The following is a 57,671-nucleotide window of genomic DNA, read 5'->3' as shown; positions in this document are numbered from 1 at the left end:
CTTACAGCCGTACTGTGTCAACGTGGGCCGATCGCTCGCGTTGACCGGAACCCTGCCGTCCACCGCGTCGAGGTTGGCATTGAGGATCTGTTCCACGTCGGCTTCGGACATCGAGATCGCGTCGGGTTTGTTGTCGGTGCTGCAGCCGCTGAGTCCGATGGTCAGGACAACGGTCAGCACCGCGAACAGGTATTTGGGTGTCGGCATGGTTACCTCGATCCAGTGAGGGGAAGCGGGCCGGGTGCGAGAATAACTGGTCCCGGAGATGTGTTCTCGATCCGCGAATCGGCTGCGCGCCAAACATATTCGGTCGGGTCACCGCCGGTGATTACCTTGACCATGTTCTGGAAGGCATCCGATTGGGGATCGTTCCAGTAGCCTCCGTGACCGTCGCTGCCCCACACAAGTTCGCCGGGGTGCCCCTCGTTATTGCGCCCGTAGTAGCCGGTATCGAGTCGCGTTACGCCGGGAGTGGTGTCGGGGTCGCCGCCGTGTTGCGTCGATAGGCCTTGGAAGTATTGGATCGGGTCGCCGGGGGCCGTCATCGAATAGCGTTCGACGCCGGGGTTGGGGTTGTTCCACGGCTGGTTGTCGAGGGTGCCGGTGCCTGCCGATGAGGCGTAGATGACGCGGTCGGCATTGAGGCTCTGTTCGGCGGTGCCGACGGTGGACCCGCCATACGAATGGCCGATGAAGGTGGTTTTGGCGTCTGGCGAGGTGGTGGCCAGCGTGCGGTCGAGTTCGTGGCCGAACGAAACGAGGTCCGGTGCCATCCGTTTGGCGAGGGTGGTGTCCATGGCGTCGTTGTCGGAGAGGGGGTCGACGAACGCGGTGAGGGCATTGCCGTGGGGGAATTCGCCGTCCATGTAGACGATTACGGGGCCGCGCGACTGGTTGGCGAGGTTCCACGCCGAGCGGTGGTTCGATTCGCTGCCATCGAGACTGCTGTTGGTTCCGGGGACGTACACGGCCACGTTTTTGGTGCCGGGCCCGATCGCGCCGATCACCTCAATCATGTTGCCGTGCTTGGTGTTTTCGAACGCCAGGAACGTTCGCTCCATGACGCCGTCATCACCGCCACGTCCTGGTGACAGTGGATCTTTGATTGGGGTGAGCGTTTTCTGCAGTTGGCCGATGCGATTGTTGTTGGGCGGTTCCTTGCGGAGTTCCGACGCCAGCGCTGCCCGGATGTTGACTTCGTTGGCGTCGATCCGGGCCTGGAACGGGACGCCATCCATGTTGCCGATGGCGTCGGGGTCGGCTTGCGCCACCCGGCGGAGTTGCTCCGGGGTCAGGGTGCCGAGCAGCGTCGCCCGTTGGTCGGGCGTCATTGTCGTGAGGCGTTGGACGAGCGCGTCGGGGTCAATCATCCCGATGCCGACCACGTTGATGTCGGCTTGGCCTTGCACCATGGACGCGAGGTCGGACACTAGTCCGGCGAGGCGTGACCCGTAAGTTTCGTCGAGGTCGTTGACGGTCTTCAAGCCTTCATCGATGACGGCCGCGATCTGCTGGACCGCGTCCTGCTTATCCTCGTCGGGATGCGTCACGGATCCGTCGTCGTTGACGGTGAAACCGTCGGCGAGGGCACCGTCCACTTCGCCGAGCACGTGGTCTTTCGCGAAGCCGAGATCGCGTGCGGCATCATCGGGTTCGTCGACGATCTGCAACAGCACGTTGCGGACTTCACGCGCGTGGTCTTGTTCTTGGGTGATCCGCTGGTCGGCGGCGTCGTGGGTTTTGCCGAACCACGAGGTGGCGCTGTCGATGGCGCGCATCGCGGAGTCGATGGCTTCGTCGAGCGAGTCGGCGTTGGTGCTGTTGGCCTTGGATGCGGCCGCTAGCGATGCGGTGTCCCAGGTACGCAGTTGGCTGATGGTGGGCCGCATCAGCGTTCCGGGATGGCACGGAAGCCGTCGGCCGCGGTGTCGTCAGTTTCGACGGCGCGCGAGTTGAAGGCGCGCAGTCCGTCGGCGAGCGTGGTGAGGCGTTTGGCGATGGAGTCGGTCGCGGCGGTGGCGGGATCTGCGACGGTGCGCATCGCCGCAAAGGTGGCGCTGCCCTCGCCCTTCGCTGCGGTGTTGGCCGAGAAGTCTAGTGCGCCAACGGTATTGCCTTGGGTTCGCCAGTTGTCGGCGATCTTGCTGACGTTGGCGGGCAGGATGCCAAACTGGGCCGAGGGTTGCAACGGTTGCCCCGGCGGCGCCGGAACTACTCCGGGTTCGGCCGCCATGGGACTGCGTGGCTTCGACGTCGGCTCCGGGGGCCTGCCGTGGGCGTGGGCGTCGGACGGGGTGGCGGTGGCATCGCGACATCTCCAGAGATCGTGCCCGCTAGGTAAGTGCGGCCGTGTGAATACGATCATCATGTCTGATTCAAGGGTGCCGAGTGGGGCGTTGGTGTTGGCGAGTACTGCTTTCTCGATTCTGGTGGAGTTGCCACCGAGGCATATGCCACCGAGTTTGAGAATATTGCTGGTCAGCGGTTTACCCCACCGGATAAGAGAAAATGAGAAGGATGGTTCACAGATGACGAATCATTGGTCCGAGATTGTTACCGACCTGGCTTATGAGTTAAGGGATTTGGCTCAGTTGGAGTGTGGCGACGATTGGGATTCGGTTGTGGAATACTATCATCGAGGATTGGGTGTCATAAACCAAACTGATCGTGTTTTCACGTCCGAAACTGTGACTGGGCTTCTGAAGAATCTGACTCAAGCGCGGGGGATACAAAGGCGGCTTTCGAAACATATTAAGGCTGAGGCGATTAATGAGTCGTGGCACACGGTGATTATTACAGTTTGGCGTGACCCTGTTGATGTTGATGTTCGGTTCATTAATGACGCTGACGAGGCTCGGCGCCTTGACGATCTTATCTATGATCTTGACCGCTCAAAGATCAACGAAGCATTGCGGCCACCTGCCAGGGATATCGACGGTGGTTCGTTTCAGTAGCGGTTTTCTGAGTTTGGGAGGGGTTTAATTTTGTCTTTTGATGGTGAAGTTTTGGTTTTGGCTGAGCGTATTTGGTCGGGGTTGGTTGAGCGTGGTTGGGCTGCTGTGCGTGAGGTTTCGGAGGTGGGTGTTTATGAGGGTTTGACTGGTGTGGCGCCCGAGGCGGGTATGGGGGCGTTGTGGTCGGTGCTGGGTGGGGTTGATGTGGGTGGTTTGCCGATTGATTCGGAGGCGACTGCTGGTGCTCGGTGTGCGTCGATGGCCGAGCAGGCCGAGGCGTTGGGTGTGGGTGAGCCTTTTGATGAGTTGGATGGGTCCGCCGAGGGGGATGTTCGGTTGGTGTGGTGGGACCGGGGGTGGGTTCCGTTGTTTATGAGTGCCGATGATGCTTTTGCTGTCGATGGTCATCCCGGTGCGGGTGGGCGTGCAGGTCAGGTGATTTATTGCGACCTTGATTACGGGTGCGGGCGGGAGGCGTTGTGGCCCTCGCTTGTTGATTTTTTGAACGACATGCTTGCGGTGGTTTCCTCTGATGGTTTTGTGGTTGAGGGTGATTCGGGGATCGGTTGGTTGGCTGATGATGCGGGGCAGGATCAGTGGATGTTGCGAATTTTGCTTGATGTCGGTTTTGCTCGGCGTGATGGTCGGCCGGTGCCGTATCCGGCGTTGCGGTGATTGCGATGTCCGGTTCTCAGGTGGAGTTGGTTGAGGTGATGGCGTGACGAGCGTTGACGGGTTCGATATTTCTGCGCGGTCTTGGTGGGTCACTGATGACTACATGCTGTGGAACGGGGAGTGGTACCGGTTCAATCAGCGTGGTGATGATTTGTGGGTGTACTCGTCGAATCTGTTGCCGTTGCCGGAGGGATTCGCGGAGATGACGACGCGGCCGTTGCAGACGAATGGTTTTGTGAAGACCTCGGCGGCGCAGGTGGGGCCGGTGGTGCGGGTTCAGACGTTGGTGTTGTGGAAGAACGTGCTGTGGGATGTGCTGGGTGTTCGTGGTGATGGGGAGGCGGTGTTGTTGTCTCGGTTGACGGGGTTGCCCGATGACTATGTTGATGGCCGGCCGTATCCTCCTGAGCTGCTGTTTCGTGGGTGGCCGGGGGTGGTGTTTGAAGATCGAGATCTGATTTCGGTGTGGGTGCGGCCCGCTGAGTTGGCGGGGGTGCGGGTGGATGTGACGCCGGTGGAGTTGCCGCGGGTGCTGCGTGATGAGCGCCTGTCGTGGTGGCGTGAGTCGTTGGTGCGTTCGCCTTTTGTGTCGGGGGAGGATGCGGTGGTGTTGGTGCGGGAGTTTGTGGCTCGGACCGAGATTGTGGTGGGGGAGTATCCGATGGAGGATTTGGTGGCGTCGCGATTGCGTGATGGTTGGCGGGTGTGGGCGCAGCCTCCGCAAGTGCGCGACGTTGCTGATCTGAGGTTGGGTTGGGCGGTGTTCTATGTCGCTGATGATGGGGTGGTTGTTCGGTCGTCGACGTCGGTGTCGTTTGAGGAGTCGGAGCGGGGTTTGTCGAATGAGCTTTTGGCTCGGTTGATGGCTGCACCGCGGATCGCCTCGTCGGGGCCGGTGAGCGTTGGTGTTGGGCCGGAGCTGATAGGGTAAGGCTTTTGGCTTGCCCGGTGCGATTGGGCGGAACAGTTCGGGAAAGGTTGGCGCAGCTTATGAGTGATGCGACTTCTTTCCTGTGCCTGCAGGCGCGACCGGGCATCGATGGTTCTGGTCCGGAACAGGCGGGTGCCTCGATCGTTGTGGGCTCCGGGGGCCGCAATTGGTTTAGCTGACCGCTGACCCGTAGATGAATTTCAATCACAATGGTGGCCCCGGCGCCCTGCGGTTCGGCTGGGCGGTGTTTTACGTCGCCGACGACGGTGTCGTCATCCGATCTTCGACTCAGGAATCGGTGACCGATGCGGGACGGAAACTGTCGAACGGATTACTTCAGCGGCTACTGGTGGGACGGCAGATCGCGTCGACCGGACCCGGCAGTCGTGGCTTTGCGCCGACCGTCCTGAGCCCGCAGACCCAAGGCTAAGTGGCGGACTAGCCGACTACGAGCGAAGCGTGCTGACACCGAGTACCGCGACTGAGCCAACCAGCACCAGTCCGGCGATGGTGAACCCGATGCCAGAACGGCGATTGATGTCGCGCTGCTCGGCGTAAGTGCGCACACGAGTCTCTCGCCCAGCACGTCCGGATCGCACCGACGTGACGCAGTTGTTGCTTTGGGACATGGCGTTCCCGTTACAGAGGGCCTGCGAACTGGTCAGGTTGTTGACGCCTGCGCCCAGCATGAAAAGCCCGGCGATTAGGGCGATGCCCAGCATGACGAACGTGAGAAACGATTTTTTCATTAGTGGGCCATCGTATACATCGCACGATCACGGCCCGTTGCCGCCGTCAGTGACGATCGGGGCCTACTTGAACGCTGCAGAAGCGGTCGGGTTGCACTTGGTGGATCCAGGCCGTCCAGATGATCCGGTGCATGCCGACGCTTCACCAGCAGTGGGTCGCGTTCGCGCCGCCAAATCGGCGACAGCCAGGGGTTTTGTTACTTTCCGGGACCGTCGGACGGCTCCTCATCCGCTTCGTCTTCCTCGACGCGTTCGGTGACTTCGAGCTGGAAGTCGTCCCACTCGTCTTGCTGAGCGCCCAGGATGACGGCCGATTCGAGCATTTCGCCACCCTTCACCTCGCGGAGAATCATCGGGTCGCTCCGCAGATCCTTCACGAGTGCGACACACATCAGCACCAGGGCGACGGCAAAGGGGAGCGCCGAAATAAACGTGAGGTTCTGAATGCCGGATAAGGCATCCTCGCCGCCAATCACCAGCAGAACAGCGGCGACCGCGCCCGTGGCGGCACCCCAGAAGACCACTACCCAGCGGCGCGGGAACAGGCTGCCGCGCTGCGACAACGTGCCCATCACGATCGACGCCGCATCCGCCCCTGACACGAAGAAGATCGCGACGAGGATCATCACCAGGACCGACGTAATTCCAGTCCAGGGCAGTTCCTTGAGGACGTTGAACGTGATCTCTTCGGTGGTGCCCTTACCTAACGGGGAGTGGCCCTTCTTTTGATCGGCGATCGCGGTACCGCCGAACGTAGTGAACCAGAACAAACTGACCACGCTCGGTACCAGGATGACACCGGCGACGAACTGTCGAATCGTGCGGCCGCGGCTGATCCGAGCCAGGAACATGCCGACGAACGGCGTCCACGAGATCCACCATGCCCAGTAGAAGATGGTCTGCGTCGACAGGTACTCCTGCATGGCGTCGCCGCCCGTGGCACCGGACTGCGAGATCATGCCGGGAAGGTCGTTGAGGTAACTACCGATTGTCGTCGGCAACAGATCAAGGATGAACACCGTCGGCCCGGCGACAAACAGGAACACGGCCAGCAGCAGCGCCAACACCATGTTGATGTTCGACAGCCACTGAATGCCCTTCGCCAGTCCCGACACTGCGGACAAGATGAAGCAGCAGGTCAGAATGGCGATGATCACCACTAGAACACTGGTGCCCACGTTTTCGATCCAGCCGCCCGATTCCAAACCCTTCCGGATTTGCAATGCACCCAAACCGAGCGACGCCGCGGACCCGAACAGGGTCGCGAAGAGGGCTAGCCCGTCAATCACCTTGCCAGCAGGGCCTTGAGTGCCGCGTTCGCCGAACAGTGGGACAAATACCGAGCTAATCAACTGCGGCCGACCGCGTCGGAACACGCTGTACCCAAGCGCGAGGCCCAGCACCGCGTAGATGGACCACGGATGCAATCCCCAATGGAACATGGACGTCGCCATCGCGGTGCGGATGGCGTCATCGGACCTGGCTAGCGCGGTCCCGGGTGGCGGATCCATGAAGAGCATCAAAGGCTCGGCCATGCCGAAAAAGATTAAGCCGATGCCCATGCCGGCGCTGAACATCATCGCGATCCACGAAATTGTCTTAAACTCGGGCTTCTCGCCGTCGGCGCCGAGCGGAATTTTCCCGTACTTGCTGAACGCCAGCCACAGGGCAAACACCACGAGTGCCGTGGACGTCATGATGAATACCCACCCGAAGTTGACCAGAAGCCAATCGAGGATTGTTTGCGCGGTGGAGGCCAGCGTGTCCGACGAGGCAAAGCCCCAGATCACGAAGCCGACACATATGGCGGCGACAACGCCGAAAAAAATCCAATCGGTTCTCGGCGGTCCCTCCTCCGGGGTGGCACCGCCCTTCGACGTGAGGTGCAGAACCTCGTGATTCTGCCCATTTGAGTTATCTACAGTCACAGTCGTGCTCTCCCCTTATCGACGTGACGGAGTCGATCACGGAGGGGCCTCATAATGACGGCCGGTCGACTCCGATCAAGCGGCCTCAACGTATCAAAACGTCCGACCGCAAGCCCGCCGCCCAAATTGGGCTTGGTTGCATAGGCCTCCTTAGTGTCCTACCGTGCGTTGAGTCACACATCCAACTGCAGGAAGACCGCGACCCGTGCCTGATTTGTCTCAAGTGCAACTGCTCACCGAACTCGAACCCGCTGCAGAAAAGGAACTGAACCGGCATTTGTCGTTGGCGCGGGACTGGCATCCGCACGACTACGTGCCGTGGGATCAGGGCCGCAACTTTGCTGCCATGGGCGGCGAGGATTGGGATCCCGAGCAGTCGCAGCTGAGCCCGGTCGCCAAGGCCGCGATGACGTTGAACCTGCTGACGGAGGACAACCTGCCGTCGTACCACCGCGAAATCACTCAGTACTTTTCCCCTGACGGCGCGTGGGGCACCTGGGTGGGCCGCTGGACCGCCGAAGAGAATCGGCACGCCATCGTCATGCGCGACTACCTGACGGTGACCCGCGGCGTTGACCCCGTCGCCCTCGAGAATGACCGCATGGTCAATATGACGAAGGGCGCGCACTCCGACGACCTCAACGGACTGATGCGCGGTGTTGCCTACGTTGCTGTTCAGGAGCTCGGCACCCGCGTGAGCCACCGCAATACCGGTAAGGCGTGCAATGATCCGATCGCTGACCGGATGTTGCAGCGCATCGCGGCCGACGAAAATCTGCACATGGTGTTCTACCGAAACATCTGCGCCGCCGCGCTCGACCTCGCCCCCGACCAGGCAATGGAGGCCATTGCCAGCGTCGTCATGACTTTCGAGATGCCCGGAATCGGCATGCCGAACTTCCGCAAGATGAGCCTGATGATGGCCAAGCACGGGATTTACGACATCCGTCAGCACCTCGACGACGTCGTCTGGCCGATCATGCGGAAGTGGAACATCTTCGAGCGCAACGACTTCGGCGGTCGCGGCGAGAAGGCCCGCGAAGAGTTGGCCGCGTGGTTGGAGAAGACCGAGGTCGATGCCAAACGCTTTGAAGAGCAGCGCGACCGGTTCCTCGCTCGCGAAGCTGCCAAGAAAGAAAAAGTCGGGGTCTAAGCGAACGTTCGTATTTGAATCCCCGATTTGGGGGTTAACTGACCGCAAAACGCGATTTTGGCCAAATCGGGGATTCAAATACGAAGAGTCAGTACGCGGTGAATGCCATCGCGCCGCCGCTCTTCGGGGGAGCAGTCGCGGTTCCGGGGCCCAGGAAGTCGCGACCGATCCACACCGTCGGCGTCAACTGCCGGTACTCGTGGGTGCTGACGGAGATACCAGCGAAGTCGCGGACGAAGTCGGCAGTCCAGACCGGTTCCCGATCGGCAAACGAGCGCGGTGCGTAATGCACGGGAGCCCCGGCATCCAACCCTGTGATGTATTCCTTGTGCACCCACGGCTGGCCTTGCGGTCCCGTCGTAAAGTGCAGGGCATCACCGAGTTTGCTTTGCATGGTGACGAAGTTCTTCGCCGAGGCGTAGTCCTTGAGTCCGGTCGCAGACTGCTGGACGGGTAGCAAGTACAGGCGATACTTTCCGGCTGGTGGCCGTTGGCCTGCATCGGCGGCCTTGAACAGTTCGACGATCTGTGAACTGCTGCATTCGTCCATCAGGCTGTGGATGGTGGTTTGTGCGCTGCGCTCGTCGACCGCACAGTTTCCGCCGGGGGTAGCGGGTTGCGCGTCGGCCGATCCGGCAAGGGCAGTGCCTGCAAGAAGGGCCGTTGCTGCTGTGGCGGCGGCCGTCGTACGAATCCTGGTGGAGTTCTTCAACGGGAGAATTCCTTTGATCGATCGATGCGCCAGCAGGCCCGACTCGGCCGATCGTGGCTGCAACGAGGGGTTTGTCGTCCGAACGTACGGCACGATAACGGTAGGTGGCGGCTGGCACCTAGCCGCTGGTCCGGGCGCGCTCAGATTTGACGGCACTCAGTGATGTCGCCAACGACGATCCCGCTACTGTGAAAGCGCACGCACGACCGTCCCGGCGAGCGAGCAGACACGTCCGTCGCAGTAGGAAGGTCCGAATATGGAGAGATTGAGCGGACTCGACGCGTCGTTTCTGTACCTGGAGACGCCGTCACAGGTGATGAGCGTGGCGGCCATCGTTGTCATCGACCCGTCGACGATTCCCGGTGGCTACACCTTCGAGGGTCTGCGCCGCGAGATGGGACGACGCGTGAGTGGGCTCCCGGTATTGCGTCGCAAACTTGCGGACTCGATGACCAACGTCGACCATCCGGTGTGGGTGGAAGACGAAGGGTTCGACATTGAACGTCACGTCCACCGCATCGCAATCCCCGAGCCCGGCACCATTGACGAGATGGCCCAAACCTGCGGCCACCTCGTCGGGCAAGTCCTTGACCGGAAGAAGCCGTTGTGGGACCTGTGGGTTCTGGAAGGCATGGCCGACGGCAACTTGGTGCTGGTTCTGCGGATTCATCACGCGTGCGTCGACGGCGCGACCGTAGCCGAAATCCTCGACGAACTCGCCACGGCATCGCCGGAGGCACCCACCCTTGACGCCATGCGGGTGGCTGAAACTGCCGGTGGCGCTTCGCGTTCGGACATTGCGGTGGCTGGCGCGTTCAACTACTTCCTGCAACGGCCGATCGCCGCTCTGAAGCTGATCCCCAAAACTCTTCCGGTGCCGTTCGACTGGATCAAACGCGCCCGCGGCGGCGACGGTATGCCCGCCCCATTCGTTGCCCCCCGCACGCCGTTCAATGCTCCGTTGACGACCCGTCGCAGTCTCGCGTTCGCGAACATGCCGCTCGACGACCTTAAACGCATCAAGAATCACTTCGACGTGAAGCTCAACGATGTTGTCCTCGCCATGGCTGGCGGCGCCCTGCGTGCCTACCTGGAAGAGCGCGGCGAGCTTCCCGACGCCCCGCTTGTCGGCATGATTCCGGTATCGGTGCGCAGCGCGGAAGAGAACGACCTCATCGAGGCTGGCACCAACAAGGTGTCGGGCATGTTCACGCGCCTGGCCACCACCAGCGCTGACCCCGTCGAACGCATCCGGTTGGCTGGCGAATACGCCAACCAGTCGAAGGATCATCACCAGGGGATCGACGCGAACATTTTGCGCGCCTACGCCGAGTTCGCGCCCGGCCAGGCCCTCGGGTCGTTAATGCGGATGTACACCGACCGCCAGATGTCGGGGATGCACCCGCCAGTGTTTAACGCGATCATTTCCAACGTCGCTGGCCCCAACCGCCCGATGTACGTGCTTGGGGGACGCGTCACCGCCGTGTACCCGATGGGGCCGATTTTCCACGGACTAGGACTCAACATCACAGTCATATCCGTCGATGGAATGCTCAACGTCGGACTGCTCTCGTGCCCCGACCTCGTCAGCGACCTGTGGGACTTGGTCAACGGGTTCCAAACCCAACTCGATGAGTTGCTGGCAGTCGTCGCCGCCGACCTCGAAAAGCAGGACGACGAGGTAACCGGCGAGTAGTCGGCGATTCTCGCGCCCCTGAGCGGTCTGTGCGGGTAGCTTCCAAATCAGGACTGCCGGGGGCGAACGCGTACCGCTGCGGAAGCCACACCGGCCCACCGAACACGGAGGCCCACATGGAATTCGACGACGTCATCCGGACCACGTTCGCGGCCCGCGAGTTCACCGGCGACCCGGTTCCTGACGAGATGCTGTGGCAGATCCTCGATACCGCGAGATTTGCACCCAGTGGTGGCAATCGCCAGGGCGCGCACGTAATTGTGGTGCGCGACCCGAAAGTGAAAGACCAGATCGCCGAATTGAGCAAGCCCGCAGCCCGCCGTTACCTGGCGCAGAAACGGGCTGGGGAGGTGCCCTGGAACACGGTAAGTAAGACCTCCGTGACCGAAGCAGATCTTGCCTCGACGCCCGGCGTTGACGCGTTCGTCGCCCCGTTGCGCGCAGCACCGCTGCTGCTGGTGGTGGCTGTCGACCTGTCGCTGGTCGCGGCCATGGATTCCGAACTTGACCGCGTCGGCATCGTCGGAGGTGCCTCAGTGTATCCGCTGGTCTGGAACATTTTGACGTCGGCGCGGGCAGCAGGTTTGGGCGGCACCATCACGACCGTCGCCGCCGCCCAAGAACCTGCGATGCAAAAACTCCTCGGCATGCCCGCAACCTTCGCCGTCGCCGCAGTCCTGCCCATCGGACGGCCCGTCAAACAACTCACGAAACTACGCCGCGAAGGCGTCCATGAATTCGTCACCCTCGAACGCTTCGACGGCGAACCGCTGGGTGGGGTGCTTGAAGGTGAATCGGGGGAGTAGGTCAGCGCCGTATCGCTACTCCGAATTCAGCTCCCGCAGCCACGCCGAGGCGGAGGCGTCGGACGGGGAACGCCAGTCGCCGCGGGGCGAGAGGGAACCGCCGGAACCGATCTTCGGGCCGTTTGGCATCGCCGTCCGCTTGAACTGGTTCGCCATGAACCGCTTCAAGAAAGTCGTCAGCCACTTGTTGATGGTGGCGTCGTCGTACTCGTTGCGTTCGGACTCGGGCATCATCTCCGACCACTCGCCGTGCTCACGGCTGCCCCACGCCTGCTGCGCCAAGTACTCAATCTTGCTGGGGCGATAGCCGAAACGAGTGAGGTAGTAGAGGAAGAAGTCGTGGAGCTCGTACGGGCCTACGGCATCTTCGGTGCTCTGCACCTGGCCGTCTTCACCAGCGGGAACCAACTCCGGCGAGATCACGTCGTCCAGGATCTCCTGCAGCGTCTCGATGGTTTCCGGCAGGTAGTGCGCCGAGTGAATCTTCCAGCGGATCAGGTGTTGGATCAGGGTCTTGGGGACGCTGCCGTTGACGTTGTAGTGCGACATCTGGTCGCCGACGCCGTACGTGCACCAACCCAACGCCAGCTCGGACAAGTCTCCGGTCCCCAAGACAATGCCGCCGAGATGGTTCGCCAAGCGGAACAAATGTGACGTCCGCTGGCCGGCCTGAACATTCTCGAAGGTGACGTCGTAGACGGGCTCGCCAGCGGCAAATGGGTGCCCCAAATCGGTGAGCATCTGCATGCACGCTGGCCGAATATCGAGCTCGTTGCCCGACACCCCCAACGAATCCATCAGCACGTGACTGCGGGCCAACGTGGCCCCGCCAGTCGCGAATCCCGGCATCGTGTAGGCGTGGATGTTAGTGCGCGGCAAGCCCATCGCGTCGAGCGCTTGAACCGCGACGAGCAACGCGAGGGTGGAATCGAGGCCGCCGGAAACACCGATCACAATCTTGTTGATGCCCGTCGAACGCAAACGCTGGACCAGCCCCTGTGCCTGAATGGCGAGGACCTCGCGGCACCGCTCATCACGGTCGGCGGCACCGGTCGGGACGAAGGGGAAACGCGGGACGGCACGCCGCAGCGTCGTGTCCGATTCCGGAACCCCGAGCGTGAATGTGACTCGGCGTAGCGCGCGGGCCTGGTCGGCGAAGTCACCAACCTGGTCGCGCAAGCTGATCATGCGGGCGCGCTCCTGGCGGATACGGTCGAGGTCGACGTCGCTCACGATCAATTGCGGTTCCATCAAGAACGGCTCCGACCGCGCCAGGAGGCTGCCGTTCTCGGCGATGAGGGCGTCGCCGTCCCAAGCGAGGTCGGTCGTCGACTCGCCAAAGCCCGCCGACACGTAGACCTGCGCGGCAATGCAGCGAGCCGAATGGCCCGTCACCAACGACCGCCGGTACTGCTGTTTCCCGACGGTGACAGGGCTGCCGGACAGGTTCAGCAGGACCGTCGCGCCAGCGAGCGACGCCCAGGTACTCGGCGGAATTGCCACCCAACCGTCCTCGCACACCTCCGCGTGAATCCGCAGGCCAGGAAGATCCTCGGCCTCGAAGATTAAGTCGTTGCCGAACGGAACACGCTGCCCGGCAACGGTAATGGTGTCGCGAACCGTGTCGCGGGCGGCCGCAAAGTAGCGCTGCTCGTAAAACTCGCGGTAGTTCGGCAAGTACGACTTCGGTGCCACGCCCAACACCTGACCGCCGTGAATCAGAATCGCGCAGTTAAACAGCGAGTCGTCGACCCGCAACGGCGCACCCACCACAACCACGGGCGCCAAATTCTCCGTCGCCGCAATCACCGCAGCCAACCCCGCATCGACCTCGTCGAGCAGCGCATCCTGCTGCACCAAATCGTCGACGCTGTAGCCGCACAACCCCAACTCGGGGAACGCGACCAACGCCACCGACTCCTCGTGAGCGCGATGAATTAACTCGATGGTGCGCGAAGCATTCTGGCGCGGGTCGGCAAGAGCGACCTGAGGGACGGCGGCAGCGAGGCGGACGAATCCGTGTGAATAGGGCGACACGCATTCAGGCTAATCGCTAACGGCATGCCACGATGGAAGGTGTGGCGGCCCCGTCGCCCGTAGTCCGTGGATTCTTCACACGTTTGGATTCTGGAAAAGGTCAGGTGTTCTACGCATGTCCAGGTTGTTCGCGCGCTCGTCGTTCGTCATGGCGCTGGTCGCTACCGTCGCATTGCTCGCGGGGGCCTTCGCCGGCACCGCGGCCGCACACTCCGCACTGATCGGGTCCAACCCCGACAACGGCGCCAAGGTCGCCGTCGCACCCGCCGAGGTCGTGCTGACATTCAACGAAGACCTCAAGACCGAATACGCAGTCCTCAAGGTCGTCGGACCCGACAACCACTTCTGGCAGCAGGGTGAACCCACCGTTCAGGGCGCCCAAATGTCTGTCGCGCTCAACGGTCTCGGGCCGGTCGGCGAATACAAAATCAACTACCGCGTGACGTCTGCCGATGGTCATCCCATCGAAGGCCAGCGGACCTTTGAACTCACCGCAGCGGGCAATGGCACGCCCGGTGCGCAGGCCGACGACTGGCAGCCGGAAACCGATCACGGCGTCCAAGCCTGGCCGTTCATCATCGGTGGCGTCGTCGCAATCCTGCTGATTGCAGGCGTTCTCGCGATGCTGCTGTCGAAGCGTCGCCGCTGAGCAAAGGCATGACCGGGAGCGATGTGACGTCGTTGCGAGGTGGGATCATCGCGGCCGGTCTGGCACTGGCTGTCGTAGGGGTTGGTTTCTGCCAGATCCTCGCCCGGCCCGAAGCGTCGTCGTGGGCCGGAGCCGTCGCATTGACGGCGCTATGTCTGCTGGTCGGACTGGGGACGCTGCCGCAGCTAGGCGGCACCCCGACCGTTCCGGCGATCGTCACAGCCGCCGGCGTGTGGGGCGTCGCCAGCGTGATCGGCGGTTGGCTCCAAGTGGCCGATCGCGCCGGGATTTCCCCGTTCGACGTCGGGCTGTCCGACATTTCGACCAGCGTCGAAATGGGACTGCCCGTGCTGGTCGGGGCACTCGGTTCCCTTACTGTGCTCGCCTGGTGCGCTTTCGCATTGCGGGGTGATCCGCCGATTGGGATCGTCGCGATGGTCGCAGCACTCGGCATCCTCGTGGTGTCGGTGACCGGGCACGGCGGCCACTCAGCTTGGGTGCCCGTGGTTCTCGGCGTCCATGCGCTGAGTGCCGCCTGGTGGGCGGGAACCCTCGCCGCGTTGATCGTGACCGTACGCGGCAAAGGCGGTTGGGCGCGGATCCTCCCCGAATTCTCTTCTCGCGCATTGCCAGTGGTCGCCGCGTTGACCGCGACCGGCGTGATCGCGGCGGTCGTGCAACTCGGAATCGGCTCCCAACTGTGGGACACCGGGTACGGGCGGACGGTCGTTGCGAAAACACTGCTGCTCGCGGTCACGTTGGGCCTCGCGTGGTGGCACCGGAGGTCGTGGGTGCCGCGCGCACGCCGCCACGGCGTCACCGAACGCGAATCGATCATTCGCGCAGGCAGCGAACTGCTGATTTTGGCGGTCGTGCTCGGGCTTGCGGCCGGGTTAGCGACGACCGGTGTCATCTAGTTTCGATTTGCGTGGCGACATGCCGCACAGAGCGGCATGTCGCCACGCAAAATTGAATGGAACCGATCGCCGTCCCGCTGCGTCTAATTCATATGGGGGATATCGGGGCGGTGGCGGCGTTCTTGGCCGCCCATGATGGGATCATCACGACCAAACAGGCGGCCGACCGCGGGCTCACGCGACATCACATCGACGGCAAAGTTCGTCGAGGTGAGTGGCTTCGGTTAGCACCGGGAGTATTTCGGTCATCCGCGCACGACTACACGGAAACCGCCATGGTCCGCGCGGTGGTCGTAGCTCATCGCGGAACAGCGGACGGGACCACCGCTGCCTGGTGGTTGGGGATGTTGACGCAGTTACCAATGCCCCTGAGCCTCTCGTGCTTGAACAAACCCGCCCCGACTGACTGGCCGGTAGATGTGCGAGTGAGCCGCCGCGGACTTCGCTCAGAAATGGTGACGCAGAGTCGGGACTTAGCTGTGACCATCAAACCCCTGACGGCTTTGATCGCGGCGGTCGAACTGCCGGACGGCAGCGCGTTCCTCGATCGAATGCTGCAGATCCGGCAGGTCAGTCTCGACGAACTCCAGCGTGCGGTAGTCGCTGCCACTGGCATGCACGGCATTGTCCAGGCGCGGAAGCTGCTGAAGGTTGCCAGCTCCGACAGTGAGTCCGAAGCCGAAAGGCTCTTTGTCCGCTTGCTGAAAGGCCGCTGCATTACCGGATGGGTACAGCAGATGTGGTCGGGCCGATTTCGGTTGGACTTCGCATGGCCGGAGCAGCAGGTTGCCGTCGAAATCTCCGGCTGGGCCTTCCACCGCTATCAGGACCGCCACACCAACGACATCAACAAGGCCAACCATCTGGAGGCCATTGGTTGGCGAAAGCTGGAATTCAACTGGCACATGCTCAACGATTCGGGCGAGGACTGCATTGATCAGGTGGTCGCTCTGCTAAATGCGCGAGGTGCTGCCGAGTTCTGACGACCCGATTGCGATTTGCGTGGCGACATGCCGCGTAGCGCGGCATGTCGCCACGCAAATCGCCAAGCCCAGGCGTGTCAAGCCCAGGCGTCTAGAAGTACATCGAGTATTTCGACACTGTGCCCGAGGCCGCTGATGTGGCTCTGGCTGGGCATGTGGTGGAGTTCGGCATGGGGGAGCAGCTCAACCATGTGCTGGCCGTGCGAGAACGGAATGATGTTGTCGGCGTCCCCGTGCCACCAGTGGATGTACGCATCCACATCACTAATGCGGAAACCCCAATCCCGGACAAACAGCTGCAGGTCAGCGAAGGGGGCTTCCATGCGACGGCTGCCGCCGTGGAGCAGGTCGTCGAGGAACATGGCGCGAAATTCCGGGCGCGACAGCAGTTCGCGGTCAGCCTCGGGTGAGAACCTGCCGTAGAGGCTGATAGCGGGATCGGCGATCGGGCGGGCAAAGCCAAGTGCGGTGCTGAGCAGAGACCCGATGGGCCGACCAGCCACATTGAGCAGCGGCACAGCGTGCTGTGCAAGCTGGACGGCGCCGCCTTGGATCGCGTCGGGGCCGTTGATCGGTGCTACTCCGCCCACGATTCCGGTCGACACCACGCGGTCAGCCAAGAAATGGGAAACCGCTAGCGAGTATGGCCCGCCACCCGACAGTCCAATCACCGAGAAACGGTCGATGCCGAGGGTGTTGAGCACGGTTTGGAAGTCGGTGGTGAAGTCTGCGATCGACGAGTACTTGTGGGCGGTCGACGAGCCGACACCGGGACGGTCCAGGCCGATCAGGCGAAAGCCGCGCTCTTCCGCGTATTCGCGCGCTTCGGGCGGGATCTGGCGTCGTGCGCCGGGTGTGCCGTGCAGCCAAACGACCGTCGGGCCTTCGGGTGAGCCGAACTCGGAAAAACCGATGCGTCGGCGGCGGTCGTCGCCGACCGCGATGGAGCCTTCGAGCTTGGGACGATCAATCGGAATCACGTCGCGAGTATGGCAGATCACAGCGTTCCAAGGCGAGACGGATACTGTCATTTGTCTTAAAGGGTACTGTGAGCAGGGACACCTCGCCTCCGGCACCGGTGTAGCTTGGAGTTATGCCAGGACTGAGCAACCCTTTCGTCACCATGCGGCGAGGCATCAGCCACGCTGTTCGCCCGTACCCGGTGGCCAGTCTCCCAACCGGTCGTCGCCTCGAACTCCCTGGTCGTGGCACGACCTTTATCACCGATTCGGGTCAGCCCGACGGACCCGTCATCTTCCTGCTGCACTCCGTCTCGACCACCGGGCTGCTGTGTTGGTACCCGGTGATCCCGGAACTCGAACGTGAATATCGGGTCATCACGATGGACCATCGTCGGCACGGTCGCGGCATCGAATCGGACACCTTCTCGCTCGATGATTGCGCGGACGACGTGATTGCCGTGGCCGATGCTCTGGGGATTGACCAGTTTGTCGCCGCCGGATTCTCGATGGGCGGCGGCATCGCACAGTTGGCCTGGCGACGCCACACGGATCGGGTTTCGGGGCTCGTGCTGTGTTCCACGGGCCCGTACTTTTCGAGCATCGACCCGGGGCGCTTGGCCTTGGAGCATCGCATCGGCAAAGCGCTGACTTTTGTCGACCGGGTGCTGCCCAACCCGTCCGACCGCGCGCTCGACAACGCCACCGGGCACCCCATCAAATGGGCCCTCGCTCAGGTTGTGTCTACACCGTTGGGATTGCAGGGAGTGTTCGGCGAGGCGATGGGCAATTTCGATTCGCGCCCGTGGCTCGGTGAAATCACCGCTCCGACCGCCGTCGTGGTGTCGACGCACGACAAGATCGTCCAACCTGAACGACAGCAGTTGCTGGTCGACGGGATTCCCGGAGCTCGACGGTTCGACGTGGCCGGGGGCCATGCCTGCTGCGTGGTTGGTGCGGAGAAGTTTGTGCCGCAGTTCGACGCCGCGGTTCGCGAAGTGACGCGCGCCGTCGCTCCCGTATAGCTCAACTCCGTCTCGCTCAGGCAGGTTTAGCGGGCCACCACATCCGGTCGCCGAGGACGGCGATTGTCGCCGGTACCAAGATTGATCGGACCACCAGGACGTCGATCAATAGGCCGATACCGATGGTGAAACCAATCTGCACCAGATTGAAGGTGATGCCGGACATGAGGGCAAACATGGTGATCGCAAAGACGATGCCCGCGGTTGTGATGACGCTGCCGGTGCTGCCGAACCCGCGGATCACTCCGGAGATGAGCCCGCGACCTTCGGATTCCTCACGGATGCGGGACGCGAACAGCATGCTGTAGTCGGCGCCGACAGCGATCAGGGCCATTCCGGCGACCGGTGCCACGGACCAGTCGAGCGGGATCCCGATGATGTGCTGCCACACCAAGGTGCTGATGCCCATCACCGCCGCGAACGACAGCAGGACGGTGGCCACCAGGATCAACGGTGCGACGATGCTGCGTAGCAACACCATCAGCACGATGGTCACGGCGATGACGGCGACGAGGCCGAACAGGATGAGATCGCGGTGGAGTTGGTCGGACATGTCGGCCGACAGGGATGCGAGGCCGGTATTGGAGATCTCGGCGTCGGCCAGGCCGGTGCCGGCGAGCGCACTGTGCGCGGCTGGTGCCAGGGTGCGGCTGGCGGCGAGGGCGTCGCCGCTGTACGGGTTAATTTTCCAGGTCACCATCATGCGTGCGGTGCGCCCACTGGGGGAGATGAGCAGCTTGGCACCCTCCACCATGCGCGGGTCGTGGAGGGCCTCGTCGGGCAGGTAAAAGCCTCGTCCGGGACCATCCGACGTCGCCCGGCTCATGGCACCGAGGTAGTCGGTGGCTTGTCGTAGGCCAGCGTGGAGTTGGTCGGTGAGGGCCGTCAGCTGAGCGGTACCGCCCTGTACTTGGTGGAGGCCATCGGCGAGTTGGGTCATGCCGTCGGACAGTTCATTGACGCCCGAGGTGAGGCGATTCAGGTCGGCTCGAATCTGATCGGGCGTGCGGCCGTTGAGTTGGCCGAGCATGCTTTGCAACTGTGTCAGGAGACCGCTGAGGGCTTTGACCGACGATTCGGCGCGCGCTGTTGCTTGCTCGGGAACCGCTGCTGCCGACCGCAACTGAGTGAGGGTGTCGCGGGCACGACCGTCGGTGGCGCGGTTGAGTTGGTCGAATGCGGCGCGGGCCGCCAAACAGGCCGGATCCTGGGCACAGGCGCCGGGCGTGCGGTTGGCGATGAGGGGCCCGAAGGTCCGGTCGAAGCCGTCGATCGCGGGTTTGGCGGCGGCTGCGGCGGCGCGGAGGTCGGAGATGAGCGGTGCGACGGCGTCCAGGCTGCCGCGCAGTGAAGTCGTGGCGCCGGCGAGGTCGGTGCGATGACCGGTCGCGGCGTCAACGAAAGCCTGCGCTGCGTCGAGGGAGTCGAGAACGCCGTTGGCCATCGTGACAACCTGGTCGGTGCCGTCGACGAGTTCGGGCATGCGGCGCGTGGCGTCGTCGGCACCGGCGGAGAGTTGGTCGACGCCGCTCGCGAGACGGAGCAAGTCGGGGCGGGCGTCGGCCATCTGTTTCGCGGCACCGTCGAGTTCCTTACCGACGCGGCCAGGCACATAGCCGGCCGCGGATTCAGCGAGCGGTTTTCCGTCGGGGCGCGTGATGGATCGGACGGTCGCGACCAAGTCGAGGCGTGCGACGGCGTCGGCGGCGAGTTCGAGGGCGGCGAGGTCGGAGGTATTGCGGAGGTCGTGGTTGCTGCGGACGATCAGGTATTCGGTCGCGATCGCGTTGTTTCCGTAGTGCTTGTAGACGGCGTCGTAGCCGCGGGTGGATTCGTTGGCGTGCACAAACATGGACGATTCGTCCCAGTTGGTTTGGTGCCCGAGCAGGAGTGTTGTGCAGCCGAGAAGGAAGGCGAGCGAGGCGGCGGCGTAGATGCCAGCGTGGCGCATGATCCGAGCACCTCGCGCGCGCCATTTTCGTTCGGTGGACGGGCCCGGTTCGGCGAGGCCGCGTCGACCGGCGATCGACAGGAGGGCGGGCGGCAGCGTCAATGCGAGGGCCAACACCACGAGGATGGCGATGGCGGTGGGTGGTCCGGCGGTTTTGAACATGCCGATTTTGGTGAAGATCATCGACGCCGAGGCGGCCGCGATCGTGAGAGCCGATGCCACCAGGACGGGTCCTGTGCGGCCGCTGGCAGCGGCGACGGCGTCGCCCACGTCGAGCTTGCGGCGTCGGCCCTCGTGATAGGCGGCGAGGGTGAAGATGGCGTAGTCGGTGACGGCGCCGAGGACTAACGCGGTCATGATCGCGATCGTGAAGTTCGAGATCGACAGCCAGCCGTGACCGCCGAGGAACGACGCGATCGGCCGCACAATAGCCAGTCCGAGAGCCAGGCTGATCAGCGGAATCGCGGCCGTCGAGAACTTTCGATACACGGCGAAGATGACCAGCGTGATCAGCAGAATTGAGACGCCGGTGATGATCAATAGTGAGAAGTCGATGGCGCTGAAGAGGTCTGCGAGGGTCGCGGTGGGGCCGGTGTAAAAGGTCTGCAGGCCGGCGGGCGGACGGGTGTCGTCGATGATGTTGCGGATGCCATTGGCGGCGTGGTGGGCGCGCGTGGATCCGACGGATCCTTCGCTGGCGATCATCAGGTTGACGGCTTTGCCGTCGGGGCTGACGGCGGCTTCCCGGGTGACGGGGCTGCGGTAGAAATCGACGACGTAGGCGACGTCGTCGCTGGCAGACAGGGCCTTGACGAGGCGTTCGTAGTAGCGCTCGTCGTCCGGGCCGAAGCCCTTCTCGTCAACCAACACAATGCTGCTGACCGCGTTCGAGGTGGGGACGCCGAAGTCGTGCGCCATGTTCTCGAGGTGACCGTTGGAGGGGAGCGATCGGGGCAGGAAGTCGGCGGAAGTTTTGGAGACGGTGACTTCGAGTTGTGGGACCGCGATGTTGAGTCCGGCGGCGAGGACGATCCAGAATCCAACGATCCACCAGGCGTAACGGTGGGCGAATCGTCCAACACGGGTAAACGTGCGGCTCTGACCGTGCGACATATTTTCTCCCGTGACAGTCGGCAATCGATAGCTGTAACCATAAGTAACGCATACCGATTGGTCTACTGTGATTGTCGGCACATGCTCCGCTCCGACTTTCCGCATTTCTGTCACAAAACGACCAGATCGTCACCGATCGCGGGGTTTGGTGACGGTTGCGCAGACGCACGACGACGGTTCGTGACAGAAAAGGGGGATTCGGGCGGGTGGAGAGCCCCGAAATGCCGGAACGGTGAAGGGTCTGGGCGGCGGGGGCGTCGTCGTGGGGCGGAAATGCGAAAAACCCCGCCGATTTCTCGACGGGGTTTCACCGGTGCCCCCAGCAGGGCTCGAACCTGCGACCTGCGGATTAAAAGTCCGTAGCTCTACCAACTGAGCTATAGGGGCATCACGCGTGCTGCGCGACGAGAGGAAGTCTACCGAACCGAGTTCGAGGATCTGCATCCACACCCGCGCGGCGTTCGACGACGCGTGGGTGGGGCTGCGCTCCGTGGCGTGTTGCCTTGGCGAAAGTGGGCCCGCCGTCGCCCGGCATCTGCGCATTTCTGTCACAAACCGTCGTCGTGCGTCTGCGCAACCGTCACCAAACCCCGCGATCGGTGACGATCTGGTCGAATCGTGACAGAAATGCGGAAAGGGGAGACCTGAACGGAGGGCGGGGGACGGGCGCCCAGTGATTTGCGCAGCCGGGATGGGGTTGGACGAGGTGGACTCGGGACGCTATTGTTGAACGTGGCTCGAGGGAAACCGCCTCAAAATGGTTCCTGACCAGCCGATTTGTGTTCCTGGGAGTAGATGCCATAAAGTTTGTCTCGCTCCCAACGGGGAACACCGGCCCCCTTCGTCTAGCGGCCTAGGACGCCGCCCTTTCAAGGCGGTAGCGCGGGTTCGAATCCCGTAGGGGGTACGCAGATCGACTAACATCGAGACGCTGCCAACACCGATTCGGTGAACGGAAGCAGATCGGCTAAGGTCGAAACGCACAAAAGAATATGGCCCTGTGGCGCAGTTGGTTAGCGCGCCGCCCTGTCACGGCGGAGGTCGCGGGTTCGAGTCCCGTCAGGGTCGCTAGGTATCGGTTTCGACTGACGCCTTCTGGCCAGGTAGCTCAGTTGGTACGAGCGTCCGCCTGAAAAGCGGAAGGTCGTCGGTTCGATCCCGACTCTGGCCACAAGATAGTCCCCCTGGTAACTCCAGGGGGATTTTCTTGTATCCGGAGCTGGTGTTGAAAGCGGGAAAGATCGCGGGTCGGCAACAGGGACTCGACTGGCCTTCCGAGGTGCGCCCGAGTCATTCAAACGCCGCGTAACCTGGGTTTTGGCTAGGACAAATCCACCGCACTATGTCAGTGTTTCGGTGGACTGCTGGGTATTGATGAGGAGGGGCGATGGCCAACGAGGAAACGCCGCAGGTGACCGAACAGGCGCTCAGTATTGTCGACAATGTTGTGGACCGCGATTACACAGTTCAACGACTCGTTGAGAATCCCGTCGAGAAGGTCATCGACGTTCCCGTCACCCTCGAGCGCATCGTCGAACGACTCGTAGTCGACACCGTCGACACCATCATCGACAAGCCAGCCACCATCTCGCGTCTCGTCGAAAAGCCCGTCATTACGATCGTCGACGAAGTGACCGACAAGGACGTGACCGTCACCCGCATGGTGGAACGGCCTGTCGTCACCATCGAAGACGAAGTCGCCGACAAGCCGGTGAACGTGCACCGCCGCGTCGAGAAACCCGTCGTCACCGTCGTTGACAACGTCGTCACCCCCGCCGTCGACGTACCGCGCCTCGTGGAACAGCCTGTCGTCACCTTCGTCGACGAGATCACAGACAAACCGGTCGAACTGACGCGCCTCGTCGAAAAGCCCGTCATTACCGTCGTCGACAAGATTGTTGACAAACCCGTCGACATCCCGCGGATGGTCGAAAACTCGGTCGTCACCATTGTCGACAACATTGTTGACAAGCCCGTCGAGATCGCCCGCACGGTGGAAAAGCCCGTCGTCACGATCGCCGACGAGATCGTTGAAAAGCCGGTCGAACTCAGCCGGCAAGTCGAAAAGCCGGCCGTCACCTTCGTTGACGAGATCGTCGAAACGCCCGTCGAAATCTCGCGAAAGATCGAAAAGCCCATCGTGACCGTGGTTGACGACATCGTCGACCACGAAATTGAGATCAGTAGGCTGGTCGAGAAGCCCGTCGTCACCGTCGTTGACGACATTGTCGACAAGCCCGTCGAGATCAGCCGCCTCGTTGAAAAGCTCATCGTCACCGTGGTTGATGACATTGTCGATCGACCCACCGAAGTGCGACGCAAGATCGAGAAACTTCTCGTCGAGATCATTGACGACGTTGTCGACAAGCCGATCAGCGTGGAACGAATGGTGGAAAAGCCGATCGTTACCATCGTCGATAAGGTCGTCGAGATTCCCGTTGAATCGATCGTCGAGAAGGTCATCGAGAAGCCGGTCGAAAAAATCATCGAAGTGGTTCGCGAAGTTCCCGTCGAGCGAATTGTCGAACGGGAAATCGAAGTTCCGGTCGAGAAGATTGTGTACCGCCCGGTTGAGAAGGTCGTCGAGCGAATCGTCGACGGGGATGAGGCCGACGCGGTCGTCACGACCGTCAACAAGGACATTGAGATTCCCGTCGAACGCATCGTGTACAAACCGGTCGAGCGCATCGTCGACAAAGAAGTTGAGCTCCTCGTCGACAAGGTCAACATCAAGGTCGTTGAGGTTCCGCGACAGGTAACCGTCGAACAACTCGTCGACCAGCCCATCGAAAAGTCCGTCGACCATATCGTCGAGCGCATCGTTGAGGTCCCAAATGTGGTCGAGAAAGTCATCGAGCAGCCGGTGGAACGAGTCGTCGAGCGCCTCGTTGAAGTTCCCAACGTTACCGAGAAGCTCATCGAGCAGCCCGTGGATCACGTCCTTGACCGCATTGTCGAAAAGCCCAATGTGGTCGAGAAGATCATTGAGAGCCCCGTCGAGCACACGGTGGAGCGGATTGTCGAGAAACCGGAGCTGATCGAGCAGATCATCGAGAAGCCCGTCGAGCATGTCATCGAACGGACCGTGGAAGTTCCGTCGGTCACCGACAGCGTGGTTGAGAAGCCGGTCGACCACGTGGTGGAACGTGTCGTGGAAATGCCGAACGTGATCATTGCGGACGTCGAGAAGCCGGTAGATCGCAACGTGGAGCGGATCGTTGAAGTTCCCAATGTGATCGAAGAAGTCGTTGAAACCCCGGTTGACCACACCGTCGAGCGTGTTGTTGAGGTTCCCAACGTGATCGAGAATGTGGTGGAAGTTTCCATCGATCACCCGGTGGAACGGATCGTCGAAGTCCCGAATGTGGTCGAAGAGGTGGTTGAGCAATCGGTCGACCGCGTGGTTGAGCGGATTGTGGAAGTTCCGAACATCATCGACAAGGTGGTGGAACGGCCCGTAGACCGGATTGTTGAGCGGGTGATGGAGCGACCCAACGTCATCGAGAAGGTGATCGAGCAACCCGTCGACCGCATCATCGAACGGATTGTGGAGCAGCCGAACATTGTCGAGAAGGTGATCGATAAGCCTGTCGAGCATGTGGTCGACAAGATCGTGGAACGGCCCGAGATCATCGAGAATGTCGTCGAGCAGCATGTCCGACGAGAGTTCGACAAGAACGTCCAGACTCCCGTCCTCGTCGAGAACGTTATCGAGAAGCGCTTTGACCATGTTGTTGAGCGCATCGTGGAGAAGCCCGTCGAGCACATCGTCGAGAAGGTGGTCGAGAAGCCGGTTTACGTCGAGGTCGAGAAGATCGTCGAGAAGGAAATCGAGCAGATCGTCGTCGTCGAGAAGCCGGTCATTGTCCGCAAGATTGTGGAGAAGCCGGTGGAGACGATTGTGGAGGAAGCCCCGGACACGGTTCGGAGCGTCACGCATGAGGAACAGGTCGAGCGGCCCACTGCGGCTCAGCCGCAGTTCCTGACGGCACGGGGCGATGCGGGTAGGCACCGCTGGGTCGACAAGGCGACCGGTGAACATCCGGACGACGGTGTAGCAGGCTCGGCGTCTGATGAAGCGCAGGCTCGTCGGCACGTGGATCCGTCGTACCGTTCACGCGGTGCCCGTCATCGCGGCGAAGATTAGTTCGTTTCTGCTGTTTTCTTCAAGATTGCGCCGGTCGAGTCTTATCTCGACCGGCGTTTTCTGTGAATGCGATCACACACGGAATTATCCGGACCGCGGTCCGGTTATGCTTCGTGTGTGCGGCGATAGTGGCCGCGAACGCCCAACCGCCTTCGACATCACGAACCCAAGGAGAACGACATGACGACTGCAATCTTGACCCCCACCGATCTGGCCGCAGGCACCTGGAACATTGATCCGGTTCACTCGACCATCGGCTTCTCGGTTCGCCACCTCATGGTCTCCAAGGTTCGCGGAAACTTTGACACCTTTACCGGCGCGGTCACCATCGCCGAAGACGGCACCCCGGCCGTAACGGCCGAAATCGACGTGACCTCGATCAATACCCGCAATGAGCAGCGTGACGGCCATATCAAATCGGCAGACTTCTTCGACGCTGAACAGTTCCCGACCGCCACCTTCGTCTCGACTGGCGTCGAAGCCGATGGCGATGACTACAAGCTGACCGGTGACTTCACCCTCAAGGGTGTCACCAAGCCCGTTGTCCTCAAGATGGAGTACAACGGCGTTAACCCCGGCATGGGCCACGGTGCGGTCGCTGGCTTCGAAGCCACCACCGTCATCAACCGCAAGGACTTCGGCATCGACATCGAAATGCCTCTCGAAACCGGCGGCACCGTCGTTGGCGACAAGATCGCCATCACTCTGGAGATCGAAGCCACTCGCGCTGCATAAGGTCGCTACGCCTCATCACCTCCCGGTCTTGGGTAATCTCAGTGAGATTCCATTCGGCCGGGAGGTGATTTGTCTTTGCAGCGTCAGACAAGGGCTGATTTGCATCGCTTCGCCGACTGGATCGATCGCAGGCTAAAGGTCGCCTACTTTGGTGGGCGTTTGGTCGAAGGTGGCAACGAGGCGGTGGCAGCCGAATGGCGTGCCACCGACATGGAAACACGCAAGAAGGTCGGCCGCCGCGCAGTGTTGATCGGTGGATTCATCATGATCGGCGCCAAGGTGCTCATTAGCGTCGAAACTTTCGTCGCCGTGTACCTGTCGTTTGGCGTTGGCGGGTTGACGCTTCACGTCACCGGCGACGACCCCGGGATGCTTGCCGTGGCATTCGCGACCATCGTCGGCATCGTTGTTAGCGCCTTCACGGCAATCGCCTTCCTGCGACCGCAGTTCGAGTGGTTTGTCGGCGGTGCACCTGCCGACGACGAACGCAGCCACGACGTCCAAGTGATCCCCATGCGGTTGGTTTATGCCGATGCAATCGGCTGGGTTGCCGCCTACGTCGCCTACCTGCTGGTGGCGCAAGCCGAACCCATGCTGATGCTGGCCATGGCGGTTGCTTTTGTGTTGGCTGCCATCACATCCGGGTGCGTGTCGTACATGTTTATCGAGAGCGCAGCGCGCCCCCTGGTGATGCTTGCCCTCGGCGGCGAAGCGCTCCGCGATGCGATGCACGGAATCCGCGAACGGATGTTCGTGGTGTGGATCGTGTCGGCAGGTGTGCCGATGGTCGGCATGCTCGCTGTCATCATCGGCCGCTATATCGACGTGGTCCCCGAAGTGCGCGACTCCTTCGATTGGCCCGTTGCCTTCCTGGCCTTTATCGCCCTCGCTTCGAGTGGTCGCGTTGTCGGCCTCGTGGGGCGAGCAATCCGTGACCCCCTTAACGAAATCCGTGATGTGATGATCGCCGCGGGTGAAGGCGACCTCACCCAGCGCACCGCGGTCTACGATGCTTCCGAGATCGGGGTGCTGCAGGCGGGTATCAACGAGATGCTCGACGGTCTCGAAGAACGTGATCGAATGCGAGTGATCTTCTCCCGCCACGTCGGTGCGGGTGTGGCTGATTTGGCCATGGAACAAGGCGGGGAGCTCGTCGGATCCAATACGGACGTTGCCGTAATCTTCGTCGACATCACCGGTTCGACGTCGTTCGCTGCGCGACGTGACCCCCGCGAGACCGCAGCCGTGCTCAATGCGTTCTTCTCGATCGTCGCGGAAGTTGTCGAAGAGTACGGCGGCTTTATCAACAAATTCGAAGGAGATGCCGCGCTCGTCGTCTTTGGCGCTCCAGAGCCCCTGGCGAACCCCGCAGAATCGGCATTGATGGCCGCGCGCAAACTGGGCGTGAAGCTGAGCGAAGGACTCCCGCTCGAGTGGGGCATGGCTGTCTCATATGGGACGGTGTTCGCAGGCAATATCGGAGCGCGGACACGCTACGAATACACGGTCATCGGCGACTCAGTGAATGAGTCAGCCCGGTTGTCCGACCGCGCGAAAGAAGGATACTCGCCGGTGTACGCAACGGGCATTGCCGTCGGGCACGCGGGTGCCGAGGAGGCGTCGCACTGGCGTCGGGTGGACCGGGTAACCCTGCGCGGGCGCCCCGAACCGACGGAAGTGTTTGCGCCCCGAGAACTCCTCACTCGCCCGGAACCACCCTCGCTGGGCGCGGTCCTGTCCGATCTCGTAAAGTTTGCTCTCCCACGTGACCGTGCCAGCCGAACCACCATTAAGGAGCCCTGACAATGAATTGGTCAGCAATAGATATGCCCGCGCAAGAAGGTCGGCACTATGTCGTCACCGGGGCGAATGCTGGCATCGGGGCGGCAATGGCCACACGGCTCGTCGCCGCTGGCGCGCACGTAACGCTCGCCTGCCGCAACTTGGAGAAGGCTGCTGCCGTTGCCGATCCACTCGGAAAGTCGGCAACCGTCGCGCACCTCGACCTGGCTGATCTGTCATCGGTCCGCGAATTTGCTGACGGCATAGGTGAATTCGATGTGCTGATCAACAATGCCGGAGTGATGGCGTTGCCGATGACTCGGACTGTTGATGGCTTCGAAATGCAGATGGGCACCAACCACCTCGGGCACTTTGCGCTTACCGGATTGGTGCTCGGCAAGGTTCGAGAGCGGGTAATCGTGATGTCGTCGTTGGCTCAGAATTTGGGCCAGATCCGTCCCGACGACTTGAACTGGACCACGCGTCGCTACAACCGGTGGTCGGCGTATGGGGATTCCAAGCTCGCGAACATGGTGTTCGGTCGGGAACTGGCGCGCAGGCTCACCGCCGGTGGGTCCCACGTGACCGTCGGAATTGCCCATCCCGGATATGCGATGACCGACTTGATGACCGGTTCGGACACCCCCGTGGACTACCTTATGCGAGCTGGCGAGAAGCTGAAGGTGGGGCAGAGTCCCGATGCCGGTGCGATGCCAGCTCTGTACGCGGCGACGATGGATGTCCCGACCGGTAGCTATTGGGGGCCGAAGTGGGCGCTGCGGGGTGCGCCGTCGCCTGCACGCTACCGCGGGGTGGCCGATGACCAGTCGGCGCGAGATCGCCTGTGGGCCGCATCGGAGGAACTTACCGAGGTCTCGTTTGATCTGTGACGGCTGTCTATCTGACCCCAAGAGGTCGGAACTGGACGCTGATGCGCGGGCCCGCCCCCGCGGCTTTGGGGACGGCGTGATCCCAGGTGCGCTGGCAAGAACCGCCCATCACGAGCAGATCGCCAGAACCGAGGACAAACTTGCGCGACGGGCCGCCGCCGCGCGGTCGTAGTAGCAGACTTCGCGGTGAGCCCAGCGAGACAATCGCGATGAGCGTGTCGTTGGTTCTGCTTTTGCCAATGCGGTCGCCATGCCAGGCGACACTGTCGGAGCCGTCACGGTACAGCGCCAAACCCGCCGTCGCGAACCCTTCAGGCATCACGTCAACGTAATGCTCGTTGAGCGCGGCGCGGGCGCGCGGGAGCATCCGGTGGGGAAGGGCAGCTTGATGGTCGTAGAAGGAGAGCAGTCGCGGGACATCGATGACGCTGTCGTACATTTTTCGACGCTCAGCCCGCCATGGGACGTCGTTGACCAGCGTGTCGAACATGTCGATGGAACCCGAGATCCAGCCCGGCCGGACGTCCACCCACGCGCCCTCGGTGAGTTCGTGACGAAGCATGTGCCCGTGCAGCGGTGCGAGGTCGGTGTCGGTCGGATCGTCGAACAGCGACGCTTGGACTCCCGTGCTCATGCGTTCGAGTGTAGCCCGCAATCGAACGTATGTGCTAGACCTAAAGTCGTGACCGCAACCGATCCGCCGCTTCCGCGATCACCTCATCGCGCTTACAAAACGCAAACCGAACAAGATGTTGCCAGGACGCCGTGTCGTCCACGAACGCACTGACCGGGACAGCAGCGACGCCGACCTGGGCCGGAAGTTCGCGGCAGAACTGCGCACCGTCTGTGTGGCCGAGAGGGCGGATGTCGGCGCACACAAAATAGCCAGCTTCGCTGCGGTGGACGTCGAATCCAGCTGACCGCAAGGCGTCCGACAAGACGGTCCGCTTCCGTTCAAGATCGGCACCGTTGCGTTCGGCCCACGCCATCTCGGTACGCAGGGCGTGCGCGACGGCCGGCTGGAACGGCCCGCTACCCACGTAGCTGAGGAACTGCTTGGCTGCCCGGGCCGCGGCCACCAGATTCGCGGGGCCGGTGAGCCACCCAACCTTCCAGCCCGTGCAACTGAAGGTCTTCGCTGCGCTGGAGATTCGGAGCGTTCGCTCGGCCATCCCCGGGAGCGTCGACAGCGGCGTTTGCCTGCGGCCGTCAAACAGCAGGTGCTCATACACTTCATCGCTGATGGCAACCGCATCGTGCTCGACCGTCAGTCTGGCGATCTCGGCGAGGTCGTCGTTGCTCAGCACAGTGCCGGTCGGATTGTGCGGCGAGTTAACCAGCACAGCAGCGGTATTGGGTCCGAAAGCGGCGGCGAGTGCGTCGCGGTCGAGGACAAAGCCGTCCCCGTCGGGCACGAGGGGGACCGTTTTTCGAACGCCTCCCGCGAGTGCTACGCAGGCCGCGTATGAGTCGTAGTACGGCTCAATCATGACGACCTCACGCCCGGGTTCCACTAATCCGAGGATGGCCCCGGAGATGGCTTCGGTTGCGCCAACAGTCACCAGGACCTGCGTGTCCGCGTCGAGTTCGATCCCGTAGAAGTCGCGCTCGTGCTCGGCGATCGCGTGCCGAAGCGCGGGCACTCCGATGCCGGGCGGGTACTGGTTGTCGCCGCTCTTGATGGCATTGACCGCAGCCGCCAGCATCGACGCCGGACCGTCCGTGTCCGGGAATCCTTGGCCGAGATTGATCGCGTCATGCTCGACGGCCAGCGCCGACATCTCCGCGAAAATCGTGGACGTAAACGGGCGCATGCGATCGACCAGTGGCATGCGTCCAGGTTGGCATATTGGGGTCGCGAGGTGGCCCCGGGGTGGTGAGAACGATTTGCGTGGCGACACGCCGCGCTACGCGGCATGTCGCCACGCAAATCTGGTTACGGCACGACCGTTAGTCGGAAAGCGGGGGATTTACGATGTCGCTCGCATCGACGATGCGATAGGCGTACCCCTGCTCAGCGAGGAAACGCTGGCGGTGGGCGGCGTAGTCGGCGTCCAAACTGTCACGGGAGACCACCGAATAGAAGTGTGCCCGACCGTGGTCGGCCTTGGGACGCAGCAAACGACCCAGCCGTTGTGCTTCCTCCTGGCGCGAACCAAAAGTGCCCGAGACCTGCACGGCCACCGATGCTTCGGGGAGGTCGATGGAGAAGTTCGCCACCTTCGACACCACGAGCGTTTGCAGTTCTCCGCGGCGGAATGCATCGAAGAGCTTCTCGCGCTCCGCGTTTCGCGTCGACCCTTGAATCACCGGGGCGTCGAGTTCGCGGCCCAACTCCTCAAGCTGATCGATGTATGCGCCAATCACCAACGTCTGCGAACCGCGATGCTGCTCCAGAATCGACTTAACCACCCGCAATTTGGAATGCGCGGTGGAGCACAGCTTGTATTTTTCGGCCTGCTCGGCGACCGCGTACTGCAGTCGTTCTTCGTCAGTCATGGTGACGCGAACTTCGATGCACTCGGCGGGCGCAATCCAACCCTGCGCCTCGATGTCTTTCCACGGGGCGTCGTACCGCTTGGGGCCAATCAAGCTGAAGACATCGCCCTCGCGGCCATCCTCGCGAACCAGGGTGGCCGTGAGCCCCAGACGCCGACGAGACTGCAGATCGGCCGTCATCCGGAAGACGGGCGCGGGAAGCAAGTGGACCTCGTCGTAAATGATGAGTCCCCAGTCTCGGGAGTCGAAGAGGTCGAGATTTTTGTACTCGCCCTTCGATTTGCGCGTCATCACCTGGTAGGTCGCGATGGTGACCGGGCGGATCTCCTTGCGTTCGCCGGAATACTCGCCGATCTCATCCTCGGTCAGGGTGGTCCGGGCGATCAGCTCTCGTTTCCACTGTCGTCCGGCGACGGTGTTCGTCACCAGAATCAGCGTCGTGGCGGCGGCTTTCGCCATCGCTGCCGCGCCGACCATCGTCTTACCGGCACCGCATGGCAGAACCACAACGCCTGAGCCGCCAGCCCAGAAGGAGTCGGCGGCGAGTTCTTGGTAGTCGCGCAGCTGCCAGTCGTCTTGGGCCAATGCGATGGGGTGGGCTTCCCCGTCGACGTACCCGGCGAGGTCCTCGGCAGGCCACCCGACTTTCAGCAGGATTTGCTTGAGGCGGCCGCGTTCGGAGGGATGCACGACCACCGTGTCGTCGTCGAGGCGCGCGCCCAGCATGGGGGCGACCTTCTTATTGCGCATGATTTCTTCGAGCACGGCGCGGTCGAGGCTCACCAGAGTGAGTCCGTGCGCCGGGTTCTTAACCAGCTGCAGTCGGCCGAAGCGGCCCATGGTGTCGACAATGTCGACGAGCAGCGGCTGCGGCACGGGGAATCGGGAATGGGTGACGAGGGCGTCGACGACCTGCTCGGCGTCGTGGCCAGCAGCGCGCGCATTCCACAGGGCCAGCGGGGTGACGCGGTAGGTGTGCACGTGCTCGGGGGCGCGTTCGAGCTCGGCGAAGGGCGCAATAGCGGCGCGTGCCGCCGCAGCACCCGGGTGGTCGACCTCCAGCAGGAGGGTCTTGTCCGATTGCACAATCAGGGGTCCGTCAGTCACGGAACCATTGTCCAGGTTTGCCGCCGCCGCTGCCACCTGCCCGGATTCGGCGCGACCTGCAGTTACAGAACCTCGACCAGGGTGAGGCGATGCAGCGGGAAGCGCAGGTCGTCGTCGGTGCCTTCTTCGCTGGCGATCAATTGCCCTGCGGCGAGCGAACGTGCTTGCACCACATGACGGCTCGCGGCACCGTGCGCGTCGACGTAGCCGATCCGCAGGCGCCGCCCCGTGCGCAGCGCCAGTTGGATGAGCATCGTGACGGTTTCGCCCGACGGTGTGCCCGAGGCTGCCGTCGTGACCGGACTGGCCGCCCGGTCGGCCGTACGCATGCGCGAGACGACTGCGGCAGCCTGTCCCGGTCCCAAGGCGGAACGACGAGCCGCGGGTGTCCCGGAGTGGGCGTGGGAGCGGACGCGCGCGCCACGGCTGCGCAGGTCGATAAGAGCACCTGCCGAATCTTCTCCCGCGGGAGCGAAACCAGCTTCGCGGAGGCGGTCGATTACTTCGCGCAACGGTGCCGCAGAAACGGCGACCGTTGGTGCCAGCGCCCGCAAAGCGAGGTCGGTGGCCGCGTCGGTGCGGAGAACTTCGGCGAGGGTGGCGGTGTCGTCGCAGCGGATAAACGACGACGCCAGGCCAACGCGCAACTGTCCGTGTTTACGGGCGACGTCGTCGATCAGGTAGGTGAGGGACTGCGGCATCGGCGTCCGCGAATGATCTTCCAGGAACGACGACAGTTCGGCGCTGCCGAGTCCGGTGTCCAATGCGCGTCGAATGCTGTCTTCGGTGATGCGGAAAACCGACGCGGCACCGCCGGATTCCAGGTCGGCGAGAAGTCGGAGGCGGTCGGCGGTCGAGGGTTCGAGGGGGCCGGGCACCATCACGGTGAGGTCGGCTTGGACGAGGAAGTAGTCGATCAGGTTGGGGAGCGAGCGGTTCATCGCTTCCACGACGGCTGCGGGCGCATCGTCGTCGGTGTCGGTGGCGAGCAGTGCGCGCCCCACGCTCGTGAGCGACCCGTGCGCGGTAAGCCCCAGTTCCCGCGCCTCCCGCACGGTTTCGCTGACGACGTGCAACGTGAAGCGGCGCAGTTGGCGGGGATGTCGCCACACGAGAACGCTCGTCAACGCGTCCAAGGTGACCGGGTGCGCGGGTGCGGCTTCGCTGAGGGGGTCGAGGATTTGGCGGCGCCCGGAGATGGCGGTGGCGTCGAAGAGTTCCGACGACAGTGCGGCGAGCGTATTGCCTTCGCGGTCGGTGTCGCCGATTTGCCAGGGTCGGCGCGGGAGGTCGAGCCAGGCGCGTGCCAGCCCCAACCATCGGCGCGTGCTGTCTTGGTGGGCCCAGGCGTCGACGGCGTCGGTGGGGGCAAAGACGTTGTCGGGCATGAGGTCAAGGCTGTCGGAGTCGGGGGTCCCCGAGCCGAGTAGCCGGTTCTGCGCGAGGAGTTCGACGAGGAGACCGACGCGGGTGACGGATTGTCCGGTGGTTTTGGCGAGCCTGCGGAGTTCACGGATTCCGATACCGCCGGATCGCAGGATCGCGGCGGGGGCCGAACCGAGTGCTTCGATGAGGTCGTCGGCGTGCCGCAGTAGTTCGAGAGCTTCACCAGCGCCGGCCGCGTCGACGGTTTTGGCGTCGAACCGGCCGGGCGAAGTGGTGGCGAGCGAGGGGGCCCGCAGACTCGCGGTCTCGAGCGGTGGCTGGTCGCGTAAGAGCTGAGCCACTTGCGGTGGCAGTTCGACGGTCTGCTCGTCGACTCGGGCCAAAAGCCCGCGCGTGATCAATTGTGGGACGGGCGCTTCGGGGTTGGCATTGGGAGCGGCATCGCGGCTGCGACCGAGTGCCGACCCTTTGGCGAGAGTCGTCAGGAGTTCCCGCTGGCGGTCGTCGGCGGCGTCGATCCGTTCGCGAATGGTTTCGGCCGACAGTTGCGACATCGGGCCCAGCAGGTTGTGTGCCCGCCAGGGAAGGGCGGCAGGTAGGTGTGCGCCGCCGAGCCAATGCGTGTGCTTCCCGCGCTTGAGTGGTCCGGTGCCCCACAGCAGTCCGCGGGCGAGGAGGAAATCTAGGCGCACATCGATCTCTGCGCGCAATGCGCGTTTTCCCAGGCGTTCGACGATGTCGTCGCGGCTGACGGGGCCCAGCAGTTCCTTGCGCTCGCCGATCTCAGCCGCCGCATCTAGGAAGGCTTCCAGGACGGCGTCGCCCAGCAGGTCGATGCTTTCGCCAGCCAGTGCGATCGACGCCGCGGACAGTGCGCGTTGCGCGAGGACACCGGTGCCGCGGGGTGGGGGAGACGCGAGGTCGGGCCGAACAATCAGCAGTTCCACTAGGGCTTCGTCGGAACGTGTTGAGAGATCATCGGCCAACCCGCGCAGCGGCAGGTCCGGGCTCATTGGGACAACGTTACCGCCGAGGGGAGCGGCATGGCACAATGAGGCCGTGGCTAAGAAGACTGGATACGTAGACAACGGTTGGCCGACTGAGATCGGTGACGAGCATGCAGTGACTGAACTGGTTGCGCACCTCGCGGGCGCACTTTCACCCTTTGGTGACACCGAGTTCCCCAAGGCTGCGGAAGATCTCCCGTTCATTCAGTCCAAGACGGTCGTCAACCGCTAACCAATACCTCAAAAAGGCCGACTAGCCAGGAATGGCTAGTCGGCCTTTTGTGCTCTCAAGCGATGACGGGAGCGGACCGCACCTCCCGCCTCCCCGCCGTTCTCGCATGATGCGTCGATTCCCGCACTATGTCCGACATAGTGCGGGAATCGACGCATCATGCGAGAACGAGGAGTGGGGGACGGGGAGGAGGTAGACGAGAGGCCCCCGACCATCGGTCGGGGGCCTCTCGTCTAGAGCAAGAATCAGCGGATGTTGTTCAGCAGACCCTGGTTCTGGTTGAACAGGTTGAGCTGTTCCGGAGTCAGCTTGTAGCCGGAGTTCTTCGCGGCCTTCCAAGCGTTGCGGACCTCGGGGCTCAGGTTCGAGTCGTCGACCTTTTTGTCGACCTTGGCAACAGCCTCGTCCGACGACTTAACGTTGTCGGTCTTCGGGGCGTTGTCGCTCTTCTGCGACGGGGCAAGCGGGTTGACCGGCTTGGCGGGCGTCGTGGGAGCGGTGCGCTGCGTCGGGCCGGACAGCGGGCCACCGCACGACGGCCATGCGCCCTTACCCTGGGTTGCCAGGACGCGCTCGCCCACGGCGATCTGCTGCTCGCGGGTCGCCTGATCTGCGGTCGGGGCGTACTGGCCGCCACCGTGGCTCGACCACGTGCTCGGGCTGAACTGCAGCCCGCCGTGGTAGCCGTTGCCGGTGTTGATGGCCCAGTTGCCGCCGGACTCGCACTGTGCAACCTGGTCCCACTCGGAATCGGATGCTGCCGAGGCGTGGCCGCCGCCCATCAGGGCTGCGCCGCCGCCGAGGATCGCGCCGGTGAGGGCAATCTTGGCGAAAGTCTTGGTGGTGGTGTTCGTCGACTGCTTTGCGTGACGTCCGGTCATAACGTTTTCTTCCTCTCTCCACGCGCCTACGAGGTGAGCTGTCGGGTTCGAGCGAGAGGTGCCCGGTCCGCACCGGCGTCACTGGTTGTGACGCCACTGGGACTTAACCCCAAGGTTGTCCACTTTCGTAGCCAACCGTCCCGGAGGATGTTGGGTCCCCCGTCCTCGCTCCTGAAACTGCAAATTGCGGGTGTTGCATCGGCGGAGCGAGGCTTGGCGCGACCGGTGCAACTGCGTTGGTGTGGTCACCAGGATGGCGACCGACACGAACACTACGGACTTGGCGGCGGCAGTTCACGTTTTCGCGAAGGCGATGTTAACGGCGAGTAGGGGCCGATTTCCGTGACTGTTGGCGTCTCCCCTGTTCAGGGCCTGATGGTCGGCCCGTGTCCGGTTCGTTATCCAACCGTTATGTGACAAACGTCACATCCAAATTGAGACGTCCGACACGGCTGCTTCTCAGGCTTGTGCCCGTCTCGATTCGAGGGCCCGGAAACTGCTCGCATGAAACACCAGGGGTTCAAGATCGGGGTCGCTCCGCAACGACTGGATCCGCAGCAAGATCAACAGATGGTCACCCGCGTCGATCTCGTTGAACACGGTGCAAGCCAGTTGCGCCGTCGCACCCGGAATGAACACCGCACCGGAGTCGTCGGTGGTTGGCCGCACACTGTCAAACCGCTGGGCGGGAGGGCCAGCCAGCTGCCGACAAATGTCGCCCTGGTGCGCGGCGAAGACGCTGACGCCCAGGGTTCCGCTGCGCAGTGCGGGCCAGGTTGTCGATCCTTTTCGGACGCAAACCGACACCAGTGGGGGATCCAACGACACTGTCGTGAACGCGCTCGCGGACATGCCGATCGGCCCATCCGATGCCTCCGTGCGGCGGCACACTGCGACGACGCCCGACGGGTAGGCGCTAAACGCCCGCTTCACCGTGGCAGTGTCGGTTGCGGGACGAAACGGTCGCTCGTAATGATCGACGCGGGCTCCGCTCACCGACTGCGCCGCCCCGACAGCAACGCAAAGATCAGCCCCAACAAGAATCCGAGGGGCGCGCACATGGCCAGCACGTAGACGATCGTGACGATGACCGTGCCGGTGTCGCGAACGGCGGGGAACAGCAGGGCGATGCTGGCGACCATGCCGATTCCGAAAAGAATGACGGCCGTCGCGAGCAAGCGCGAAGACTTCTGGGTCTGCATGGCATCAACGGTATCCCTGGCGGTAGAATCGCGTGCAGTGCGCCTCTGCTCGGACTGCCATCGGGCTCAGGCGCTTTTGTATGTGGCAGACCAGTGTGAGGGTGATCGTTGTGCCGACGGGCCGGGTGAAGTGGTACGACTCCGCAAAGGGGTTTGGGTTCCTGTCGCAGACCGACGGCGAGGACGTGTACGTCCGCGCCGACGCGCTGCCGGAAGGCGTTGGCGAGTTGAAGGTCGGCCAGAAGGTCGAGTTCGACATGGCTGCCGGACGTCGTGGGCCGCAGGCGCTGCGTGTGGCTGTGCTCGAACCTGCGCCCAGCGTCGCACGTAATACGCGTGAGGCGGCTCGAGAAGCAGGTCGTCGCGAACGCGACGCCGAGCGGCGCTCGCCTGATGAACTCCACGGTTTGATCGCCGATCTCATCACCCTGCTCGAAAGCAAAGTGCAGCCTGATCTGCGCAACGGGCGCTACCCCGATCGCAAGACGGCGCAGCGTATCTCCGAAGTGGTTCGCGGCGTCACGCGCGAACTCGACCGGTAACGCGCCGCCCAAACTCGTTCTCGCATGATGCGTCGATTCCCGCACTACGTCAGACGTAGTGCGGGAATCGACGCATCATGCGAGAACCGAGGGAGCGGAGCGAGCGGGGCTCGTTAGCCCTTCACTCCGGGGAGTTCGGTCATGTTGGGGATTTGGAAGCCGACGGGGAGGGTTCGGACGGCGAAGACTCCGCGGATAGCGAGGTCGCCGTCGGTGGACTCGGGTTGGCCCGGCACCTGCTCCATGACCGCTGAAATTGCCGAAACCTCGATGCCCAACAGGACACGATCGGGCTCGCTACGCAGGACCTGCGTGAACATCTCGTTCGGCATATGCAGGTACTGCACGCGCTGGATGCCCTGCTTGGTGGCGTACTCGGCGATGAGTGCCCACGGGCCGTCGGCGACTTCCTTCGGCACGCTGATGACGGCTTGATCGCCGATCGCGACGGCATGATCGGCGACGATCGGGCTCACGTCACCGTTGGCCCGCGCGAACTTGCAGTCCGTCATGGTGGCCGAACACCAGAGCGGGGTCGATGCTTGCGTGAGATCATCGCCAGCCTGGAAGGCGACGGTCGGGAGCGGCTTCTCGTGTCCGCGAACCAGCAGCGTGGTGGCGCCCGCAATGATGACCAGTGCGGCGACAATCACCGCACCCAGAATCGCGAGGGCTTTCTTGTCTCCCGGTTGCAACACGTGAAGGTCCTTTTCTGTCGGGGATGGCGGCTGGTGTCTTAGTCAGTTGCGGTGCAGATGGTCCGGCACCGAAATCGGCATCGTGGGGGCAGCGTGATCGGGGCGACGTCCACCGAACCCGGGGACGAGGGTGCTGCCGCGACTGGTGAGCACCGTCTGAACCAGCCCAATGCCGACGAACGCGGTAACGACGCTGAAACCGATCCACAGTTCGGTCGGCAGCAGCACGCCCAGCGTGGCACCAAACACCCAGCACAACTGCAACACGGTCTCCGAGCGACCGAACGCCGACGCCCGGGACTCCTCGGGGAGATCGTCCTGGATGCTTGAGTCCATGCACACCTTGGCGATGGCACTCGTGCCGGAACCAATGAACGCCGCGACCACCACCAGGGCAAAACTGTTGAATACCGCGGCCAACAGGCAGCCGACGAACGTTGCTGCGGTCGACATCACCACGATGTTGGTGGGATTCCGGAGCTCAAACTTAGTGCCGACGCCGTTACCGATGGCGTTGCCCACGCCTGCCGCGGCACCGACGGCACCCAACAGGAGAAGCTGCTGCCAGCCAGAACCGACATGTTCCTGGGCTTTCGCGTAGAACGCGGTGTAGAGGGTCATGAAGCCCGTCAGGATGCGGATGCTGCCGTTGCCCCACAGCCCCGTCACGACTGACCTGCCGAGCGGTTGTCGCATCTTTTCGGTGAGACGACGCGACAGGCTCGGCTTTTGGTGAGGCTCGGTCGGTGCTTCGGCATCCGGATTGCCGCGGTAGGTGATGGTGGTGGGAACTTCGCCCTCGGTGACTTCGACCCACGACGGGATCCTCATGCAGTAGTAGCCGCCCATCACGGCGATGACCACCAGGAAAACCATGGCACCCGGGATGTGGAACGGGAGCGCCTTGCCCAGCACGACTTCGAATGCGCCGGCAATGCCGCCACCGACAATGGTGCCCGCGATGAGGCCGAACGTGGTGAGCCGCGAGTTCACCCGCGGGAGGTCGATGGTTGGGGGCAGCACTCGCGGCGCGATCGCCGATTTGAGGACACCGAACGATTTGGACAGCACCATGAGCCCGAGGGCGCACGGGTACAGGACCCACGGCTTGTATTGCAGTTGCCCGGTGTCGGCGTCCCACGACGAGTTCACGATAATCAGCAGGCCCAGTACGGCGCGAAGCGCAAACGTACTCGCCATCGCGATACGACGACCATTCTGGAGACGGTCGAGCAGCGGTCCGATCAACGGTGCGATGAGCGCGAACGGCGCGATCGTCAACGCCAGGTAGAGGCCAACGTTCACTTTCGACTCGGCGGTCGCTGCCGCGAAAAACAGGGTGTTGGCGAGGGCTACGGCCATTGCAGCGTCGACCGCACTGTTAGCGATGACCGGCATGGTGAGCGCAGTGAGGCCCGAACGGTCGGCACCGTCGGCGGTGGCCGCACGCTGCACCATGTCGACGCCGCGTTTGGTGAAGTATCGCGAGCGTCGAGCCATCACGCGGACAACGGTGACCTTTTCCGGCGGCACGTACTCGGCACCACGCCGACCCGCGGGGTCCGCGGTGTTGTTGTCGCCGGGGCCGGTCGGGATGTACTCGGTGGGGTCTTCGAGCGGCGGCAGATGCGGGTTGCGGGTCCGCGGCGGCAGATAGCCGTCACTCGCGGGGCGACTGCGCGGGTCGGGTCGGGGACCCTGCTCAAACGGGCGGGTCGGGACGCGCGGACGCGGATCGGCGGGGTAATTGGCCTGGCCGGGATGCGGTGCAGGTCTCCGCTGACGTGGCGGAGGTTGCTGCGGACCACCGCCACTGGGGCGGTCGTCACCGGATCGACGGGAGTTCACAAACTCAATTGTTCCCTATGCTGCCGACACGGGGCTGAACAGGCGTCGCGTCGCCGTCGTTTGGATGACATGTCACAGCCAAGATCGTGGGCGTCTGGGGCCCATCGCGTTGGAGATCGGCAGCAACGCAGGGGGTCGCAGTGGGTCCTTAATGGGGCAAACGCCGTGGTCGATCGGCCCTGACGTGCATTCCCCCCGGTCGCTATTGCACACTGGATACGTGAGTGTTGCATTCGAGAACGGCGCCTTGGTCGACGCCGTCGCCTTTGCCCGAGAAGCGTTGGTTGCCGAGGGCGAGATTCCCGGTGAGCATCTGGGTGCCCGGGCCGAGGGCGAATACGCCGCCACCCATTACTTTTCCGCACAGGTCCCGGGCTATCGGGGCTGGCAGTGGTGCGTTGTCGTCGCGGGTGCCCCAGCGTCGGACGAGATCACGGTCAGCGAACTAGTCTTGCTTCCCGGCGACGGCGCCCTGCTGGCACCCGAATGGGTCCCATGGGTCGATCGTGTCGCAGCGGGTGACTTGAGTCCCGGTGACATGTTGGCGGCACCCGCCGACGATCCCCGCCTGGTCTCCGGCCAGATCGACACGCTCGACATCGACCCCGTCGACCGCGACCAAGTCGGTCAGGTCGACGCCGAAATCGGCTTGGGCCGCAAACGGCTGCTGTCTTTCGACGGTCGTGCCGAGGCGGCGCAGCGCTGGTACGACGGCGAGTACGGTCCTACCTCGGCGATGGCGCGCAACTCCCGCCACTCGTGCGGAACGTGCGGCTTCTACCTGCCGATCGCGGGTGCGCTGCACGGCGGATTCGGTGTCTGCGCCAACGAATTGTCGGCCGACGGCCGCGTCGTGTCTGTTGAGTACGGTTGCGGTGCGCACTCGGACGTGAAGGCACCAACTGGCGAGGGTAGCCCCGCCTACGACGCCTACGACGACGGTGCCATCGAGATTGTCACGTTGCCGACCCCGGCCAGCAACGAAGAGTCGGCCCCGGAGAATGGGCAGTCGCCAGCCTGATTCCGCGGACCCGTTTGGCACCGCGGAACTCAATGACGCCACCCTGACTGGCTGGCGAACTTCGTCCACCAGGCTGGCCGAAGATGCGGCCGCTGAAGCCGAACTCCTCGAGATCGGCTATCGCGATCGACTGTTCACCGAGTTAGCAGCTAATGCCGCTGACGCCGCGGGCACTGCGGGCATTGTGGGGCGGGTTTGTATCTGGGCTGACGGAGCGGACGTGCACGTAGCCAACACCGGCGCGCCGCTCACGGTTGCGGGTGTGCAGTCGCTGACGGCGTTGCGCGTCTCTCCGAAGCACCCCGATGCCGAAGCCACGACAGTCGGCCGGTTTGGCATGGGGTTCCGCGCCACATCGCTTGCCTCGCGAGTGGTGATCGCCTCGCGCAGCGGATCCATCGTGTTCGACCGCCAGCGCACCGCTGCCGCAGTCGCTGACTTTGCCCCCGACGTCGATGTGGAACGACTGCCAGCGCAACGACTGGCGTGGCCGTCGGACGTGGAGGTGTCGGCGGGTTTCGACACCGAGATCATTCTGACGGTCGCCGACCCCGAAGCGGCTGCCGCGCTGGTGGCCGAATCGGTCGATCAGGCCCCTGACCTGCTCCTAGAGCTGGAGTCGATTGACGAGATCGACGCTGGCGGCACGGTGTTCCGGCGCCTTGACGAGGGGGAGAGCGTCCGCATCACCCGTGACGGCCACGACCACCGCGCGTGGCTGGTGGCCCGTTCGTCCGGGACGCGATGGCTGGTTCCGCTGCACGGTGGCCGCGTCGTCGGACTTGAGCGTGACGTGCTGCGCAGCCCGACGGCCACCGACATCGAGTTGACGCTGCCTGCGCGCGTCATCACCAATCTGCCGTTGACGCCCGACCGCCGCGACTTGCATCCGGGTACCGACGTGGCTCCTGCGGCGGCGGGCTATCCGGAGTTGGTGGCGCTGGTTCCCGACGATCAGAAGCAGGCGGTGATTCCGCCGCCAGCTCTGGCAGCGGGACGTGTCGACGGCGCACTGCGACACGCGGTTCGTGCGGAGTTGACGCGTGCCCGGTGGGTGCCGTCGACGACGGGGGAGGCTTTGGCACCGGAGCGCACCTGGGTGTTTCCGGGGCTTACCGCCGATCTCGCGGACCTGCTCGGGGAGGTGCTTGAACCGCTCGCGCACCCTGACGTCAGTGACCGGGTGACGGCGTCACTGCTGGTGGGTTTGGGTGCCCGGCAGCTGGGGTTGGCCGATCTCGCCGAGTTGCTGTCCGGCGTTGGGGGTGAGGATCCGACCTGGTGGGCAAGGCTGTACGCGGCTTTGTCGGGATCGGTTGTTGACTCGCGGGACACCGAAGAGCTTGGCGCACTTCCCGTTCCACGTGCAGACGGACGGATGCATGTCGGCTGCCGCGGGCTATTTCTCGTCGACGGACTCGACGCGATCGACGATCCGCCGGTCCTCACCTGGGTTCCGACGGTGGCACCGGCCGCCTACGATCCGCTGCTGGAGCGTCTCGGCCTCACCCGCATCACTCCCGCGCAAGCCCTGGACGATCCGAGCCTGGCCGCTGAACTCGACGGTGACAACCCGCACGGCAACCTCGCCGATGTGGTCCTTCGTCTCCTGTCGCTCCCGGATGCCGGGCCTGCGCCCGCGGCGCTCGGCAGCCTCGAACTGCTCGGCGACGACGGGGAACTCTGGCCCGCCGACGAACTCCTCCTACCCGACAGCCCGCTCGTCGAAGTCCTCGTCGAGGACTCGCCGTTTGGGACAGTCGCCGCGAGCGTCGTCGAAAAGTACGACCGTCGCGCCTTGCTGCGGTTGGGCGTCGGATGGGGCTTCTCCGTCGTTCACGATCCTGGCCCGGTGGCCCCCGACCACGACCTTCCGGACGAAGGTCAATGGTGGGACAGCCACGAGGTGCCTCCAGAGGAGGTGCATGCGGTCCGCGACCTCGACCTTGTTGACCCGGATCGCTGGTCGCGCGCATTGTCGCTGTTGGCCACCGACGAGGCCACCGCGCCACTGCTGCTGGGCGGCTATACCCGCTGGTGGTTGCGTCGCTACGCGGAAATTGACGGCACCCCGCTGCGGCATCTCAGGTCCGTCGACAACAGCGCGATGCGCGGACTCTTCGACGCGATCGACGTGCCCGACGCAGCCGCCGGACTTCTTGTCGGCGACCTGCCGGACGATGCTGACGATGCGAGCGATTGGCTCAGTGCCCTCGCGGACCCGGACCGGGCCGTTGAACCCGGAGTGGCTATCCGCGCCCACACCGCACTCGTTGCCGGACTGACCGACGGCCGATACCGCGTCGCCGACGTAGAGCCGCCGACGGGTGCTCGCACCCTGGCGGGCACGGTGGCGGGCGACGCGGTGGTGGTGCCGGAACCGTGGTGGGTGGCCGTGGTACCGCACACTCGTGCCGTGTTGCCGGGACTGCCACCGCTGCCGGAGGCGGCCGCCCACCTGGCAGAATTACTCGATGTGCCGATCGCGTCTGAGGCCTATCAAGCGTTGCCCGACCTCGCTGGCGAGGCCGTCGATCCCGATTCGGCCGAGGCGGTCGTACTCCTGGCTGCGTCCGGCATGGTCGGGCCGCGTCAGGTGGTGCTCCATGACGACCTGCTCGTCCGAATTACCGACGGTGACAGCGACATGGAAGACGCGGATGATGGCTCGGCAGACCAGGACCGGGTGAGCAGTCATCGCGTGCCGATCTGGGTCGACGACACCGGCACAGTCCACCTCGCACGATCGCGACCCTGAGAACAGGGTGCGGCGATCGGAATTGAGCCGCTTGAGCCAGTACGGTTAGTACCGGATACGAATCGTCGGAGAGCAGGCCGAGGGCGCAGTGCAGCAATTTTCGTTTGATAATCGCATCACCGACTGGGTGGCGGAGTCCCGTCACGAGCCGCTGACGTCGATCGTGCACCTGGTGACGGTATTCGGCGACACGCTGACGTTGACACTCGTCGTGATTGGCGTGCTGGTCTTGACGTGGCTCAGCAATCGGATCGACCTGTCGGCCCTCATCGTGCTTGGTGCAATTAGCGCCTACGTCATGATGTTGATCCTGAAAGTAACTTTCGCCCGCCCCAGACCACCTGTCGAGGATCGTCTTATCGATGTCGGGGGTGCATCATTTCCGTCCGGTCACGCGATGCTCAGCACCGTCGTTTACGGGCTCACCGCGGTCATTGTGTTCCGGCTGTTTCCGCGGGTGAGGGCTCGGTCGGCGGTTCTGCTGTGGGCGCCAGGTCTCGTCGTGCTCATTGGATTAAGTCGGGTCTACCTGGGCGTTCACTGGATGTCGGATGTGCTGTTCGGCTGGATCTTTGGCATTCTCTGGCTCGTGCTGTGCTTGTTTGCCCACGACCAACTGATCCGTCGGCCGGCACTGTTGCGTGTCGGCACCAAACGCTCGGTGAATGTTTCCGCGCGCAGCGCACCGGAACCAGGCAGGCGAGTTGCCGGGAGGTTCGCGAAGCCGACATCCCCTCAGCGAGAAGCAGCGCCGCAGCCTGAAGCAACGCCGCTGGCGGAACCGAAGTCAGGTACCGATCAGGGGACGTCGAGCCCTTCCTGAGCTCCGCGCGAGCCACGTCGAACCGCGGCCTTCTGTACCAGCACCAACGTGGTTCCCATGAGGCCGACCACCAGGCCCACCAAACACACGGTGAGGGCGCGGTCGGGGCCGATATTGCCGAGCCACACCACCAGCGTCGCGACCGCCCAGATCACCATGCCGACCACGATGACTGGTTCGGGGGCCCGCAGTTTTTCCGGCAGCGGGGGGATCTGCGACTCGTCCGACATGACTCGATCGTAGCTTTCTGTACGGGCGACGACGTGGGGGCGGTGGCGATAGGTAAGAATTGGTCGAACTCGTGACGATTCGACAGTGAGGACGCGCCGATGAGCGATCCAGCCGAGAAGGAACCGCAAGACGCCGATCCCGGGACCAAAACCAATGTCCTGGACCGCTATTTCAAGATCAGCGAACGCGGTTCGACGATCTCGCGCGAAATGCGCGGCGGCCTCGTCACGTTCTTCACGATGGCGTACATCGTCGTGCTGAACCCGATCATCATCGGCGGTATTCCGGGCGAACCGATGAATGCGGACGCACTCGGTAATGTGCTGCCGGTTTTGCAGGTGACGGCGGTGACCGCCCTGGTTGCCGGTGTTATGTCGATTATTTTCGGCATGGTCGCGAACTATCCATTCGCCATCGCCGCCGGCCTCGGTATTAACAGCCTCCTTGCGGTGACGATCGCGCCGCAGATGAGTTGGCCCGCAGCGATGGGCCTGGTGGTTATCGACGGCATCATCATCGTGCTGCTTGGTCTTACCGGCGTCCGTACGGCCGTGCTGAACTCGGTGCCCGACGAATTGAAGTCGGCGATCGCCGCGGGTATTGGTGCGTTCATTGCGTTTGTCGGCCTCATTAACGCGGGCTTTGTGACGCGACCGGCCGACTCGCACGCTCCGCCCGTCCAACTTGGCGCTGACGGTTCCATCGCGACCGTCCCCACGCTGATTTTCGTCGTCGGCGTGCTGCTGATGGCAATCCTGGTGGTCCGCAAGGTGCCCGGTGGTCTGCTGTTGGGAATCGTCATCATGACGGTCGTGTCGATCATCGTCGAATCGATTATGGGCTTGGGTCGCGCGGCGGACGGCAATGGTGGTTGGGCCATGAATATTCCGAAGATGCCCGACGGTGTCGGCGGCATGCCCGACCTCAGCCTCGTGGGTCAAGTGGACTTGTTCGGAGCCTTCTCGGGCGCGTTTGAGCACGTCACCGTCCTGATTGCGTGCGTCTTCGTGTTCAGCCTCGTGCTGTCGAACTTCTTCGACGCCATGGGCACCATGACCGGCCTCGGTAAAGAAGCCGGACTCACCGACGAGCACGGCAACGTCCCCGGTATCGGTAAGGCGCTGGTCGTGGAAGGTACGGGCGCGATCGTCGGTGGCGCGGCGTCGTCGTCGTCGAACACGGTGTTTGTGGAATCGTCGGCCGGCATTGCCGAAGGTGCGCGCACGGGCCTGGCGAACATCGTGACGGGCGTGTTGTTCTTGGCGGCGATGTTCTTTACCCCGCTGTACAAGGTGATCCCGATGGAGGCGGTTGCTCCCGCGCTGGTGATTGTCGGCGCATTGATGATGGGTCAGATCCGCGACATCGACTTCACGAAGTTCGAGTACGCGCTCCCGGCCTTCTTGACGATCGTCGGTATGCCGTTCACGTACTCGATCGCCAACGGCATCGGCATCGGTTTCATCAGCTGGGTCGCGATCGGCGTCGGCCAGGGCAAGTGGAAGCAAATCCACCCGCTCCTCTACATCGTCGCCGCCCTCTTCATCGTCTACTTCGCCCGCGGCCCCATCTCCGACCTCATCAGTTAGCGGGGCGGTTCGGGCGTTTTTCGGCTCCGCCTCATTTCCCTTTTCTGTCACGATTCGATCAGACCGTCACCGATCACTGCGATCGGTGACGGTCTGGTCGTCGCTTGGTCGCGTTTCGCGACAGAAAAGGGGGAAAATGAGGGGGCCGCGAACGCCAAAATCGGATCCTGGAGCGGGGAGCACAGGCGATCTACGACGACGCCCCGCGACTTCTAGAAGTACGTTCCGGCGAACGGGGCTTCGGTAACAGTGAACATGGTGGCCAACAGTGCGGTGGCTTCCGCATCGGCGTCGATCCGGTCGGCTTGCGCCAGCTCCCGCACCCCAATTCCGCCGAGGTAGACGCTCGACAGTGCCGAAATATCCAAGCGCACGTCGGGATCGGCGTCGGTTGGGGCGACGGTGCCCGCGCCACCCACGACAGTCAGTGCGTACCGGCCCGCGCGGTCGCCGAAACTGTCGGTGACGTCAATGACGAGCGCGCCGTCGGCACCGTAGGTCCGCATTTCTAACGCGGCCTTCACGTCGAGGATCGACACCCACAATTCGTCGGCGCGGCCCTGCACTTGGACGGCGCGCGCATTAGTCAGCTTGTGCGGCAGCGGATCGTCGACGGGAATGGTCGCGGTGACCGACGAAATCAGGTCCAGGCTCGTCAGGACACGCCACAGGTCGGTGTGGGCTTGATCGGTCGCGGTGACGATGTCGTCGACGATGGCGGTCTTGTCACGCGCGTCGATGCGGTAGGCGGCGTACCCGTCGGCGTGCAGCAGGTAGTGCAGGTCGGAGGTTTGCGAGTTCCGACGGAAGCTGCGGTCGGCGAGGATCGACGGCCACCACGTGTCGGGGCGGGTAATCGCGCCGTTACGGCTGGCAGCCCAGCGGGCGTGCACCGCCGGAACATGCTTCGCGACTTGGCTTGCGGAACCGTAACGGACCCGCGAATCTGCGGGGGCCGGCGTCCGGAAGTTGGCGGCCGACGGCGCGATCCGCACCTGGTGGGTAAAGACGGCGGGCCCAAACCCGAACCGCTCGTAGATCCCGCCCTCCGACGCGGTCAGGGTGGCGAGCGGGAAGTCGCGTTCGCGCCACACGCGGTAATGCTCGGTCAGCATGCGCCGAAGCAACCCGCGTCGACGGTGGGTGGCCGAGACCGACACCCACGACAGTCCCGCCGTGGCAGCGACAGCACCGCCAGGCACCGTGAGGGGGACCGGAAAGTACAGCGAAACAGCCACGATGGGCTGACCGTCGGTCGCGGTATCGCGCACGACCACCGTGTCGCCTTCGCTGGCCCGGTCGCGGAATTCGATCATCTCATCGTTGGGCAGCGGCTGCGGGAGCGCGAAAGCACGTGCGTCGATGGCGAGAATTTCGGGCCAGTCGTCATCCCGCGGCCGTTCCAGCGACAGCGGTTCGGTGGGGTGCGGAGTTGGCGTATTCACTCGTTCATTGTCTCAAAGCCGTCGCTGACCGATGCGGCGACCGGCGCTCGGCACGGGTATGAAACCGTTGACGGGTGAATTTGAACGATGCTGTCCCGACCGACGAGCTTGCCGTTGACGTCATCGACATTAATGACCCGGCGGATCCGCGCGTCGACGACTTCCGCGATCTGAACTCGGTGGATCGTCGCCCCGATGTGCCTGCACTGCCGGGTGGCCGGGTGGGGAAGGGCCTCGTTATCGCCGAGGGCGTCTTGGTGGTGCAGCGCATGATCGCCTCGCGTTTCGCGCCGCATGCGTTCTTCGGCAATAGTCGACGGCTGGGCGAGCTCGTGGACGACCTGAAGAACCCCGCGCTGGCGGGTGTGCCCTTCTATCGGGCGAGCGCCGAGGTGATGAAGGATGTGATCGGGTTTCACCTCAACCGCGGTGTGCTGGCAGCGGCACGACGGCCCACTGAACTGGCGGTGCCGGACATCATCGACGGTGCCGAGACGGTCGCTGTGCTTGAGGGCGTCAACGATCACGAGAACATTGGCAGCATCTTCCGTAACGCTGCGGGCCTGGGCGTGGACGCGGTGATCTTTGGTGCGGGCAGTGCCGACCCGCTGTACCGACGGTGCGTGCGGGTGTCGATGGGCCACGCGTTGCTGGTGCCGTTTGCGCGGTCGGAGGCATGGCCCGGTGATCTGGACCTGTTGCGCGACAACGGTTTCACGACCGTCGCCCTGACGCCGGGGGTGGGGAGTGTGCCCCTCGCGGATGCGGTGACCGGCGGCAGGGTGGCGTTTTTGGTCGGCGCGGAAGGTCCGGGCTTGGCTGAGCACACGATGCGACGCTGCGACGTCCGAGCCCGCATCCCGATGGCCCGCGGGACGGACTCGTTGAACGTCGCGACGGCCGCTGCGATCGCGTTTTACGAACGCGCCCGGCGCTAGCTGGCGGCGTCGTAGATCGGGGAATGGCTGCGCGCGTTGTCGCACATTTCTGTCACAAAACGCGGCCGTCGACCTGCACAACCGTCACCGATCGCCCGGTTCGGCGTTGGTTTGGTTGTTTTGTGACAGAAATGCGGGACAACGGGGGCGCTAGAAAAGCGGGAAGTGGGCCGGTTAAAGCCGCCCGCGGAAACCGAAGTAGCGAGAGATGGGGCCGGCCTTCGGGGCGGGGGAATCGCTGACCGGTTCGATGGGGGCGGTTTGCTCCGCTTCCGACTCGCCGGTGCCTGGGACCACCGCCGAGACTAGTTCCGGGACAACGCTCGGGCCGGGTTCGGTCTCGGCTTCTTGTTCCGAGGTACCCGGTGTCGACGATTCAGCCGAGGCGGTGGTGCGACGAAGCGACACCGACGTTTCGATGATGTTGTCGAAGCCGTCGTCGGGGCCGATGCGGTAGACGGTGACGGGAATCTGGGTTGGGTCCACGCTGCCCTCGTCGGTATCGCCGAAGCCAAAACCAAACCAGGTGCGCTGGGCGGCGTCGGCGAGCCATCCGGGATGGAACGGCAACGCCAGCGGATCGTGGGTCTCGTGGGACTGCGGACGCTCGCCAGCCCAGAACGGACGTTCAAACGGATAGGGCAGGCCAGTGTCTTCGCCAATGCGAGTCGAGGTGCCAGCGAAGGCGCGCTGCAGGTCGCCGCGGCTCCAACGGGCAAAGCAGCCGGTGTCCGACGTGGGATCCAGGGAAATCAGCACCCACGACTCTCCGAAGCCGAGATCGGTGAGGTACGACGACAGTTCCGTCGGATCTGCGGTATGCAGACTGGTCCCGGCGATCACCGCGAGTCGGCCAAAATGGGCCGCAAAAACTCGGTTCTCGGCGCTGTCGGCGGCGGACGCTAAGTCGGCGGTGCCGATCGGCGTCACCTCGTTGTCCGCGAAGGCGCGTTCCATGAGGTCCATCGTCCGGGCGGGGTCGATGTAGACACCCGACCGCAACTCGGCTGCCGGATCGGCGCAGTCAACAAACCAGAGTGCAGAAATATTCGGCAGCACCGAGTCTCCCAGTCGCATCAGTCGTTCGGATGGCTGCGTACACCGAGCAGCACATCTTCCCACGCGGGGACCGTTGGCGTCGCGCGCTTGCCACGGTGTCGCGGGGTGGTTGATTCATTTTCTTCTCGCGGGGTCGGGGCTTCAACCCGTGTCTCGTCGTCGTACCTGAGATCGAGGACTTCGTCGAACTGTGGGCCGCGTCGTCGCTGCTGTTGTTGTTCGGTGAGATCGTCGGCGTCGACGGTCACGAACTCGTGGCCTTCAGCATCGATCTCGCGCGAAGGCGGCGACGGTCGGGGTGCTGGCTCGGGCTCGGGGTCTCGTTCGACGGGCACCGGCGCGACAACCGGTCGCCGCACAGTGCGCGCGAGCTCGGGTTCGGTCAGTTCGACGGCCAGATCGTCCATCGGTTCGGTGATGCCACCGTGTGAGCCGGGGGTAAACCGCCAGCGTGCGGTGGCCTCATCGGCGGGGTCTGGCCGCACCTGCACCATCCATTGACCGGATTCGCTGCGCCACGCATCCCACTCGGACTTCTGTGCCGGGATACCGCGCAGGGCAAGGCATTCGGCGACAATCTCGCCGAGTGTCCCGGCAACGGGGCCGTCGACGCTGCGCGGATGGGAGGCGCGCGCCAACTCGGCCGCGCGTGCGCGCTCAAGCAGAACGGGGTGGGCGAAGCGGGTGATCTTGTCGACGCTGACACCGGTGGCCACCGCTAACTCTTCGGCCGACGATCCGGCACGAATACGACCTTGGATCTCCCGTGGCGTCAAACTCGGGGCCGCGGCGGCGCGCTGCTCTGGTTCGGTGACGCCGGTGGCGGGACTGTTGGCATCGGGCATCGGCGGTTCCGGTGCCGTGGGTGTACCCGGTTCTGCTGGATTAACCAGGGAACGGAGGGTTTTGTCGATAGGAATGATGAACTCCTCACCCGACTCAAGATCCATGACGACGATGTGTGAACCGTCGGAGTCTAAGCGGTCGGCGTGCAATTCGCGCATCGACTCCTCCTCCGGTCACGACGTACGCGGACGTAGCCCACCCTAGTTAACTTTTGTGACAAACGATGGGTGGACACGCGGTTAATAGCCTACTGGCGTGCTGAAAGCAATGCTGCCCGCCGAAAAGTTTCGACGGGCAGCATAGCGGTCTGGCGAGAGAAACTAGAGGCGCTCGACGATGTAGTCGATGCACTGCGTCAGCTTGCTGATGTCCTCGGGCTCGATGGCCGGGAACATGCCAATGCGCAGCTGGTTGCGGCCCAGCTTGCGGTAGGGCTCGGTGTCGACGACGCCGTTGGCGCGGAGCGTTTTGGCGATCGCGGCTGCGTCGATGTTGTCGGCGAAATCGATGGTGCCGACGACGGCGCTACGGTGCGGGCCGTCAGCAAACGGGCTGGCAAATTCGCTGGCGTCGGCCCAGTTGTACAGGCGCGCACTGGAATCGGCGGTGCGGCCGGTGCAGAAGTCGAGGCCACCGTTGGTGTTCATCCACTCGATTTGGTTCTTGAACAGCAGCAGCGATGCCAGCGCCGGGGTGTTGTAGGTCTGGTTCTTGGCGCTGTTGTCGACGGCGGTCGGCAGCGACAGGAACTCGGGGCACCAGCGGCCCGACTCCTTGATCTCGGCAACGCGTGCCAGGGCGGCCGGGCTCATGATGGCGACCCACAGGCCACCGTCGGAGGCGAAGCTCTTCTGCGGCGCGAAGTAATAGACGTCGGTCTGCGCGATGTCGACGGGCAGGCCGCCAGCGGCGGACGTGGCGTCGATCGCGACGAGTGCGTCGCCTGCGACAGCCGGGCGCAGCACGGGCACGGCCACGCCGGTGGAGGTCTCGTTCTGTGCCCAGCCGATGAGGTCAACGCCTTCGACATCGGCGGCGGTCAGTGCGGCCGGATCCGGCGCGGTGCCCGGGTCGGTGGAGATGACCTTCGGGTCGGCTAGGAAGGGTGCCTTCTTCGAGACGGTGGCGAACTTCGACGAGAACTCGCCGTATGTCAGGTTGAGGGCGCGCTCGCGGATCAGGCCGAAGGCTGCGGCATCCCAGAAGGCGGTGGTGCCGCCGTTGGAGAGGACAACCTCGTAGCCGTCGGGCAGCGAGAACAGGTCGGACAGGCCGGAGCGAATATCGCCAACAACGTTCTTCACGGGTGCCTGGCGGTGGCTGGTGCCGAATACCGAGGCTCCGGTGTCGACGAGGGACTGCAGCTGGGCGGGGCGGACCTTCGACGGCCCGCAGCCGAAGCGGCCATCGGAGGGAAGGAGTTCGGCTGGCAGCGTGATTGCAGTATCGGTCATGGTCACGATTCTAAAACAGACCGCCGGTATCCTGCGCGTCAGCGGCCTACGATCGTGGGGTGACTCACGCGGACACCGCAGGCTCAACCGTCATCGACGTGCAGGGACTGCGAAAAACCTTCGGCAAATTCACTGCGCTCGACGGTCTCGACTTGCGCGTCGAAGCTGGTGATGTCGCTGGCTTCCTCGGCCCCAACGGGTCGGGCAAATCTACGACGATCCGCATCCTGCTCGGCATGCTCGGTCATGATGGCGGAACCGCCACGGTCTTCGGTATGGATCCGCACCGCGACGCCGTCGCCATTCACCGCCGGATTGCGTACGTTCCCGGTGACGTCACCTTGTGGCCGCAACTCACCGGCGGGGAATGCATCGACCTGCTCTTGCAGTTGCGCGGTATCGACCCGGCCGCACTCCCGGCACGCGCAGAACTGATTGATCGCTACGAACTCGACCCCACAAAGAAGTCACGGTCGTACTCGAAAGGCAACCGGCAGAAGGTCGCGCTGATTGCCGCGCTCGCCGCCGATACCGACCTGCTGGTGCTCGACGAGCCGACGTCGGGCCTCGATCCGCTGATGGTTCGGGAGTTTGCCCGCAATGTCACTGAGCGAGCTCAACGGGGTGCTGCGGTGTTGATGTCATCGCACCTGTTGGCCGAGGTCGACGAACTGTGCAATACCGTCACGATCATCCGGGGCGGTCGGACCGTGCAGGCCGGACGGCTCGACGACCTTCGTCACCTGCGACGATCCCGAGTGACGGCAGCGGTTGCCGCTGGCGGGGGACTAACCAACCTGCCCGGTATCTACGATCTCGAACCGCTCGGGGACGGCGAGGTGACGTTCACTGTCGACGACGCCGCGCTCCCGGCGGTGACGGCCGCGCTGTCGGGCGCGGGGGTCACGCGCCTGGCGATTGAGCCGCCGAGCCTGGAGGAGTTGTTTCTGCAGAACTACAGCGGAGCCGAGCGGGAATGACGGCGTCGGCGTTCGCTGCTGCCGTGACCCGTTGGCCACTGCTCGCACGGATGGATGTGCGGCGGGAACGGATCATCACGCCCGTCACCGTCGTACTTTTCGTCGCGATCGGTCTGTCGACGGGGGCCACGATTGCGGCGATGGAAGGCGATCCCGCGCAGGCGATATCCCTGCGGGTGGCCGCTGGCACCAACGCGGCCTTCAAGTTTCTCCTCGGGAATGTCCCACAGTCGGAGTCACTGGCGGCGCTGACGTCGTGGCGGGCGGGACTGTTCATGATCGCGGCGCTGGGGGTGTGCGCCGCGATGACGGTTGTGCGGTTAACCCGTAAGGAGGAAGAAGCGGGGCGGACCGAGCTGGTGCTCGCCGGTGCTGTCGGGTCGGTAGCACCGGTCGTCGCTGCGGTCAGTGTCGCGATTGGGTTTGTCCTGGTGACGTCGGCGGCAATGGCAGCGACCCTTTTGATTGCGCCGGGCGGTGACTTCGTGTCGCTGCTGGCAGTGTTCGCGCAGTATGCCAGTACCGGCGTGGCGGCAGTCGGACTCGCGCTGGTGGCGGCGGAAGTGTTCCCAAACAGCAGCATCGCCAATCGTGCGGCGTCCGGGGTGGTGATGGCTGGCTACGTTTTGCGCGGTGTGGCCGACACTGTCGACGGCCTCGGATGGCTGCGCTGGACGTCGCCGATCGGGTGGGCAGAAGAGATCGCCCCGTTCGACAAGAACAACTTTTGGCCGGCGCTGGCATCGGTGGGGATGCTGGCGGTGGGGCTGGCTGTGGCCGCTGCGGTACGACGACGCCGCGACCTGGGCGGCGGCCTCGTCGCCGACCGTGCCGGGCGTGCGACTGCTCCTGGACTGCGGTCGACGTTCGCGCTGGCCTGGCGTCTGGATCGTTCGACGATCGCGTCCTGGGCCATCGGGATCGCGTCGTACGGCGTCATCGTCGGGATCGTCACCAATCAGGTTGAAGCGCTTGCAGGTACCAACCAGACGGTGACCGACTTCCTGAAGTCGGCGGGTACCAACGGGACGCTCACACAGATCTTCCTCTCGACCATGACCGCGTTCCTCGTGGTGGCGTCCGTGGGTGCGGGGGTGTCGTTGCTGACGCGCTGGCGGTCGGAGGAGACGAGCGGGCGGATGGAGATGCTGCTGGCGAATCCGGTGTCACGCAGTCGGTATTTTGCGGCGCAAACCACGATGATTGGCGTCGCCGTGTTGGTGGCGCTGATCGCTGCGCCTGCGGCGATCGTGCTGGGTGCTGGCCTTTCGGGTGTTGGGTGGGCGACGAGCGCGCAGACTGCGTTCGGGGTGGCGGCCGCGTCGATCCCCGCTGTCGCGGCGACCATGATGCTGGCCGTCGCATGTTTTGCCTATCGCGGTCGGCTGGCGGTGGTGGGGTGGCCGCTGCTGTTGGCTTCGTGGCTGCTTGGCCCCTTCGGGACCATGCTGGGGCTGCCGCAGTGGGTGCGCGATATCTCGCCGTTCACGCACGTCCCGATGATTCCGCTGCAGCCGGTCACGGTGTTGCCGCTGCTGGTGCCCGCTGTCGTAGCGGCCGTGTTCGGCCTGCTCGCATGGCGGTGGTGGAACCGGCGGGACCTGGGCTAGTCGGTCGCGGGGACGGTCTCCACTTCGACGGCCGTGTGGCCTTCGACGGCTGCCGTTACCCCCATCACCTTGGCAAACCATTGGATTAGCGGGCCGACGCCGACCGCGTACAGTAGCGTGCCGATACCGAGGGTTCCGCCAAGGAAGAAGCCGATCGCGACCACCGCGACTTCCATGACCGTACGGACCGCGCGCACCGACCATCCGGTGCGCGCGACGATGCCGGTCATCAGCCCGTCGCGCGGACCAGGGCCCAGTCGCGCCCCGATGTAGAGGGCGGTCGCGAAGGCGTTGAGGACAATGCCGCCAAGCATCATCGGGATGGCGATCACCACGGCCGGACTGTCGGGCAGGTACGGGCTGACGGCGTCGAACGCGAGGCCGATCACGATGACGTTCGCGACGGTCCCGAACCCGGGCCGCTGCCGCAACGGCAACCACGTCAGCAAGACGATGGCGCCGACGATGATCGTGACAACCCCAACCTTCATGTCCAACTGGTTGGCAATGCCCTGGTGGAGGACGTCCCACGGGATGTTGCCGAGGCCAGCGTGCAGGATCATCGCCATCGAGACCCCGTAGATCACCAGCCCCACCATCAACGAGAGAAGTCGTTTCGTCATGCGTCCACTGTCGCGGAGACGTGCGGTGGAAGCCAAGTTGATTTAGTGGTGGCGTATCCGCGTAGTTCGTTGGTCTTCGCTCCGTCCCAGACGGAGCGAAGACCGACGAACTACGCGAACGTCACCGGTCGATGATTTGCTTTGTTTGGATGTCGATGTTGCGTGCGGCCGTGATTAGCCGGTCGATTTTTCCGGTGGCTCGGACTACTCGGGCGAGTGCGTCGGTCTCGTATGCGACCTGGCCGCGGATACGGCAAGGGGGCCTGGTGTTGGCTATTGGTAAGTGGTGATGAAGGTTCCGTCGTCGGCTTCGAGCCATAGTGTCATCGAGTCCCACGGTCGACCGTTGGCGGTCATGGTGTGGTGGAGCGTGACGATCGGTGATTCTGCGGTGATGGGTATCTGGTACTCGGCGAGCATGGTGAGCCCAGAGTCGCATTGGGCGACGGCCGATGGTGTTTCGGAGTTGAATCCAGTAACGGTGAGTTGGGTTTTGTCCCATCCTTGAGTTTGTAGTGCGGTGTTGTAGAGCATCATCGCGACTTCGTATTCCAGGGGTGTTGGGTCAAAGGTTGAGGCGAGGTCTCGGCCGAATGCTGGATGCCAGGCAGGGATTTGGTCGCTCGGGCGCGGAAACTTTTCCAGGTCATCGAGGTATGTCTCGGGTGATGGGTCGATATTCCAGTCTGGTTTGTTGTCGTAGTTGAACTCGAACTCGTAGGAACCGTCGGCCCTCATGTTGAGGTTCATAGAGAACCATGCGCCTGATTCCCTCGCCATCGCGTCTCGGAGAGGATGAATTAGTCGACTAACGTCGTCAGGAGTGAAGTCTCGATGTACTAACTCGCCGTTTTTAGAGAACTTGAGTTCGAATTCCGAGCGGGCGTAGAGGCATCGCGCGGTTAGAGTTGCGGTATCCCACGGCTGGTTGCATTTGATTGAGTGAAATAAGTTCGTCGCGAGCTCTGTTTGTAATTCGAGTTCTTTGTTGATCATCGAGTTGCCTCCTTAGTTTCGAAAGTATTGCTCGTTTGGATTTCCGGTAATGGGGTCGACCCATTTCACCTTAATTAAGCCAGGTCGGCTAGATATGCCGGGATAGTCGATCGAAATCTCTACGTCTCCAATTTGGTTGGATTGTTTGAGGAGGTCTTTCCATCCGTTCTCCATATTCCAGTACTCGCGCCTGGCTAGGCGGTTCAGGGTTCTTCGCATTGCGATGATGTTGATGGCTTCGCCGGGGCCGCCGAACATGGTGGCGAATAGGTGGCCGCCGTCGTCGGTGGGGAGTCGGAACTTTCCGCCGGCAATTCTTTGTTGGTACGTGTTGCGTGCGGCCGTGATTAGCTGGTCGATTTTTCCGGTGGCTCGGACTACTCGGGCGAGCGCGTCGGTCTCGTAGATGAACCGGCCGCGGTTCACGATGTAGCGGGTATTTGGCTGGGGTTTGTTTAGTTCCTTTTTCCAGGCTCCCTTTGTCCCGGAGTCTAGATGGACTTCTTGGAGTTGGGTCCGCGGTTTGGTTCCGGGCGCGGGTGCGTTCGGAGCCTTGCTCGGTCCAGTGGGGGGTGCTGGGCGAGTTGGGTTGGGGGCCTTCCGGGGGAAGGCTTGGTGGGTGTGGGGTCTCGGGGAGTGGTTTGGGTTTAGGAGTTGGCGGTGTTGGGGCCGTTGGTGCGAGGTCGGGGGCGGGGTTGGTGGGGTTTGCCTTGGGGGTGGTCTTTGGGGGTGGGAGGTCGGGTGCCGGGTGTGGCGTGATGGGTCGTTCGGGGATTGTTGGCCGCGGTGCTTGTCTGGGGACTGCCGGCGTGCTCAGGGTCGTTCCGGGTTGGTGAGTTTTAGGCATCGTCGTTGACGGGATCGGTGCTTTAGGGCTCGGGGCACCGGTACTGATCTTCCGGGGGCGTCCTTTGAGTGCAGACAATCCCTTGACCGGTATGACGGCGAGGCCGACGCCAAGGATGAGTTTTCCGCTCGTTCCCCATGGGTCTTCCCCAGCGAAGTCTCGGAAGTCAACTCCGACGAGGGCTTCGGTGACCCACGCGTAGTGGTCTCCGATTGTGTCGGTGCGGACGAAGTCGGGGTCGGTGGCTTGCTTGTACT

At 63.4% G+C, this 57,671-nt stretch carries 50 protein-coding genes, 4 tRNA genes and 1 riboswitch (1 of these 55 cut by a window edge); of the genes, 27 read left to right on the top strand and 27 right to left on the bottom strand.

The window, feature by feature from the left end:
- The 3 genes in view from AC1L34_RS10950 to AC1L34_RS10940 are tightly spaced (at most 2 nt apart) and all read right to left on the bottom strand, a layout consistent with a single transcriptional unit that may run on beyond the window.
- Window positions 1-207: the start of a hypothetical protein gene (locus AC1L34_RS10950; RefSeq protein WP_424296068.1), read on the bottom strand. Its footprint begins 315 nt before the window's first position; 207 of the gene's 522 nt are visible here — the first part of the coding sequence; the start codon lies at window positions 205-207; the stop codon falls past the left edge of the window.
- 2 nt (window positions 208-209) lie between these two features.
- On the bottom strand, window positions 210-1,889 hold the full coding sequence (locus AC1L34_RS10945; RefSeq protein ID WP_480034771.1) for an alpha/beta hydrolase: 1,680 nt from the start codon (window positions 1,887-1,889) through the stop codon (window positions 210-212).
- Window positions 1,889-2,233 (bottom strand): hypothetical protein, encoded by a 345-nt coding sequence (locus tag AC1L34_RS10940; RefSeq protein WP_480034770.1) that lies wholly within the window; start codon window positions 2,231-2,233, stop codon window positions 1,889-1,891. Before AC1L34_RS10940 ends, AC1L34_RS10945 begins: the two co-directional genes overlap by 1 nt.
- Before the next feature lie 118 nt (window positions 2,234-2,351).
- Between AC1L34_RS10940 and AC1L34_RS10935 the strand changes: the two genes are divergently transcribed.
- The 4 genes from AC1L34_RS10935 to AC1L34_RS10920 all read left to right on the top strand — a co-directional run bounded on the left by AC1L34_RS10935 (window position 2,352) and on the right by AC1L34_RS10920 (window position 4,990).
- On the top strand, window positions 2,352-2,954 hold the full coding sequence (locus tag AC1L34_RS10935) for a hypothetical protein (protein WP_424322690.1): 603 nt from the start codon (window positions 2,352-2,354) through the stop codon (window positions 2,952-2,954).
- Between the two features lie 30 nt (window positions 2,955-2,984).
- Window positions 2,985-3,629, top strand: coding sequence for an SMI1/KNR4 family protein (locus AC1L34_RS10930; protein WP_424323633.1), 645 nt, complete (start codon window positions 2,985-2,987; stop codon window positions 3,627-3,629).
- 43 nt (window positions 3,630-3,672) lie between these two features.
- A complete protein-coding gene (locus AC1L34_RS10925; RefSeq protein WP_424323632.1) occupies window positions 3,673-4,560 on the top strand; it encodes a hypothetical protein in 888 nt (295 codons plus the stop codon).
- Between the two features lie 193 nt (window positions 4,561-4,753).
- Window positions 4,754-4,990, top strand: coding sequence for a hypothetical protein (locus AC1L34_RS10920; protein WP_424322693.1), 237 nt, complete (start codon window positions 4,754-4,756; stop codon window positions 4,988-4,990).
- 16 nt (window positions 4,991-5,006) lie between these two features.
- Here the strand turns inward: AC1L34_RS10920 and AC1L34_RS10915 are convergent, their stop codons facing one another.
- Together AC1L34_RS10915 and AC1L34_RS10910 are read right to left on the bottom strand one after the other, a co-directional pair.
- Window positions 5,007-5,309, bottom strand: coding sequence for a hypothetical protein (locus AC1L34_RS10915; RefSeq protein ID WP_480034769.1), 303 nt, complete (start codon window positions 5,307-5,309; stop codon window positions 5,007-5,009).
- Window positions 5,310-5,506: 197 nt separating this feature from the next.
- Window positions 5,507-7,198 carry a BCCT family transporter gene (locus AC1L34_RS10910; RefSeq protein ID WP_424322698.1) on the bottom strand — a complete coding sequence of 564 codons (1,692 nt, stop codon included), beginning with the start codon at window positions 7,196-7,198 and terminating at the stop codon, window positions 5,507-5,509.
- 244 nt (window positions 7,199-7,442) lie between these two features.
- Here AC1L34_RS10910 and AC1L34_RS10905 point away from each other — a divergent pair, with 244 nt between their 5' ends.
- Window positions 7,443-8,390, top strand: coding sequence for an acyl-ACP desaturase (locus AC1L34_RS10905; protein WP_424322695.1), 948 nt, complete (start codon window positions 7,443-7,445; stop codon window positions 8,388-8,390).
- An 88-nt stretch (window positions 8,391-8,478) separates the two neighbouring features.
- Here AC1L34_RS10905 and AC1L34_RS10900 read toward each other — a convergent pair whose 3' ends face one another.
- Window positions 8,479-9,195 carry a hypothetical protein gene (locus AC1L34_RS10900; RefSeq protein WP_424296087.1) on the bottom strand — a complete coding sequence of 239 codons (717 nt, stop codon included), beginning with the start codon at window positions 9,193-9,195 and terminating at the stop codon, window positions 8,479-8,481.
- Window positions 9,196-9,358: 163 nt separating this feature from the next.
- Between AC1L34_RS10900 and AC1L34_RS10895 the strand changes: the two genes are divergently transcribed.
- Window positions 9,359-10,798: a WS/DGAT/MGAT family O-acyltransferase gene (locus AC1L34_RS10895; protein WP_424296089.1), complete on the top strand. Its 1,440-nt coding sequence runs from the start codon at window positions 9,359-9,361 to the stop codon at window positions 10,796-10,798.
- A 116-nt stretch (window positions 10,799-10,914) separates the two neighbouring features.
- A complete protein-coding gene (locus AC1L34_RS10890; protein ID WP_424296091.1) occupies window positions 10,915-11,604 on the top strand; it encodes a nitroreductase family protein in 690 nt (229 codons plus the stop codon).
- A gap of 15 nt (window positions 11,605-11,619) precedes the next feature.
- Here the strand turns inward: AC1L34_RS10890 and AC1L34_RS10885 are convergent, their stop codons facing one another.
- Window positions 11,620-13,641 (bottom strand): NAD(+) synthase, encoded by a 2,022-nt coding sequence (locus AC1L34_RS10885; protein ID WP_480034768.1) that lies wholly within the window; start codon window positions 13,639-13,641, stop codon window positions 11,620-11,622.
- A gap of 115 nt (window positions 13,642-13,756) precedes the next feature.
- On the opposite strand from AC1L34_RS10885, the gene AC1L34_RS10880 reads away from it, so the two are divergent.
- The 3 genes from AC1L34_RS10880 to AC1L34_RS10870 are packed head-to-tail and all read left to right on the top strand — an operon-like array spanning window position 13,757 to window position 16,190.
- Window positions 13,757-14,290 (top strand): copper resistance CopC family protein, encoded by a 534-nt coding sequence (locus tag AC1L34_RS10880; RefSeq protein WP_424296095.1) that lies wholly within the window; start codon window positions 13,757-13,759, stop codon window positions 14,288-14,290.
- Window positions 14,291-14,298: 8 nt separating this feature from the next.
- Window positions 14,299-15,207 carry a copper resistance D family protein gene (locus AC1L34_RS10875; protein WP_424325662.1) on the top strand — a complete coding sequence of 303 codons (909 nt, stop codon included), beginning with the start codon at window positions 14,299-14,301 and terminating at the stop codon, window positions 15,205-15,207.
- Between the two features lie 56 nt (window positions 15,208-15,263).
- Window positions 15,264-16,190, top strand: a complete 927-nt coding sequence (locus AC1L34_RS10870) for a type IV toxin-antitoxin system AbiEi family antitoxin domain-containing protein (RefSeq protein WP_480034767.1) — start codon at window positions 15,264-15,266, stop codon at window positions 16,188-16,190.
- A gap of 77 nt (window positions 16,191-16,267) precedes the next feature.
- Here AC1L34_RS10870 and AC1L34_RS10865 read toward each other — a convergent pair whose 3' ends face one another.
- On the bottom strand, window positions 16,268-17,170 hold the full coding sequence (locus AC1L34_RS10865; protein WP_424294203.1) for an alpha/beta fold hydrolase: 903 nt from the start codon (window positions 17,168-17,170) through the stop codon (window positions 16,268-16,270).
- Window positions 17,171-17,283: 113 nt separating this feature from the next.
- On the opposite strand from AC1L34_RS10865, the gene AC1L34_RS10860 reads away from it, so the two are divergent.
- The gene (locus AC1L34_RS10860; protein WP_424322469.1) at window positions 17,284-18,174 is read left to right on the top strand and encodes an alpha/beta fold hydrolase; all 891 of its coding nucleotides are present in this window, start codon (window positions 17,284-17,286) and stop codon (window positions 18,172-18,174) included.
- A 16-nt stretch (window positions 18,175-18,190) separates the two neighbouring features.
- On the opposite strand, the gene AC1L34_RS10855 is transcribed toward AC1L34_RS10860, so the two are convergent.
- Entirely contained in the window at window positions 18,191-21,238 is a 3,048-nt protein-coding gene (locus AC1L34_RS10855; protein ID WP_480034766.1) for an MMPL/RND family transporter, read from the bottom strand.
- A 314-nt stretch (window positions 21,239-21,552) separates the two neighbouring features.
- Window positions 21,553-21,625: transfer RNA gene (locus AC1L34_RS10850), tRNA-Lys, on the bottom strand.
- Window positions 21,626-22,072: 447 nt separating this feature from the next.
- Here AC1L34_RS10850 and AC1L34_RS10845 point away from each other — a divergent pair.
- The 7 genes from AC1L34_RS10845 to AC1L34_RS10815 all read left to right on the top strand — a co-directional run bounded on the left by AC1L34_RS10845 (window position 22,073) and on the right by AC1L34_RS10815 (window position 28,792).
- A tRNA-Glu gene (locus AC1L34_RS10845) sits at window positions 22,073-22,145 on the top strand.
- A gap of 87 nt (window positions 22,146-22,232) precedes the next feature.
- Window positions 22,233-22,306, top strand: a tRNA-Asp gene (locus AC1L34_RS10840).
- Between the two features lie 29 nt (window positions 22,307-22,335).
- Window positions 22,336-22,409 (top strand) — tRNA-Phe (locus AC1L34_RS10835).
- A 216-nt stretch (window positions 22,410-22,625) separates the two neighbouring features.
- The gene (locus AC1L34_RS10830) at window positions 22,626-25,385 is read left to right on the top strand and encodes an IMCp domain-containing protein (protein ID WP_480034765.1); all 2,760 of its coding nucleotides are present in this window, start codon (window positions 22,626-22,628) and stop codon (window positions 25,383-25,385) included.
- A 180-nt stretch (window positions 25,386-25,565) separates the two neighbouring features.
- On the top strand, window positions 25,566-26,120 hold the full coding sequence (locus tag AC1L34_RS10825; protein WP_480034764.1) for a YceI family protein: 555 nt from the start codon (window positions 25,566-25,568) through the stop codon (window positions 26,118-26,120).
- Between the two features lie 69 nt (window positions 26,121-26,189).
- Window positions 26,190-27,923 carry an adenylate/guanylate cyclase domain-containing protein gene (locus AC1L34_RS10820; RefSeq protein ID WP_424296247.1) on the top strand — a complete coding sequence of 578 codons (1,734 nt, stop codon included), beginning with the start codon at window positions 26,190-26,192 and terminating at the stop codon, window positions 27,921-27,923.
- 2 nt (window positions 27,924-27,925) lie between these two features.
- Window positions 27,926-28,792, top strand: coding sequence for an oxidoreductase (locus tag AC1L34_RS10815; RefSeq protein WP_480034763.1), 867 nt, complete (start codon window positions 27,926-27,928; stop codon window positions 28,790-28,792).
- A 7-nt stretch (window positions 28,793-28,799) separates the two neighbouring features.
- On the opposite strand, the gene AC1L34_RS10810 is transcribed toward AC1L34_RS10815, so the two are convergent.
- The 4 genes from AC1L34_RS10810 to AC1L34_RS10795 form a co-directional block, all read right to left on the bottom strand.
- Window positions 28,800-29,426, bottom strand: coding sequence for an alpha-ketoglutarate-dependent dioxygenase AlkB (locus AC1L34_RS10810; RefSeq protein WP_424296250.1), 627 nt, complete (start codon window positions 29,424-29,426; stop codon window positions 28,800-28,802).
- Window positions 29,427-29,466: 40 nt separating this feature from the next.
- On the bottom strand, window positions 29,467-30,624 hold the full coding sequence (locus tag AC1L34_RS10805; protein WP_424296253.1) for a pyridoxal phosphate-dependent aminotransferase: 1,158 nt from the start codon (window positions 30,622-30,624) through the stop codon (window positions 29,467-29,469).
- 118 nt (window positions 30,625-30,742) lie between these two features.
- Window positions 30,743-32,398: a DNA repair helicase XPB gene (locus tag AC1L34_RS10800; RefSeq protein ID WP_424324235.1), complete on the bottom strand. Its 1,656-nt coding sequence runs from the start codon at window positions 32,396-32,398 to the stop codon at window positions 30,743-30,745.
- Between the two features lie 62 nt (window positions 32,399-32,460).
- Complete coding sequence (locus AC1L34_RS10795) at window positions 32,461-34,797, bottom strand: helicase-associated domain-containing protein (protein ID WP_424324236.1); 2,337 nt, start codon at window positions 34,795-34,797, stop codon at window positions 32,461-32,463.
- A 46-nt stretch (window positions 34,798-34,843) separates the two neighbouring features.
- Here AC1L34_RS10795 and AC1L34_RS10790 point away from each other — a divergent pair, with 46 nt between their 5' ends.
- Window positions 34,844-35,023 carry a hypothetical protein gene (locus AC1L34_RS10790; protein ID WP_424296371.1) on the top strand — a complete coding sequence of 60 codons (180 nt, stop codon included), beginning with the start codon at window positions 34,844-34,846 and terminating at the stop codon, window positions 35,021-35,023.
- A gap of 245 nt (window positions 35,024-35,268) precedes the next feature.
- On the opposite strand, the gene AC1L34_RS10785 is transcribed toward AC1L34_RS10790, so the two are convergent.
- The 3 genes from AC1L34_RS10785 to AC1L34_RS10775 form a co-directional block, all read right to left on the bottom strand.
- A complete protein-coding gene (locus tag AC1L34_RS10785) occupies window positions 35,269-35,904 on the bottom strand; it encodes a transglycosylase family protein (protein WP_424296217.1) in 636 nt (211 codons plus the stop codon).
- Between the two features lie 7 nt (window positions 35,905-35,911).
- Window positions 35,912-36,096, bottom strand: a riboswitch (cyclic di-AMP (ydaO/yuaA leader).
- Window positions 36,097-36,363: 267 nt separating this feature from the next.
- On the bottom strand, window positions 36,364-36,837 hold the full coding sequence (locus AC1L34_RS10780; protein ID WP_424296215.1) for a flavin reductase family protein: 474 nt from the start codon (window positions 36,835-36,837) through the stop codon (window positions 36,364-36,366).
- A gap of 59 nt (window positions 36,838-36,896) precedes the next feature.
- Entirely contained in the window at window positions 36,897-37,106 is a 210-nt protein-coding gene (locus tag AC1L34_RS10775) for a hypothetical protein (RefSeq protein WP_424296214.1), read from the bottom strand.
- 110 nt (window positions 37,107-37,216) lie between these two features.
- Between AC1L34_RS10775 and AC1L34_RS10770 the strand changes: the two genes are divergently transcribed.
- The gene (locus tag AC1L34_RS10770; protein ID WP_424296218.1) at window positions 37,217-37,648 is read left to right on the top strand and encodes a cold-shock protein; all 432 of its coding nucleotides are present in this window, start codon (window positions 37,217-37,219) and stop codon (window positions 37,646-37,648) included.
- Window positions 37,649-37,761: 113 nt separating this feature from the next.
- Here the strand turns inward: AC1L34_RS10770 and AC1L34_RS10765 are convergent, their stop codons facing one another.
- Together AC1L34_RS10765 and AC1L34_RS10760 are read right to left on the bottom strand one after the other, a co-directional pair.
- Window positions 37,762-38,346: a DUF2771 family protein gene (locus AC1L34_RS10765; protein WP_424293338.1), complete on the bottom strand. Its 585-nt coding sequence runs from the start codon at window positions 38,344-38,346 to the stop codon at window positions 37,762-37,764.
- A 42-nt stretch (window positions 38,347-38,388) separates the two neighbouring features.
- Window positions 38,389-40,194, bottom strand: coding sequence for an MFS transporter (locus tag AC1L34_RS10760; protein ID WP_424293337.1), 1,806 nt, complete (start codon window positions 40,192-40,194; stop codon window positions 38,389-38,391).
- 220 nt (window positions 40,195-40,414) lie between these two features.
- Here AC1L34_RS10760 and AC1L34_RS10755 point away from each other — a divergent pair, with 220 nt between their 5' ends.
- The 3 genes from AC1L34_RS10755 to AC1L34_RS10745 all read left to right on the top strand — a co-directional run bounded on the left by AC1L34_RS10755 (window position 40,415) and on the right by AC1L34_RS10745 (window position 44,796).
- Window positions 40,415-41,215: a DUF3027 domain-containing protein gene (locus AC1L34_RS10755; RefSeq protein ID WP_424293336.1), complete on the top strand. Its 801-nt coding sequence runs from the start codon at window positions 40,415-40,417 to the stop codon at window positions 41,213-41,215.
- A complete protein-coding gene (locus AC1L34_RS10750; protein ID WP_480034762.1) occupies window positions 41,196-43,973 on the top strand; it encodes a sacsin N-terminal ATP-binding-like domain-containing protein in 2,778 nt (925 codons plus the stop codon). The genes AC1L34_RS10755 and AC1L34_RS10750 overlap by 20 nt, the downstream gene beginning before the upstream one ends.
- Window positions 43,974-44,061: 88 nt before the next feature.
- Window positions 44,062-44,796: a phosphatase PAP2 family protein gene (locus AC1L34_RS10745; RefSeq protein WP_424323593.1), complete on the top strand. Its 735-nt coding sequence runs from the start codon at window positions 44,062-44,064 to the stop codon at window positions 44,794-44,796.
- On the opposite strand, the gene AC1L34_RS10740 is transcribed toward AC1L34_RS10745, so the two are convergent.
- Window positions 44,772-45,026, bottom strand: a complete 255-nt coding sequence (locus AC1L34_RS10740; protein ID WP_424293333.1) for a DUF2530 domain-containing protein — start codon at window positions 45,024-45,026, stop codon at window positions 44,772-44,774. The two genes, AC1L34_RS10745 and AC1L34_RS10740, sit on opposite strands and share 25 nt — an antisense overlap.
- Before the next feature lie 99 nt (window positions 45,027-45,125).
- Here AC1L34_RS10740 and AC1L34_RS10735 point away from each other — a divergent pair, with 99 nt between their 5' ends.
- The gene (locus AC1L34_RS10735; RefSeq protein ID WP_424293332.1) at window positions 45,126-46,616 is read left to right on the top strand and encodes an NCS2 family permease; all 1,491 of its coding nucleotides are present in this window, start codon (window positions 45,126-45,128) and stop codon (window positions 46,614-46,616) included.
- A 212-nt stretch (window positions 46,617-46,828) separates the two neighbouring features.
- On the opposite strand, the gene AC1L34_RS10730 is transcribed toward AC1L34_RS10735, so the two are convergent.
- Entirely contained in the window at window positions 46,829-48,061 is a 1,233-nt protein-coding gene (locus tag AC1L34_RS10730) for a GNAT family N-acetyltransferase (protein ID WP_424322342.1), read from the bottom strand.
- A 74-nt stretch (window positions 48,062-48,135) separates the two neighbouring features.
- On the opposite strand from AC1L34_RS10730, the gene AC1L34_RS10725 reads away from it, so the two are divergent.
- Window positions 48,136-48,999, top strand: a complete 864-nt coding sequence (locus AC1L34_RS10725; RefSeq protein ID WP_424294537.1) for a TrmH family RNA methyltransferase — start codon at window positions 48,136-48,138, stop codon at window positions 48,997-48,999.
- A gap of 174 nt (window positions 49,000-49,173) precedes the next feature.
- Here the strand turns inward: AC1L34_RS10725 and AC1L34_RS10720 are convergent, their stop codons facing one another.
- The 3 genes from AC1L34_RS10720 to serC form a co-directional block, all read right to left on the bottom strand.
- A complete protein-coding gene (locus AC1L34_RS10720; protein ID WP_424325745.1) occupies window positions 49,174-50,076 on the bottom strand; it encodes a DUF6928 family protein in 903 nt (300 codons plus the stop codon).
- Window positions 50,076-51,062 (bottom strand): septation protein SepH, encoded by a 987-nt coding sequence (sepH, locus tag AC1L34_RS10715; protein WP_424294350.1) that lies wholly within the window; start codon window positions 51,060-51,062, stop codon window positions 50,076-50,078. Before sepH ends, AC1L34_RS10720 begins: the two co-directional genes overlap by 1 nt.
- Before the next feature lie 162 nt (window positions 51,063-51,224).
- On the bottom strand, window positions 51,225-52,358 hold the full coding sequence (gene serC / locus AC1L34_RS10710) for a phosphoserine transaminase (RefSeq protein WP_424294351.1): 1,134 nt from the start codon (window positions 52,356-52,358) through the stop codon (window positions 51,225-51,227).
- 59 nt (window positions 52,359-52,417) lie between these two features.
- On the opposite strand from serC, the gene AC1L34_RS10705 reads away from it, so the two are divergent.
- Window positions 52,418-53,338: an ABC transporter ATP-binding protein gene (locus AC1L34_RS10705; protein WP_424324658.1), complete on the top strand. Its 921-nt coding sequence runs from the start codon at window positions 52,418-52,420 to the stop codon at window positions 53,336-53,338.
- Window positions 53,335-54,948, top strand: coding sequence for an ABC transporter permease (locus tag AC1L34_RS10700; protein WP_424325744.1), 1,614 nt, complete (start codon window positions 53,335-53,337; stop codon window positions 54,946-54,948). Before AC1L34_RS10705 ends, AC1L34_RS10700 begins: the two co-directional genes overlap by 4 nt.
- Here the strand turns inward: AC1L34_RS10700 and yczE are convergent.
- From yczE to AC1L34_RS10685, 3 genes are all read right to left on the bottom strand, one after another.
- Window positions 54,945-55,571, bottom strand: a complete 627-nt coding sequence (gene yczE, locus AC1L34_RS10695) for a membrane protein YczE (RefSeq protein WP_480034761.1) — start codon at window positions 55,569-55,571, stop codon at window positions 54,945-54,947. The two genes, AC1L34_RS10700 and yczE, sit on opposite strands and share 4 nt — an antisense overlap.
- A 273-nt stretch (window positions 55,572-55,844) precedes the next feature.
- On the bottom strand, window positions 55,845-56,567 hold the full coding sequence (locus AC1L34_RS10690; RefSeq protein ID WP_480034760.1) for a hypothetical protein: 723 nt from the start codon (window positions 56,565-56,567) through the stop codon (window positions 55,845-55,847).
- A 12-nt stretch (window positions 56,568-56,579) separates the two neighbouring features.
- Window positions 56,580-56,993 carry a DNA/RNA non-specific endonuclease gene (locus AC1L34_RS10685; RefSeq protein ID WP_480034759.1) on the bottom strand — a complete coding sequence of 138 codons (414 nt, stop codon included), beginning with the start codon at window positions 56,991-56,993 and terminating at the stop codon, window positions 56,580-56,582.
- Window positions 56,994-57,671: the final 678 nt, after the last annotated feature.

Source organism: Gordonia sp. 34D (genome assembly GCF_056682775.1).
The sequence above is the reverse complement of the archived record's forward strand: the minus strand, read 5'-3'. Positions and strand labels throughout refer to the sequence as shown.

Bases quoted from the DNA above. Each gene is read 5' to 3' on its own strand.
- AC1L34_RS10945 (WP_480034771.1), bottom strand. From the start codon at position 1,889: ATGCGGCCCACCATCAGCCAACTGCGTACCTGGGACACCGCATCGCTA.
- AC1L34_RS10940 (WP_480034770.1), bottom strand. From the start codon at position 2,233: ATGGCGGCCGAACCCGGAGTAGTTCCGGCGCCGCCGGGGCAACCGTTG.
- AC1L34_RS10920 (WP_424322693.1), top strand. From the start codon at position 4,754: ATGAATTTCAATCACAATGGTGGCCCCGGCGCCCTGCGGTTCGGCTGG.
- AC1L34_RS10915 (WP_480034769.1), bottom strand. From the start codon at position 5,309: ATGAAAAAATCGTTTCTCACGTTCGTCATGCTGGGCATCGCCCTAATC.
- AC1L34_RS10895 (WP_424296089.1), top strand. From the start codon at position 9,359: ATGGAGAGATTGAGCGGACTCGACGCGTCGTTTCTGTACCTGGAGACG.
- AC1L34_RS10890 (WP_424296091.1), top strand. From the start codon at position 10,915: ATGGAATTCGACGACGTCATCCGGACCACGTTCGCGGCCCGCGAGTTC.
- AC1L34_RS10880 (WP_424296095.1), top strand. From the start codon at position 13,757: ATGTCCAGGTTGTTCGCGCGCTCGTCGTTCGTCATGGCGCTGGTCGCT.
- AC1L34_RS10875 (WP_424325662.1), top strand. From the start codon at position 14,299: ATGACCGGGAGCGATGTGACGTCGTTGCGAGGTGGGATCATCGCGGCC.
- AC1L34_RS10870 (WP_480034767.1), top strand. From the start codon at position 15,264: ATGGAACCGATCGCCGTCCCGCTGCGTCTAATTCATATGGGGGATATC.
- AC1L34_RS10860 (WP_424322469.1), top strand. From the start codon at position 17,284: ATGCCAGGACTGAGCAACCCTTTCGTCACCATGCGGCGAGGCATCAGC.
- AC1L34_RS10855 (WP_480034766.1), bottom strand. From the start codon at position 21,238: ATGTCGCACGGTCAGAGCCGCACGTTTACCCGTGTTGGACGATTCGCC.
- AC1L34_RS10830 (WP_480034765.1), top strand. From the start codon at position 22,626: ATGGCCAACGAGGAAACGCCGCAGGTGACCGAACAGGCGCTCAGTATT.
- AC1L34_RS10825 (WP_480034764.1), top strand. From the start codon at position 25,566: ATGACGACTGCAATCTTGACCCCCACCGATCTGGCCGCAGGCACCTGG.
- AC1L34_RS10815 (WP_480034763.1), top strand. From the start codon at position 27,926: ATGAATTGGTCAGCAATAGATATGCCCGCGCAAGAAGGTCGGCACTAT.
- AC1L34_RS10810 (WP_424296250.1), bottom strand. From the start codon at position 29,426: ATGAGCACGGGAGTCCAAGCGTCGCTGTTCGACGATCCGACCGACACC.
- AC1L34_RS10805 (WP_424296253.1), bottom strand. From the start codon at position 30,624: ATGCCACTGGTCGATCGCATGCGCCCGTTTACGTCCACGATTTTCGCG.
- AC1L34_RS10795 (WP_424324236.1), bottom strand. From the start codon at position 34,797: ATGAGCCCGGACCTGCCGCTGCGCGGGTTGGCCGATGATCTCTCAACA.
- AC1L34_RS10785 (WP_424296217.1), bottom strand. From the start codon at position 35,904: ATGACCGGACGTCACGCAAAGCAGTCGACGAACACCACCACCAAGACT.
- AC1L34_RS10775 (WP_424296214.1), bottom strand. From the start codon at position 37,106: ATGCAGACCCAGAAGTCTTCGCGCTTGCTCGCGACGGCCGTCATTCTT.
- AC1L34_RS10750 (WP_480034762.1), top strand. From the start codon at position 41,196: ATGGGCAGTCGCCAGCCTGATTCCGCGGACCCGTTTGGCACCGCGGAA.
- AC1L34_RS10740 (WP_424293333.1), bottom strand. From the start codon at position 45,026: ATGTCGGACGAGTCGCAGATCCCCCCGCTGCCGGAAAAACTGCGGGCC.
- AC1L34_RS10735 (WP_424293332.1), top strand. From the start codon at position 45,126: ATGAGCGATCCAGCCGAGAAGGAACCGCAAGACGCCGATCCCGGGACC.
- AC1L34_RS10720 (WP_424325745.1), bottom strand. From the start codon at position 50,076: ATGCGACTGGGAGACTCGGTGCTGCCGAATATTTCTGCACTCTGGTTT.
- sepH (WP_424294350.1), bottom strand. From the start codon at position 51,062: ATGCGCGAATTGCACGCCGACCGCTTAGACTCCGACGGTTCACACATC.
- serC (WP_424294351.1), bottom strand. From the start codon at position 52,358: ATGACCGATACTGCAATCACGCTGCCAGCCGAACTCCTTCCCTCCGAT.
- AC1L34_RS10700 (WP_424325744.1), top strand. From the start codon at position 53,335: ATGACGGCGTCGGCGTTCGCTGCTGCCGTGACCCGTTGGCCACTGCTC.
- yczE (WP_480034761.1), bottom strand. From the start codon at position 55,571: ATGACGAAACGACTTCTCTCGTTGATGGTGGGGCTGGTGATCTACGGG.
- AC1L34_RS10690 (WP_480034760.1), bottom strand. From the start codon at position 56,567: ATGATCAACAAAGAACTCGAATTACAAACAGAGCTCGCGACGAACTTA.